Genomic DNA, 57,671 nt, shown 5'->3' with positions numbered 1-57,671 from the left:
GCCGACAGCCTCCGGTGGAGAAGCGTGGCTGACCGCTGGAAGCTGATCGCTCATTTTTCAGCCTCCAGCGGCCAGCTGACAGCCTCCAGTGGGGAGGGCCAACGTCATGATTTGGCGACAGTGGCGTGCATACTGCCGCGATGGCGAGAGAAGACGTCCCGCTGGTAGCTGACGACTGGATGCTTACCGCTTTATCCCTTCGCGTCCTTTGCGGTTCGAGTCAGCTTCCAGCGATCAGCATCCAGCCTCCAGTATCGGTGTGCGGTCGACCGCAACGCGACGAGACGAAACGAAACAAGTCAGCCTCTTCACTGGCGGCTGGCGGCTGGCGGCTGGCGGCTGGCGGCTGGCGGTTCGGCCGATGGGCACGCTGCGCTTTGCCCATCCTACCGGCTGGCGGTTCAGCCGAGCCCCATCTCCTCGAGCAGCTCATCGCTGCGCATCACCTGGCAATAGATCATGTTGAGGATCTCCAGCTCGTGCTGGTGCAGGCTGTCGCTGCCGGCGGCGCAACAGTCCTCGAGAAGGATGACGTGGAAGCTCTCGTCGGCGAGGCTGCGCACCGTCGAGGAGACGCACTGGTCGGTGTAGATGCCGGTGACGATGACGTTGCGGATGCCCATGTTGTTGAGCACCAGACGCAGGTTGGTCCCGGTGAGGGCGCTGTCGGTGGTCTTGGTGACGACGATCTCGCCCGGCTCCGGAGCCAGCTCCGGGACGATCTGCGAGGCCGCGGTGTCGAGCGGCATCAGCAGATTGTTCCAGCCCGGCAGCTTCTGGCTCAGCGAGCGGTCGCGACCGTCTTCGAGTAGACAGGCGATGCGGGCGTGGATGACGTCGATTCCGGCGGCGCGGAAGCGTTGCTGGAGGGCGCGGAGGTTGGGGATCAAGGTCTCGCGCATACGTTGCTGGAAGGGGGCCCAGCGGGCGCGTTCTTCGGGGTCGTCGGCGAGCACCATGCCGTAGTTCTGCACGTCGATGCAGAGCAGCGCGGTCTCCTCGGGGGAGAGCGGCGGGAGTTCCGGTGCGGGCGCCTTGGCGTAGTAGAAGGAGCGGTGTCGCGTCTTCCAGGTCATGCGCGGGACCTCCTTGGATGCGCGGGCGGGGTGCCATGCGGCTTGTCCCCAGAACCTGTGGTTCGTTCTGTGGATAAGTTGTGACGAGTTGCGCTAGGTCGTTGAGATAAAAGCGGCCGAGACGGACTGGTCGAATCCTGTCCACCAGAGGCTAATCTCTAAGCGTAGTCCAGAAAGATCACACTCACCAGTGATCCAGGACAAGCATGGGCGAGAAGGGGGGCCAGCGACCAGCGGGATTGAACCGCTAAGCCGCCAAGAGCGCGAAGGTGAAGAAAGGCTTCCAGCCGCCAGCCTCCAGTGAGGGGCAGTGTTGTCTCGTCGCGGTTGACCACACACCGACACTGGAGGCTGGTCGCTTTCTTCGCGTCCTTTGGGTCTTTGCGGTTCAATCTCCCGGCGGCTGTCGGCTACTGCAGGGCCGGGACTAACTGCTGTCGTCGTCGTGCGGTGGCGACCAGGGTGATGCCGAGCATCACCGCCGCGGCGGTCAGGCCGGCGAGCAGTCCCAGCCACAGACCGGCCGGTCCGCGTGCCGGGCCGAACAGATCGGTGAGCGCGAGGCTGTAGCCGATCGGCAGGCCGATGGCCCAGTAGGCGATCAGGGTGATGATCATCGGCGTGCGGGTGTTCTGGTAGCCGCGCAGGGCGCCGGCGGCGGTCACCTGGACGGCGTCGGAGAGCTGGTAGAGCGCGGCATAGACGATCAGCTGGGTGGCCACGGCGATCACCGCCGGGTCCGGGGTGTAGAGCCGCGCGACCCAGTCACGTCCGAGCAGGATCAGCACGGCTGAGCAGCAGGCCAGGGTCAACGCCGTGCCCAGTGCGACCCGGGTGCTGAAGCGCGCCTCCCGGATCGAGCCGCGTCCGAGCGCCTGACCGACTCGTACCGTGGTCGCCATCGACAGCGACAGGGGCACCATGAAGATCAGGGTGGAAAAGTTGAGCGCGACCTGGTGTCCGGCCACCACCACCGGTCCGAGACCGCCGATGAGCAGGGCGATGACGGCGAAGATGCTGGCCTCGGCGAATACCGCGATGCCGATCGGTACACCGAGCGCGAGCAGTGCGCCGAGGGTGGCGAGGTCGGGGCGCTCGATCCGGGCGAAGGGGGCGTAGCGATGATAGCGCGGCGCGAGCGCGATCCAGAGCGCCAAACCGGCGAGCATGAACCACATCACCAGCGCCGTGGCCCAGCCGCAGCCGACACCACCGAGCGCTGGTAGCCCGAACCAGCCACCGTGGATGAAGACATGGTTGGCCGGGATGTTGAGCAGCAGCCCGAGCAGTCCGAGGACCATGTAGGGACGCGGCTGTCCCAGCCCGTCGCAGAAGCTGCGCAGCACCTGAAACAGCGCCGCCGCCGGGAAGCCGAACGCGACCGCCTGCAGATAGCCCATGGTCGGGGCGATCAGCTCGGGGTCGATCCGCATCACCTCCAGCAGAGGTTGCGCCGAGGCCAGCACCGCGGCGGCGAGTGCTCCGAGCGCGAACGCCAGCCACAGCGCCTGACGCACCAGCGGCCCGGTCGCGCCCAGTCGTCCGGCGCCGACGAGGTGGGCGACCTTGGGGGTGGTGGCCATCAGCACCCCGTTCATCAGCAGGAAGACCGGGATCCACACCGAGTTGCCGAGCGCCACCGCGGCGAGATCGCGCGCCCCGACCCGACCGGCCATCAGGGTGTCGACGAAGCCCATCGCGGTGTGCGAGAGCTGGGTGATGAGGATCGGCCAGGCCAGGGCGATCAAGGCGAGGAACTCGACGCGGACACGTCGGGCGGTGGTGCGCTGGGAAGACATGAAAACCGTCTTGAAAAACAGTTAATTATCTTCTCTTTGCCTGGAGGTTGTCAATCGCTGCGAAACGTGTATTTGCTGGCGACCAGCGACCAGCGACCAGCGACCAGCGACCAGCGACCAGCGACCAGCAGGATTGAACCGCAAAGCCGCAAAGTGCGCGAAGATGAAGAAAGGCTTCCAGCTGCCAGCCACCAGTGAGGGGGCAGGGTTGTCTCGTCGCGTCGCGGTCGACCGCAAATCGACACTGGAGGCTGCTTGCTGGAGGCTGGTCGCGTCCTTTGCGGTTCAATCTCTTGTCGGTTTGAGTCTCCGCACTGACTTGCACGCGGCGAGTGTAATGCTATAACGTCCCGCGCTCTGTCTTGCGATTTCTCAACGCCTCTTCCATGCCGTCTCCGATCCATCCACACCCCCGTCGTGCGCGTGGCCCATTGGCTGCGTTGCTGCTCGGTGTCGTGTTGTTGTGGGCGCAGACGGCGCTGGCGGCGCATCAGCTCGAGCACCTGGTCCACGATCACGATGGCCCCTGTCTGATCTGTCTGGGGGGCGTCGGGATCGGCTCGCCGCTCGGGGCCTCGCCGCTGTCGCTGTATCAGGTCCGCCTGTGCGAGGCCGGACGGCTGTGCTCGGCGCCGCTTGTTTGGCCGGATGCGCGCTCCTTCCTGCCTCAGCGCGCTCGCGCGCCCCCCGGTTCGGTTCGCTGTTGATCGCTGTGACGTTTTCGATCACCCGCTGGTGACCGTTGGCGTCCTTGTGCTCCACCCAATGATCAGGAACCGAAGCCATGTCCACACCGAACCTGGTGCGTGGCGGAGCGGGCGCGCTCGCGCTGCTGCTGCCGCTGTGTGCCACAGCCACGACCGATGATGCCGAGATCGCCGAGCTGCGCGCGATGATCGAGGCGATGAAAGGTCAGTACGAGACCCGTATCCAGTCGCTCGAACGCCGTCTCGCCGAGGCCGAGTCGCGGACGCCGCCACGGGCGACCGCCGCCCCCAGTGGCACCGAGTCGCGTCCGATGCGCGCGCCCGTGGTGCACCAGGCGCCGACACCCGCGCCGACGCGTGGCGCGCTGAGCGCGGCCAATGCCTTCAATCCGCAGATCTCGGTGATCCTCGACGGCAACTACTATCACGACGACCTCGATGGCGAGGGCTCGGGCCTGGTCGGCCAGGCCTTCCAGCCCTCCGGCGGCGACCATCACGATCACGACCACGCCGGTCACAGCCACGGCACCTTCGACAACGGCTTCAATATGCGCGAGGCGGAGCTGAGCTTCACCGCGACCATCGACCCCTATTTCGACGCCGCCATGCACATGGCCGTCGACAGCGACGGCAACGTCGAACTCGAGGAGGCCTATCTGCAGACCCGCGCGCTGCCGCACGGGCTGCGGGTCAAGGCCGGACGCTTCCTCAGCGGCTTCGGCTACGCCAACGCCCAGCACCCGCACCAGTGGGCCTTCGTCGACCAGAACCTGCCCTATCTCAACCTGCTCGGGGTGCACGGTCTGCAGGACACCGGGGTGCAGCTGACCTGGCTGCCGGCGCTGCCGGTCTACACCCTGGTCGGGGTCGAGGCGCTGCAGGGCGATCAGGAGCGCTTCGGCGCCACCTTCGGCGACGAGACCCTGGAATCGCTCGGGCTCGACGAGGCCGGCGACGGCCCGCGGCTGTGGACCGCCTTCGCCAAGATCGCCCCCGACCTCGGCGACCAGCACGCGCTGCAGTTCGGTGTCTCCTTCGCCCATGGCGACCGTCAGCAGGAGCTGCACGCCCATACCCATGGTCATGACCACGACGCCGAGGTGCACCAGACCGCGCTCGACGGCGACGCCGATCTCTGGGGTGTCGATCTGGTCTACGCCTATGACGCGCCTGGCTACGGCGGCAAGGGCGACCTGCGGCTGCAGAGCGAGTATCTGCGCTCGATCAAGGACCTCGACATCATCGCCAGCGCCCATCCCGAGCAGCTCGGCGAGCGGCGCACCTTCACCACCGACGGGCTCTACGCCCAGCTCACCTATGGGATCGCGCCGCGCTGGACCCTGGGGCTGCGCTATGACGTGCTCGGCCTGACCAACAGCGTCGGTGGCGACGCCGATGCCGACTACGGCAGCTCCGAGCGCTGGACCCTGGGGCTGACCTGGGGGCTGACGGAGTTCTCCCAGTTGCGCGCGCAGTACGCCCGCAACGACATCCTGGTAGCCGAGGATACGCGCGAGCGCTTCGACGCCTTCTATCTGCAGTTCCTGATGAGCATGGGCAGCCACGGCGCCCACGCCTTCTAGTGCCCCGGAGGAACGCCATGAACAGATCCCTGATGATCCGCGCGGGCGTGCTGCTCGCGGCCCTGGTCGCGCTACCGGCGCAGGCGCTCGAGGTGGTGGCCACCAGCCCGAGCATGGGCGCGCTGGTGCGCGCGGTCGGCGGCACGGACACCGCACTGACGGTGCTCTCCGGGCCCGAGCGCGACCTGCACCGGTTGCAGGCGCGCCCGAGCATGATCGGCGCGCTGCGCCGTGCCGATCTGGTGGTGGCGGTCGGTGCTGAGCTGGAGATCGGCTGGTTGCCGCTGGCGATCGCCAGCGCCGCCAACCCGGCGATCCGCCCCGAGACCCCGGGCTATTTCGAGGCCGCCGCCCAAGTCGCGCTGCTCGATGTCGGCACTCCGGCCGATCGCGCGCTCGGTGACGTCCACCCGCTCGGCAATCCGCACCTCAACCTCGATCCGCTGCGCATGGCGACGGTGGCGCGGGCGCTGGCCGAGCGCATGGCCGCCCTCGACCCGGCCGGTGGCCCCGACTATCGCGCCGGCGCCGCGCGCTTTGCCGCCGCCGTCGAGCGGCGCCTGCCGGCGTGGTCGGCGCGGCTCGACGGCGCGCCGGGCGCGGTGCTCCACCACCGCGACGGCGTCTATCTGCTCGATCGCTTTGGCGTGCCGCTGCTCGGCACCATCGAGCCGGTGCCCGGGGTGCCGCCGAGCGGTCGTCAGCTGAACGCGCTTACCGAGCGGCTGCGGGGCCAGGCCGGGGTGGTGATCCACGCGCCGTATCAGCCGGCACGCCCGGCCGAACGGCTCGCCGCCGCGCTCGACTGGCCGGTGGCGGTGCTGGCGCTGGAGCCGGCGCGAGAGGCCGACGGCGCGGCCTATCTGGCGCACATCGACCGCTGGGTCGAGGTGCTCGCCGGGGCGGCGCGGCGATGAGCGAGTCGCTGTTGCGGCTCGACGGACTGGTCGCGGGCCATCGCGCGCCCGTGGTCGGTCCGCTCTCGTTCGCCCTGGGGCGTGGCGAGGTGCTGGGGCTGTGGGGCGGCAACGGCAGCGGCAAGTCGACCCTGCTCAACGCCATCGCCCGCGCCGCGCGGGTGTTCGCCGGGACGATCCGGCGCGCGCCCGGGTTGCGCCTGAGCTATCAGGAGCAGCGCCCGGTGCGTCTTGACCCCATGCCAATGACCGGCGCCGACCTGCTGCGTGCCGCCGGGCTCGACCCGCGCCGTGCACCGGCGCCCTTGGTCGCGCTGCTCGGCCAGCGACTCGATCGGCTCAGCGGCGGTCAGTACCAGCTGCTCTGCGTGTGGTGCGCGCTTGGCGCCGAGGTCGATCTGGTGCTGCTCGACGAGCCGACCAACAACCTCGATCCCGGCGCCGAGCGTTCGCTGCGCGTGCTGCTGGAGACGGCGCGCGCGGACCGAGCGGTGTTGCTGGTCAGTCACGAGCGCGCCTTTCTCGACGCGGTGAGCACCCGGGTGCTGACGCTCGAGGCCGGAGAGCGGTCATGAACGAGGGACTCGCACTGCTCGTCGACCCGCTGTTCCGGGTGCCGCTGCTCACCGGGCTGGCGGCGAGCCTCGCGCTCGCGCCGATCGGGGTGTTGTTAATGCTCCGCGACGAGTGGCTGGCGGCGCTGGGGCTGGCGCATCTGGCGGCCGCCGGCGCCCTCGGCGGGCTCGCGCTCGGCGCGCCGGGGCTCGCCGGTGCCGGGCTCGGCGCGCTCGGCGGTGGACTGGTCAAGGGAGCGCTGGGGCGCCGTGGCAACGGTGTCTATGGCTTCATGATCCTGATCGGCTGGGCGTTGCTGCTGCTGATCGCGGCCAATAGCGCGGTGGGCGAGGGGCTGGGGCAGGCGCTGATCGACGGTCAGCTCTACTTCGCCCGCTGGCCCGAGCTGATCGCGGCACTGGCGCTGGCGCTCGCGCTACTGTGGGCGTTGCCCCGGCTGGCCTGGCCGCTGTTGCGCGCGCGTCTGCTGCCCCGGCTCGACCGCGCCAATGGCCGCGCGGCCTGGCGCACCCACCTGGGGATGGATCTCGTCGCCGCGCTCGGCATGGCGGTGGGCACCGCCACGCTGGGATTGATGGGGGCCTTCGCGCTGGTGTTCGTGCCGGCCTGGGTGGCCTTCCGGGTGGCGCACGGCTGGCGTGCGACCTGGGTGGTAGCGGGGATTTTCGCCGTCGCCGGTTATCTCGGCGCCTTCGTGCTGGCGCTGGCGCTCGATCAGCCCTTCGGCCCGGTGCTGGTGGCGGTGCTGGTGTTGCTGGCCTGGGGCGCGAGCGCGCTCCAGGCGGGGTGGCGATTGCTGACGGGCTGGCGCTGAACGGACTCAGTGGCAGGGATCGCTCCACCAGTGCGAGAGCCGTTGTTCGAGTTCCCGCGCCGGCAGCCCCTCGTAGTGGGAGATGTCGTTGAACAGCCGCAGCCGGGCGCGCACCTCGCTGGCGAAGTCGAGGATGGTCAGCCCCGCCGGGCTCTGGTCGAGCCGGTCGCGATAGCCGCGCGCGTCGAAGCCGAGCAGACTGCTGACCAGTAGCCGGTTGGTGCCCTTGTGGGCGACCACCAGCACCGAGCGGTCGTGGTGGTCGTGGACGATGCGGCGCATCACCGGCAGGGCGCGGGCGAGCACGTCGATCCCCGACTCGCCACCCTTGGGCGCGCTGGTCAGCGGATCCTCCTGCCAGGCGCTGTACTCCTCGGCGAAGTCGGCGGCGACCTGCTCGCGGGTCAGGCCCTCCCAGTGACCGTAGTCGATCTCGCGCAGCCCGGGCTCGGGGGTGGGTTCGAGACCGTGTGACTCGGCGATGATCCGCGCCGTCTCCATGGTGCGCCCCATCGGGCTGGCGAAGACCGCATCGAGGCTGTCGCAACGCAGTCGCGCGGCGAGCGCACGGACCTGGGTGCGTCCCTGCTCGGAGAGCGGCACGTCGGTGGAGCCGGCAAAGCGGTCCTCGGCGGTGAGTTCGGTGGCGCCGTGGCGCACCAGATAGATTCGGGTCGGCATCTTGTTCTCCTCGTTGGCTCCCGATTGTCCCTTATGTCCCCATGGTCGGGGCGCTCGTGGTCGATGTCCAGGCGGAGCGGGCGCGAGAGGCTTGCTGGCGTGACACGCGGGAGCCTTGGGCTGTGTCAGAATGGATGGCCGGAGCGGTGGCGGGTTCCGTGGGGGATGCGCCGGTGACGAACGGCGGTTTTCGCGATGATGGAGGTCTTGGCCCGGTCATGAGCGTACGGAAGACGCGCAGGCGTACGAGCAAGGGGGGGACTCACGGGAAGACGCGGCGTGGCAAGTCGGGGCCGTTGCGGCTGCTGGTGCTGACGGCGCTGGTGCTGGCGGCGCTCTCGGTGGTGATGGTCGGCACGCTGCGCTGGCTCGATCCGCCGAGTTCGGCGTTCATGCTCGGACAGCGGCTCTCCGGACTGTGGACCGAGGGCCGCGCGCCGCGACTGGCGTATCGCTGGGTCGATCTCGACGATATCGACCCGGAGCTGGCGCTGGCGGTGATCGCCGCCGAGGACCAGCGCTTTCCCGAGCACTACGGCTTCGACCTGGTCGAGCTGCGTCAGGTGCTGGCCGACCTCGGCGAGGGCGGCCCCAGCCGGGGCGCGAGCACCCTCACCCAGCAGACGGCCAAGAACCTGTTCCTGTGGTCGGGCCGGGACTATCTGCGCAAGGGCGTCGAGGCCTGGTTCACGGTGCTGATCGAGACGCTGTGGCCGAAGCGACGCATCCTCGAGGTCTATCTCAACATCGCCCAGTTCGGTCCCGAGGTCTATGGCGCCGAGGCCGCCAGCCGTCGCTACTTCGACCGTTCCGCGGCCAACCTCGGGCGGTCACGCGCCGCCCGGCTCGCGGCGGTGCTGCCCGATCCACGCGGCTATCGGCTCGATCGCCCCAGTGAGCGACGGGAGCGGCGTGTGGGCTGGATCCTCGCCCAGATGCGCCAGCTCGGCGGTATCGCCTATCTCGAGCGGCTGCGCTGAGCGCGGCCTTGCGGGGCGGGACGCGATCGCGCAGGATGTCGCCGCCGGTGCCGCGCTGATGGGGTATCGGGATGAGGCGTGCCCGGTGCGCGCGCCCTGGAGTCGCCCTTGGAACACGCAGCCGATCAGCAGCCCGCCCCGGAACAGCCACCTTCGTCCGCGCCGCGGCGTCTCGCGCCGGGGCGCTGGCTGCTGCGCCTGTCGAGCGCGCTGCTCGGCACCGGGTTGCAGCTCATGCTGCTGGGGCTGCTCGGTGCTGCGGCCTTCGTCCACTTCACCCTGCCCGAGCTGCCCGACGTCGAGCAGCTGCGCGACGTCCAGCTCCAGGAGCCGTTGCGGGTCTACAGTGCCGATGGCGCGCTGATCGGCGAGTTCGGCGTGCAGCGCCGCCGCCCGGTGCGCTATCGCGATGTCCCGGCGCTGGTGGTGCAGGCGGTGCTCGCCACCGAGGACAGCCGTTTCTTCCAGCACCGTGGCGTCGACCTGGTGGGGCTGGCGCGCGCCTCGCTGAGCTATGCCCTGACCGGCGAGAAGTCGCAGGGCGGTAGCACCATCAGCATGCAGCTCACCCGCAACTTCTTCCTCTCGCCGGAGAAGACCTTCGCGCGCAAGCTCGCCGAGGTGTTGCTGACCCTGCGCGTCGAGCGCACCCTGACCAAGCAGCAGATCCTCGAGCTCTATCTCAACAAGATCTTCTTCGGCCATCGCGCCTACGGCATCTCGGCGGCCGCGGCGCTCTACTACGACAAGCCGCTCGACGCGCTGACCCTGCCCGAGGTGGCGATGCTCGCCGGCATCCCCCAGGCGCCCTCGAGCAACAACCCGGTGACCGACCCGGCGCGGGCGCTCGAGCGGCGCAACCATGTGCTCGGGCGGATGCACGCACTCGGCTATATCGACACGCCGCGCTACGAGCAGGCGATCCGCACGCCCGACCGGGCGCGGTTGCATCGCCGCCTGCCCGACCTGGAGGCCGGACACGTCGCCGAGATGGCGCGCCAGGAGATCATCGAGCACTACGGCGAGACCGCGCTCGGGCACGGTTATCGGGTCTTCACCACCATCGACACCCGGTTGCAGCGCGCCGCGCAGGGTGCGGTGCGCGAGGCGCTGCACGACTACGACCGGCGTCACGGCTATCGCGGCGCCGAGGTGCGCATCGAGCTTGCCGGGCGCTCCGAGTCGGCGCTCGATGCGCTGCTCGCCGCTCACCCGCCGTTCGGTGGGTTGCGCGCGGCGCTGGTCACCGCGGTCTCGGCGCGCGCGGCCGAGCTCTATCTCGGGCGGGGGGAGCGCGCGCGGCTCGATCTCGGGGCGGTCGCCTGGGCGCGGCCCCTGATCGACGAGAACCGGCGCGGGCGCCGTCCTCGACGTGTCGGCGACGTGCTCGCCGTCGGCGATCTGGTGCGACTCTCGCGTGGTGAGGACGGCGACTGGCGGCTCGATCAGCTGCCGGCGGTCGCCGGTGCGCTGGTCTCGATCGATCCGCGCGACGGCGCGGTGCTGGCGCTGGTCGGGGGCTACGACTTCGCCGCGAGCAAGTTCAACCGCGCGCTCGACATGCGTCGTCAGCCCGGTTCGAGCTTCAAGCCCTTCATCTATGCCGCCGCGCTCGCCGAGGGCTGGACCCCGGCGAGCCTGGTGCGTGACGGTCCGGTGGAGCTGCCGCGCGGCTCGCGCTGGAACCCGCAGAACGCCGATCGTCGCGCGCTCGGTCCGATCCGGTTGCGTCCGGCGCTGGCGCGCTCGCGCAACCTCGCCACCATCAATCTGCTGCAGAGCGTCGGGTTGGAGGACGCCAAGCGCTATCTCGAACGCTTCGGCTTCGCCCTGATCGACAACCCCGTCGGATTGTCGCTGGCGCTCGGCACCGTGGAGCTCTCTCCGGTGAGTCTGGCCGAGGGCTATGCGGTATTCGCCAATGGCGGCTACCACGTGCGCCCGCACTTCATCACTCGGATCGAGGACGGCGAGGGTCGGGAGGTCTTCGTCGCCGCGCCGCCGCGCGCCTGCGACGACTGCTGGTACCGGCGTGGTGGCGGCGAGACCCGCACCCGGGCGCTCGCCGCCACCGGCGGCGCGGCCGAGCGGGTGATCGACCCGCGCATCGCCTATCAGATGACCTCGATGTTGCGCGACGTCATTGAGGTCGGCACCGGGCGGCGCGCCCGCGCCCTCGGGCGTGCCGACGTGGTCGGCAAGACCGGCACCACCAACGACCTGCGCGACTCCTGGTTCGCCGGCTATCAGGCCGACTTCGTCACCATCGCCTGGATGGGCTTCGACGACTTCTCCGAGCTCGGTCGCGGCGAGTACGGCGGCGTGGCGGCCCTGGGGATGTGGGTCGAATTCATGCGCCAGGCGCTCGCCGAGCGTCCGGTGGCGACGCTGAAGCCGCCGTCGGGGATGGTGCGGGTGCGGATCGATCCGGCGCGCGGGGTCGAGTCACGGGGGCCGGGCAGCATCGCCGAGCTGGTGCGCGAGGAGTATCGCCTGATGCTGCTCGGCCCGGATCCGATCCGCGCGGCGCCCGCGCCCGTGGTCGAGGACAGCTCGCCGCGGGTGCTCGACGAGCTGTTCTGAGGCGTCGGCTCAGCCGGCGCAGGGCAGGGGGACGATCGCGCGCTGTTCGCGTTGCAGTCGTTGCAGGGTCTCGCGCAGCTCGCCGAGACGCTCAAGCAGCCGCGTGCGCTGGGTGGCATCGAGGCTGGCGCCGAACCGGGCGGCGAGGGTGACGAGCTGTTCGGTCAGGCGCTCGCCGTCGCGGCGCAGCGCCGCCGGCATGGCGTCGAACTCGACCAGCCAGCCATGGAGGAAGGCGGCGATCCGTGCCTCCCCGGCGCCCTCGTCGAGCAGCGTCATCAGCCGGGTACGCTGGTCGGCGCGATAGGCGTCGAGCGCGGGCTGGCTGCGCGGCATCGCCGCGGTCAGCTCGCGCACCAGCTGCTGCTGGCTCGCGCTGAGCGGTCCGGTCCAGTCGCTGAGATTGCGGATATAGCGCCGGGCGCGCTTGCGCCGTTCGCGTTCGGGGTCGGCGGGTGCGGCGCGCTCGGCGTCGCGCTCGCGCCACAGTCGTTCGAGCCGCTGGCGCTGCGCCGGGGTGAGGGTGGCGAGCAGCGGTGCGGTGGCGTCGACGAAGAGTTCGGCGTGCTGGCGGTAGATCGGTTCAGCGGCGGCCATCAGGCAGGCGAGATCCTCACGGGCGAAACCGCGCTCGCTCGTCAGGATCAATCCGTCGAGCAGGGCGGTGAGCCGGGGCAGCGCCTCGCGGCGGTGACGCGTCTGGACCTGTTCGAGTCTGTCCGTCCAGCGGCGCAGCTGTTGCGGCGCGAGGTCGATGCGGTGATCGACATAGACGGCGGTGAGGAAGGGGGCATTGTCGTAGACCAGCGAGACCCGGCTGCAGCCGCCGCCGAGCAGACCGAGTGCGACCAGCACCACGACCCCGAGGTGACGACTCATCCGGCCTGCTCCAGTTCGAGCGTCGGCGCCGCGAACAGATATCCCTGTGCCCAGTGCACGCCGAGTTCGCCGAGGACCTGGGCGGTGGGTTCGTCCTCGACGCATTCGGCGATGGTGGTGATGCCGAGCGAGTCGGCGGTGTACTGGATGCTGGCCACCAGGGCGCGCGACTTGGGTCTGGTGCGGACCTGCGCGATCAGTTCACGGTCGATCTTGATGAAGGAGATCGGCAGCTCGGCGAGATAGCCGAGCGAGGAATAGCCGCCGCCGAAGTCGTCGATGGCGAGCCGGAAGCCCTGGTCGAGAAAGGGCGCGAGGGTGGTCCTGAGCTGATGGGCATGGCCGAGCGGCTCGCGCTCGGTGATCTGCAGGACCAGCGCGCGGGTGCGTCGCCCGGGGCCGAGCCGCGGGCACAGTGCCGCGGCGTGCTGGGCGAGTGCGGCGACCCGCTCGGGGCGGCGCAACAGGTCGCCGGAGAGGTTGATGAAGCGCTTGATGGCGGGACGCTGATCGCCCTCGACGGCGCAGCGGGCGATGGCGCGGCGTCCGAGGATGTCGTCGATACGGTGGAGCAGGTTGAGCCGGTCGGCGATCTCGACGAACTCCTGGGCGCAGAGCACCTGCTCGGTGCCGACGACGATGCGGGCGAGCGCTTCTTCGGCGACCTGGGTGCGACTGGCGAGATCGACGATGCTCTGATAGGCCGGGTGGAGCTGGCCGTCGCGAATGGCCCGTTGCACCAGGGCTGCGGTGGAGAGATTGTGGGCCTGCTCGGCGTTGGTGACACAGGTGCGGTTGCGCCCGCGTAGCTTGGCCTCGTAGAGACCCGCGTCGGCGCGGGCGAGGACATCGTCGACACTGTCGTGGCCAGCGGTGCATTCGGCCACTCCTGCACTCACCGTCACCTCGAAGCGGCGTTCGGCAAACTCCGGGCGGGCACGCTCGACGGCCTGGCGCATCCGTTCGATGCCTTGGTAGGCCTGCTCGATCCGGGTGGCGGGCAACACCACCAGGAATTCCTCGCCGCCCCAGCGGCCCACCCAGTCGCCCTGACGGATGCTGCGTCTGAGCGCGAGGGCGACCTGCTTGAGGATGTGGTCGCCGGCGCAGTGACCATGGATGTCGTTGATCAGCTTGAAGCGGTCGATGTCGAACAGGGCGAGACAGTAGGGGCTGCCCGAGCGATCGCTGCGCGCCTGCTCGAGTCGCAGATAACCGTTGAGCGCGCGCCGGTTGGGCAGGCCGGTGAGTTCGTCATGGGTGGCCATCTGGAACATCCGCTGCTCGAGCCGGCTCAGCCGCTCGCTCTGGACCGAGGCGCCGAGGACATTGGCCGCCGCGCGCAGCGCCTGGATCTCGACCTCACTCCAGTGACGCCTGCGGGTGCAGTCGTCGAAACCGATGAACCCCCACCAGTGCTTGGCGACGAAGACCGGCACCACGACCAGCGAGCTGATCCCCTGGGCCAGGAGGATCTCGCGCTCGCCCTCGGGCAGGGTCTCGACGCAGCCCTGCACCACGCCCCCGCCACGCAGGGTCTGACACCAGCGGGCGAAGCCGGTCTCGATCGGGAAACTCTGCAGCTGGTTGTTACCGATCTGGCTCTCGATGCCGGGAGCCGAGAACTCGTGACGCTGACTGGTGTAGAGTATCCCGTCGATACCAAGATGGTTCTCGAAGACATAGGCGCGGCTGGCATGGGTCGCCCGCGCCAGGTGCTCGAGCATCCGCGGCACGTATTCTCCCCAGTTCGCGCAGCCGAAGTACTCGGCGGCGAGCCCCACGGCCTTGAAGATTGCGCTGGCGCTGTCGAGCGCAGCATCGTCCCCGTCGGCCGAGGGGACGGGTGGTGTCGATGTGTCGAGTGTCCGGAGGGGGGCTGCACCGTTCGGCTTGCTTCTTTCCCCACTGGCTGTACACTCTGAACCTTTTTCCAACTTCATCTTCAACGAGGTCCCCCCGTGGTCGCCCCCGAGTCAGATTTCCATCGCATCAAGCGCTTGCCGCCCTATGTCTTCAACATCGTCAACGAGTTGAAGGCCGCGGCGCGAGCGCGGGGCGAGGACATCATCGATTTCGGCATGGGCAACCCCGATCAGCCGACGCCGCAGCACATCGTCGACAAGCTGATCGAGGTCTCGGCGCGCGGCAACACCCACCGTTATTCGGTCTCGCGCGGCATCCCGCGGCTGCGTCGCGCCATCTGTCACTGGTATCGCGATCGCTTCGACGTCCATCTCGATCCCGAGACCGAGGCCATCGTCACCATCGGCTCCAAGGAGGGCCTCGCCCACCTCGCGCTGGCGACCATGGACGCCGGTGATACGGTACTGGTGCCCAACCCGGCCTATCCGATCCATCCCTACGGCTTCATCATCGCCGGTGCCGACGTGCGCCATGTGCGCCTGACCCCGGACGTGGACTTCTTCGAGGAGCTGCGGCGCGGTATCCAGGAGTCCTGGCCCAAGCCCAAGATGCTGGTGCTCAACTTCCCCGGCAACCCCACCGGGCAGTGTGTCGATCTCGAGTTCTTCGAGAAGGTCATCGAGATCGCCCGCGAGCACGGCATCTGGGTGGTGCACGACATCGCCTATGCCGACATCGCCTTCGACGGCTACAAGGCCCCCTCGATCCTCCAGGTGCCCGGTGCCAAGGACATCGCCGTCGAGTTCTTCTCGATGTCCAAGAGCTACAACATGCCCGGTTGGCGCGTCGGCTTCATGTGCGGCAACCCGACTCTGGTCTCCGCGCTGGCGCGGATCAAGTCCTATCTCGACTACGGGACCTTCACCCCGATCCAGGTCGCGGCGATCGCCGCGCTCGAGGGGCCGCAGGAGTGCGTGCGCGAGATCAGCGACATGTATCAGAGTCGGCGCGACGTGCTCTGCAGCGGTCTCAACGCTGCCGGCTGGGCGGTCGAGCCGCCCAAGGCGACGATGTTCGTGTGGGCGCCGATCCCCGAACCCTATCGCGAGATGGGGTCGCTGGAGTTCTCGAAAAAGCTCCTGCGCGAGGCCAAGGTGGCGGTCGCGCCCGGGATCGGTTTCGGCGAGTACGGCGACACCCATGTCCGCTTCGGCCTGATCGAGAACGAGCATCGCACCCGTCAGGCCATTCGTGGCATCAAGGAGATGTTCCGCCGCGACGCCCAGGCCGGCGCCTGAGCCGTTCACGGTGACGCGTCCATCATGGGCGCGTCCGGACCGATTCCATCCAGGATACAGCGTCCCGTCCTGGCGGGCGGGCGACGAAGAGGTAACATGATGAAACCGGTGAAAATCGGACTCTTGGGCTTGGGAACCGTCGGTGGCGGCACGGTCAGCGTGCTGGCCAACAATGCCGCGGAGATTGCGCGCCGCGCCGGACGCGAGATCCAGATCGCGCATGCCGCAGCGCGTGCCTATGACGCCGGTGCCATCGATGGACTGGAGCGGATCGGGCGCATCGGCGACGATGCCTTCGCGGTGGTCGAGGACCCCGAGGTTGAGGTGGTCATCGAGCTGATCGGCGGCTATTCGCCGGCCCGCGAGCTGGTGCTGCGCGCGATCGAGAACGGCAAGCACGTGGTCACCGCCAACAAGGCGCTGATCGCGCTGCACGGCAACGAGATTTTCGCCGTCGCTCGCGAGCACGGGGTGACGGTCGGTTTCGAGGCGGCGGTAGCCGGCGGCATCCCGATCATCAAGGCGGTGCGCGAGGGTCTGGCCGCTAACCACATCGAGTGGGTGGCCGGCATCATCAACGGCACCGGCAACTTCATCCTCTCCGAGATGCGCGACAAGGGTCGCGACTTCGCCGACGTGCTCGCCGAGGCGCAGGCGCTCGGCTATGCCGAGGCCGATCCGACTTTCGATGTCGAGGGGATCGACGCGGCGCACAAGCTCACCATCCTCGGCTCGCTCGCCTTCGGCATCCCGCTGCAGTTCGAGCGCTGCTTCACCGAGGGGATCTCGAAAATCGGCGCGCTCGACGTCGCCTATGCCGCCGAGCTTGGCTATCGCATCAAGCACCTGGGGATCGCGCGTCGCGGCGAGCAGGGCATCGAGCTGCGTGTCCACCCGACGCTGATCCCCGAGCGTCGCCTGCTGGCCAATGTCGACGGGGTGATGAACGCGGTGCTGGTCAAGGGTGATGCGGTCGGCCCGACGCTCTACTACGGCGCCGGCGCCGGCGCCCTGCCGACGGCCTCGGCGGTGGTCGCCGATCTGGTCGATGTGGTGCGCACGCTGACCACCGACCCGAGCAACCGGGTGCCGCATCTCGCCTTCCAGCCCGACGAGCTGGCCGATACCCCGGTACTCGAGATGGAGGCGGTCGAGACCGCCTACTACCTGCGGCTCTCGGCGCTCGATCAGCCTGGGGTGATGGCGCGCATTGCCAGCATCCTCGGCGAGCACGGCATCAGCATCGAGGCGATCAAGCAGCAGGAACCGGGCGAGGGCGAGACCCATGTGCCGCTGGTGATGCTCACCCACCGGGTGCGCGAGCGTCAGATGAACGCCGCGCTCGCTCAGATCGAGGCGCTCGACTCGGTACAGGGCGAGATCATCCGCATTCGTGTGGAAATGCTCTCGGGCTGAGCATGAGCGCGCCAGGGTCGGCTCGGCCCTGGCGCCCGATCCGTTTGCGACGAGACGCCATCGATCGTCCCTCTTGCTGGTGTCGTCTCGTCCACCAAGGCACCCATCCCTTCTCTCCCGCAGCCTGCTGATCCAGGCGCATCCTTCATCATTCATCCGTGCTCTGTCTGCTCGAGGAGTCGGCGTCCGACACGGGTTGATCGGAGGCTTCTGTTTCTTGATCCGGGCTCGTGCGCGCAAGCAAGCGTTCGAGCTGCTGTTCGAGGGTGCGACGTCGCGCGTGCTCGGCGAGCAATCGGGTCTGGAGTCGTTCGCGTCCACGCTCGCTGCGCCCTAGCCGTGTCTCGAGCTGGGCGTGCACGTCGGTGAGCTGGCGGTGCTGCGCATCGAGTGCTGCACACGCCTCCTCGCTGCGCCCGAGTCGTGCCTCCAGTTGATCGCGTATCCGTTCGCCTGTCTGCTGTGCCTCGCGCAGCTTCGCCAAAGCCTGCGCTTGTTGTTGATTGTCCCGTTCGCGCTCGCGCAGCTCGCCGGCGAGGGCGGCGTTGTCGCGATTGAGCCGGGTGATCTCGTCCTGCTTGACGATCAGGGTCTGTGCCTGCTGGCGCAGTTCCGCCTGCAACTGCTGGAGCTGCTGGTCGTGGCGGCGTTGATCCTGCTCGCGCTGGAGGCGGCTGGCCTCGCGATAGTGTTCGAGCGCCTCGCGGGTATGACGATGCTTCTCCTCGATCGAGGCGAGATGCTGCGCCTGGACCTCGATCCGTTCCTGTAACCCCTGCTTTTCCTGCTCCAGGCTCGCCAAGGCGATCGCCTGCCCCTGACGCTGTTGCTCCAGTTCAATGATGCGCGCGGCCTGCTCGGCGAGGGTCGTCTCGCGCGCGGCGATCCCCTGGCGCAACCCCTCGACCTCTGCCACGAGTTCATCGCGGACTGTCTCGCTCGCTTCGAGCTGCTGACGCTGTGTCTGTACCTGTTCCTGATGACGGCGCTCGGCGGCGGCGACGATCTCCTCGGCCTCGGTCTCGAGGGTGCGGGCGAGTTCGGCGATGAGCTGCTGGATCGGCTCGCTCAGGCCCTTGGCGTCGCCGAGCCGGCAAGCCTCTTCTTCTTCCAACTCCTTGAGATAGCGATGGATCGTGCTCTTCGAGCCGGTGTTGCCAAGAGCAACGCGGACGGCGTCGATCGAGGGATGTCGGTCCTGTGCGAGCAGGGTGTCGCGCGCCTGTTTGACCAGCGCCTTGGTGATGCCGCCACGTGCCATGGGATCTCCAGTTTATTTCGTACTGTATTACGTAGTATGTATATACGTATTATTTTTGAGCGTCAATTTTTGTGTTCATTAAAAATCAAGGGCGGGATAATATGACTTATCCCATGTCAGGCAGAGATGAGGGCCGCAATCAGGCCCTCTTCGAGCCGGCTGGGTACAAGCGGTACGGACCCGGTATCGAAGACGGGCCGTCAGAGACGATCGAGAGAAGGAGCACACCGGGCATGCAGCGGATCGAGCGCTATATCGAGGCGGCCACCCGCGACAACACCAGACGCGGCTATCGCGCGGCGATCCGTCACTACGAGGAGACCTGGGGCGGGTTGTTGCCGGCGACCGCCGAGTCCGTCGCCCGCTATCTGGCCGATCATGCCGAGCAGCTCGCGCTCAATACCCTGCGGTTGCACCTGGCGGCACTGGCGCGCTGGCATCGTGACCAGGGCTTCCCCGATCCGACCAAGGCGCCGGTGGTGCGTCAGGTGATGCGCGGCATCACTGAGCTGCACCCGGCGCGCGAGCACCAGGCGCGGGCGTTGCGGCTGGAGGACCTGGTGCGGGTCGATGCCATGCTGGAGACGCGCATCCGTACCGGGGGGCTCGCCGAGGCGCTGCGCGCGCGGCGTGATCGGGCGCTGCTGCTGGTCGGCTTCTGGCGCGCCTTCCGTGGCGATGAGCTGCTGAGGCTCGCGGTCGAGGACGTGCGTCAGGAACACGACGGCGGGTTGCTGATCCGGCTCGCGCGGACCAAGACCTCGCACGGCGAGAGCCGCGACTATCCGCTGCCCCGGCTCTCCAGGCTCTGTCCGGTCACGGCCTATGCCGATTGGGTCGGCTGCGCCGGGATCGAGCGTGGCGCGGTGTTCCGTGGCATCGACCGCTGGGGGCGGGTGCGCGAGCAGGGGCTGCACCCCAACAGCCTGATCCCGCTGTTGCGCCGTCTGCTTGAGGAGGCCGGGGTGGCGGATGCGGCAAGCTACAGCGCCCACTCGCTCAGGCGGGGCTTCGCCTCCTGGGCGAGCGCCAGTCAGTGGCAGCTGCGCGAGCTGATGGACTATGTCGGCTGGCGTGACGCGCGCTCGGCGCTGCGCTATATCGAGCGCGCCGCGCCCCGGCTGGGCGGGCGTATCGAGCGCGCGCTGGCCGCGCCGGAGGACGCCTCGGGTTGAATTCGCCGCGCCCGGCGCACATCCCCGGGTCATGCCAGCCCGAGCGGGGACGAGGGAGATGCCGAGCGCGCAGACGACCTGTTACGAGTGTGACGCCAACTGTCCGATCGAGGTCGAGTTCGATACCGCCGGCGAGCCGGTAAAGGTCCGCGGGCCCGACTGCCCGCGCTGTTATGTCCAGCTCGAACGGCGCGATCACCCCGAGCGACTGCTCTATCCACTGCGCCGGGTCGGTCCACGAGGCAGTGGACGCTTTGAGCGGATCGGCTGGGACGAGGCGCTCGACACCATCGCCGCCGAGCTGACGCGTGCCCGTGAACGTCACGGCGCGCCGGCGGTGGGCTTCTTCGCCGGCTATACCAAGGAGGCGCGCCCGCAGCTGCAACGACTCGCCCACAGCTTCGGCTCGCCCAACTACATGACCGAGAGCGGCTGCTGTTTCTCGGCCACCATGGTCGCCGAGAAGCTTACCCTCGGCTACAAGATCAAGACCACCTCGACCGTGGTCTCGCCGAAGACGCGCTGTCATCTCATCTGGTCGACCAACCCGCGCGGCTCGATCCCGCCCTTCGATCAGCACCCGCTGGCCAGTCCCCGCCCCGAGCGGGCGTTGATCGTGGTCGACCCCAGACGTACGCCGCTGGCCGAGCGCGCCGACGTCCATCTGCAGATTCGTCCCGGCACCGATGGGGCGCTCGCGCTCGGCTTCCATCATCTGATCTTCGCCAACGGCTGGCAGGATCAGGTCTTTCTCGACCAGTGGGGGCAGGGGGTGGAGGCCTTCCGCGACTATGTGCGCGACTTCGACCCGCGTCGGGTGGCGGCCATTTGTGGGGTGGCGGCCGCCGACATCGAGCGCGCCGCCGAGTGCTATGCCACCACCGCCCCGGCGCAGATCACCCTGTCGCCGACCGCCACCGTGCAGCACAGCAACGGCTTCCAGAACCATCGCGCGCTGATCCTGCTCTGTGCGGTAACCGGCAACCTCGATCGCGAGGGCGGCAACCGCTTCTTCAACGACAAGGCGCTGCCCCGGCCGATCGAGCGCTTCGATCACTGTCTGGCGGCCTTGCCACCACGTGTCGGCAGCGAGCGCTTCCCGATCTGGACCCGCTACTGGCCGGCGGCGCAGAGCATGCTGTTGCCCGACTGCATCCTCGAGGGCGATCCGCAGCCGATCCGCGCGCTGCTGGCGATGGGGATCAATACTGCGATGTGGCCGAACTCGGCGCGGATGGAGCGGGCGCTTGGCGCGCTCGATTTCTTCGCCGCCAGCGACTTCTTCCACAACCCCGCGACCCGTCAGGCCGATATCGTGTTGCCGGCGGCGACCAACCTGGAACGCCCGGCGCTGATCGCCTATCCCGGCTGTGCCTATCAGGGCGAGGTGCGCTATCGGCGCGCGTTGCTCACCCCGCGGGGCGAGGCCCGTGCGGACGGCGAGATCTTCCTCCAGCTCGGGGTGCGGCTGGGGATGGGGACGCTGTTCTGGGGCGGGGACCTCGAGGCCTCCTGGGCGGAGGCCGCCGAGGGGCTGCCCGAGGCGGTACGCGAGGCGATCTATGCCAGCCCCGACGGGGTGACCGTCTATGCCGATGCGATCGACGACCTGGTCGATCATGGCTTCATGGACGCCGATCGACTCTATCGGCTACGTGGCTTCCCCACCGACAGCGGCAAGGTGGAGTTCGATTCGGACGCGCTGCGCGCCGCCGGTCACGACGGTCTGCCGGTCTATCGCGAACCGGCCGAGGGGCCGGTCTCCACCCCGGCGCTGGCCCGGCGTTTCCCGCTGGTGCTGACCAGCGGCGCGCGCACCAAGTTCGACACCCACTCGCAACACCAGCACAGCGCGCGGATGCGCCGGGCCATTCCCCGTCCCCTGGTCGAGATCCACCCCGAGGATGCCATGGTGCGCGGCATCGACGATGGCGATGCGGTGATGGTCGGCTCGCCCCGTGGCGAGGTGCGCTTCTATGCCCAGGTAACCGAGCGCATCAAGCCGGGCGTGGTGCACTGTGTGCACGGCTGGAACGAGGCCAACGTCAATCTGCTCACCGATGATGTGCACCTCGACCCGATCAGTGGCTTCCCGCCGTTCAAGTCGGGGCTGTGCGAGATCCGACCGATCGATTGAGGTCAGGCCATGCCCTTTATCGGTGTCCTCCCCGAGCGCGAGCAGCTGTTCCGGCCCCGGCCGCGCCGGGCGGTGGCGGTGAGCGACGCCGCCGCCTGGCGGCTCAACCCGGCGCATCGCGGGGTTTACGACAAGCTCGACCTGGCGCTGGCCGAAGGCCTGTTGGCCGCGCCCTGTGGGGTGTCGCCGATGGCGCTCGGGGTTGCGCCGGAGGCGCCGGTGTTCGTCAAGCCAATCGTCAATCTCGCCGGGATGGCCCTCGAGGCCGGGGTGTCTCGCGCCGACGCCGTGCCGGTGCGGCCCGGGAGCTTCTGGTGCGAGTGTCTGGAGGGCGAGCAGACCAGCAGCGACCTGCTACTCGAGGCCGGACGCATCCGCTGGCAGGCGCACACCCGTGCCGGCCAGTGGCGTGACCAGGGGCGCCCCTGTGTCTGGGAGGTCGGGGTCGCGATCCCGGCGATCGAGCCGGTGCTGGCGCAGTTGGTCGAGCGCCATCTCGCCGACTACACCGGGCTGTGCAACATCGAGCTGATCGGGGGGCGGGCGGTGGAGATCCATCTGCGCGGCTCCAACGGCTTCTTCGATCTCTATGGTCCGGGGTTCGTTCCCGCCTGGGTGGCGCTGGTCGACGGCGCACCCTTCGCGCCGCCACCGCCGGTCCCCGGTGGCATGGTGATCTCGGTGTTCGGTCGGCGACCCTTGAGCGGGGAGGAGAGCGAGGCGCTGGCCGCGCTCGGGGTTAGCGTGGACGAGGATCGGCACACCCCGGATCGGGTGGCGATCCTGCGCGCGGCCGATCGCGCGCTCGGTCGCGCGGCGCTGGCGCTGCTCGAGCGCCGGCGCGGCTGATCAGATCCGGGGCAGGGCGAGCGGATCGCGCTTGCGCGGGTTGGCGCGATAGAGGATGGCGATGTTGCCGATGCGGTTGACCAGCATCGCTCCGGTGCGCTCGATGAGTTCGGCGATGGCCGCGTCGCGCAGCTCACGATCGCCGGCGCTGATCTTGGTCTTGAGCAGTTCGTGATGATCGAGCGCGATCTCCAGCTCGGCGATCACCGCATCGGTGATGCCGTGCTGACCGACGATGACGACGGGCTTGAGATGATGCGCCTGCTGCTTGAGCCAGCGTTTCTGTTTTTCGGTGATGCTCATGAAGGCCTTGGCTGTGTTGTGCGAAACGGGTCGGGGCCGGTGCAGGACCGGCCCCGATGGGGGGCGATGATAGCAGTCCCGGCGGCGCTCTGCCGCCTCGGATCGGCTCAGTCCCCGAGCGCTGTCGGTGCGCGCTCGACCTCGACCAGCACCTCGTTGCGACGCAGGAACGGCAGCGAGAAGGGCGAGTTGTAACGGGCATAGATCGGCGTGCCGACCGGGCTCAGGCCGACGCCCTGCACGGCGGCGAGTAGCTGTGACTCGTGCTCGCGATAACGTCCCTCGCCCCAGCCGCCGGAGTAACGGTGCGCGGCGAGCAGTCGCGCCGGGATCTCGCGGATGTGGACGCGCCCGTCGTTGGGGCGGGGCAGGGTCTCGCGGGTGAAGTGTGCGGGCATGACGAAGCTGATGCGATAGCGTGCTTCGCCGCTCGGCTGCTGGGTCACCGGCGCGGTCATGGCGATGCGCTCGCCGCGCCCCAGCGGTTGCTGGTTGACCGGTGCGGTCATGGCGATCTTCCGCGCCCCCTGGTTGTTACCGAAGATGTAGTCGGCGAGCAGGCGAAAGGCGCGACCGCCGACGGCATCGAAGGTGCCCTCGATCTCGACCTCGGCGACCAGCAATGGCGGATAGCGGCGCAGCTCGAAGCCGCGGTGTTGTTCGATCAGGGTATAGGCGGGTTGTTCGGTGGCCATCAGCGCTCCTCCGATGCTGCCCAGGATCAGCGCGAGCGCCAGGGCGGCGAGCGTCGCGCGCCGGGTGTTCGATCTCGGCATGGTCCTCTCCTCGTGACGTTCCTGATCCCCAGGCTATGGGCGTTGGTCGGTGATTGACAGGGGATGCCTGACAGTGAACCGGCTCAGCGGATAAACTGAGCGATTGTCCATCCAATCCCGCGATCCGCCGAACATGAGTCAATACTGGAGCGACCTGGTCCACACCCTGCAGCCCTATGTCCCCGGTGAGCAGCCCAGGCATGTCGAGCTGACCAAGCTCAACACCAACGAGAACCCCTATCCGCCCTCGCCGCGGGTGCGTGCGGTGCTCGATGATGCGGCAGTCGACGCGCTCCGACTCTATCCCGACCCCGACAGCGGCGCGCTCAAGGCCGCCCTCGCCGCGCGTGCGGGGCTGGCGCCGGAGAACGTCTTCATCGGCAACGGTTCGGATGACGTGTTGGCGCTCGCCTTCATGGCCTTCTTCAAACAGCCCGAGCCGCTACGCTTCCCGGATCTGACCTACGGCTTCTATCCGGTCTATTGCAAGCTCTTTGGGATCGCCTCGCGGATCGTCCCGCTCAATGCCGCCTTCGAGGTCGACCCGGCCGACTATGCCGCCGAAAGCGGCCCGATCGTGCTCCCCAACCCCAATGCCCCGACCGGTCGGGCGCTGCCGCTCGAGCAGCTCGAGCGCCTGCTCGCGGCCAACCGCGAGCGGGTGGTGCTGATCGACGAGGCCTATGTCGACTTCGGTGCCGAGAGTGCGGTGGCGCTGCTCGCCGAGCACCCGCAGCTCTTGGTGGTGCAGACCTTCTCCAAGTCGCGCTCGCTGGCCGGGCTGCGGGTTGGCTTCGCCTATGGCTCGGCCGAGCTGATCGCGGGGCTGGAGCGGGTCAAGGACTCCTTCAACTCCTATCCGCTCGACCGGCTGGCGCAGGCCGGCGCACTCGCCGCGCTGGAGGACGAGGACTACTTCCGCGACTGCATCGCGCGGGTGATGGCCACGCGCGAGTGGACGGTCGCCGAACTCACCCGGCGCGGCTTTGCGGTGCTGCCCTCGCAGACCAACTTCGTGCTGGCGCGGGTGCCGAATGGGCGGGCCCGCGCACTCTTCGAGCAGCTGCGCGAGGTCGGGGTGCTGGTGCGTTATTTCGATCGGCCACGTCTGCATGAGCACCTGCGCATCTCGATCGGTACCGACGCCGAGATGCGTCGCCTGATCGAAGAGATCGACCGTCTGCTGGACTGAGATGCGGTGATTCGGGGCGCGTTCGCCCCGATATGGCGGTTTACCCGGTTGTGCTCGGGCGCGTAAAATTAACCGTTTATCCATAAAAACCCGGTCGACACGACGCGGAGGGACACTTGGCAGAGCTTGAGGATATCCGTTATCTGGTCGGCCCCGGCGGGGCGCTCACCGGGCGGTTGCGCGTACCGGGCGACAAGTCGATCTCGCATCGCTCGATCATGCTCGCGGCGCTGGCCGAGGGCGAGACCCGGATCAGCGGTTTTCTCGAGGGCGCCGATGCCCTTGCCACACTCGCGGCCTTTCGCCGCATGGGCGTCGAGATCGAAGGCCCGGAGGCGGGCAGGGTGCGGGTGCGCGGGGTCGGTCTGCATGGGCTCGAGGCCCCGGACGCGGTGCTCGACATGGGCAACTCCGGCACCTCGATGCGGCTGCTCGCCGGTTTGCTCGCCGGTCAGCGTTTCGCCACCACCCTGGTCGGAGACGCCTCGCTGACGCGGCGTCCGATGCGCCGAGTGACCGAACCGCTGGCGCGGATGGGCGCGCGGATCGAGACCTCGGAGACTGGCACCGCGCCGTTGCGCATCACCCCGGTCGAGACGCTCACCGGGATCGATTACGCACTGCCGGTGGCCAGCGCCCAGATCAAGTCGAGCCTGCTGCTCGCCGGGCTCTTCGCCGAGGGCGAGACCTGTGTCACCGAGCCCGCGCCAACGCGCGATCACACCGAGCGCATGCTCAGCGCCTTCGGCTATCGGCTGCGTCGTGACGGCGCCCGGGTCTGTCTGAGCGGTGGCGGACGGCTGCAGGGCTGTGAGCTGGTGGTGCCGGCCGATATCTCCTCGGCGGCCTTCTTCCTCGTCGGCGCGAGCATCGCGCCGGGCTCGGACCTGGTCCTCGAGGGGGTCGGTATCAACCCCACCCGGATCGGCGTGATCAACATCCTGCGCGCCATGGGCGGTGACATCGAGCTGCGCGACGAGCGCATGGCCGGCGGCGAGCCGGTGGCCGATATCCGCGTGCGTCATGCGCCGCTCCACGGTATCGAGATCCCGCGCGACCAGGTCCCCCTGGCCATCGACGAGTTCCCGGCGCTGTTCATCGCCGCCGCCTGTGCCGAGGGCGAGACCCGGCTCGGCGGCGCCGAGGAGCTGCGGGTCAAGGAGAGCGATCGCATCCAGGTGATGGCCGATGGTCTGGCCACGCTCGGCATCGAGGCCGAGCCGTTGCCCGACGGTATCCGCATCCGTGGCGGCGCGCTCGGCTCGAACCTCGGGCGCGCGCCGATCCAGGCCCACGGCGACCATCGCATCGCCATGTCCTTCGCCATCGCCGCGCTGCGTGCCGCAGGGCCAGTGGAGATCCACGACTGCGCCAATGTCGAGACCTCCTTCCCCGGCTTCCCACGGCTGGCCGCGAGCGCCGGGTTGCAGATCGAGGAGCAACAACTCGCATGATTCCGGTAATTACCGTCGATGGTCCCTCGGGGACCGGCAAGGGAACCCTGACCGCGCTGCTCGGCGAGCGGCTCGGTTGGCATTGTCTCGACAGCGGGGCGCTCTACCGGGTGCTGGGACTCGCCGCCGATCGCGCTGGGGTGGACCTCGAGGATGCCGAGGGACTGGCGGCACTCGCCGCCGGGCTCGAGCTACGCTTCGTCGAGCGCCGGGTGCTGCTCGCCGGCGAGGACGTCAGCGATCTGATTCGGACCGAACAGGCCGGTATGGCCGCCTCGCGGGCCGCCGCGCACGGTCCGGTGCGCACCGCGCTGCTCGAGTGGCAGCGGCGCATGGCGCGCGAACCCGGGTTGGTCGCCGACGGTCGCGACATGGGTACCGTCGTCTTTCCTCAGGCCCCATTGAAAGTCTTTCTCGACGCCAGCCCCGAGGTGCGCGCCGAGCGACGTTATAAACAGTTGAAAGAAAAGGGGTTGGATGCTAGTCTCCCCGACCTCATAGTGGACATCCGCGAGCGCGATCAGCGCGACCGCAACCGTGCAGTCGCGCCGCTGCGTCCGGCAACGGACGCCGTGACGCTGGATTCGACAGCGATGTCCATTCAGGAAGTGCTCGATCGGGTCTTGGAAGAGGTAAGGCGCGTCTTCCCGGAGCTGGTCTCTTGACGTCGACCCCCGTCTCTCTGGAGATGGGTCGACACTTGGTCGGGTCGGTGCGCGCTGCATCGGCCTTGTCGTTTAATTCATCACCCACCGCTCCGGACGGAGTGGAACGCGCGCCGTTCTTCAGGATAATTGGATCTCATGACCGAAAGCTTTGCCGAACTTTTTGAACAGAGTCTGAACACCACCCAGCTCCAGCCGGGCACCATCGTCATTGGTACCGTGATCGAAATCACGTCCGACAACGTGATGGTGAACGCCGGGCTGAAGTCCGAGGGCGTGATCCCGCGCAGCCAGTTCATCAGCGCCGAAGGTGAGCTCGAGGTCGCCGTCGGCGACGAGGTCGAGGTCGCCCTGGACGCGGTCGAGGACGGTTTCGGCGTCACTCGTCTGTCGCGCGAGAAGGCCAAGCGTTTCGCGGCCTGGGATCACCTGGAGAAGGCCTTCGAGGCCGCCGAGACCGTCAAGGGCATGATCAACGGCAAGGTCAAGGGCGGCTTCACCGTCGACCTCGGCACCGTGCGTGCCTTCCTGCCCGGCTCCCTGGTCGACGTGCGTCCGGTGCGCGATACCACCTACCTCGAAGGCAAGGAACAGGAATTCAAGGTCATCAAGCTCGACCGCAAGCGCAACAACGTCGTGGTGTCGCGCCGTGCGGTGGTCGAGGAAGAGTACAGCGCCGAGCGCGAGGCGCTGCTCAAGAACCTCGAAGAGGGCATGGAGATCAAGGGTATCGTCAAGAACCTCACCGACTACGGTGCGTTCCTGGATCTCGGCGGTATCGACGGCCTGCTGCACATCACCGACATGGCCTGGCGTCGTGTCAAGCACCCCTCCGAGGTGGTCGAGATCGGTGACGAAATCAGCGTCAAGGTGCTCAAGTTCGACCGTGAGCGTCAGCGCGTCTCCCTCGGCCTCAAGCAGATGGGCGAGGATCCGTGGGTCAACATCTCGCGTCGCTACCCCGAGAGCACCCGTGTCTTCGGTAAGGTGACCAACATCGCCGACTACGGCTGCTTCGTCGAGATCGAAGAGGGCGTCGAGGGTCTGGTGCACGTCTCCGAGATGGACTGGACCAACAAGAACATCCACCCGACCAAGGTCGTCTCGCTTGGCGACGAGGTCGAGGTCATGGTGCTCGACATCGACGAGGAGCGTCGTCGCATCTCGCTCGGCATCAAGCAGTGCGCACTCAACCCCTGGGATGAGTTCGCCGCGACCCACAAGAAGGGCGACCACGTCACCGGCAAGATCAAGTCGATCACCGACTTCGGTATCTTCATCGGTCTCGAGGGCGGCATCGACGGTCTGGTGCACCTCTCCGACATCTCCTGGGACGAGTCCGGCGAGCAGGCCCTGCGTCGCTACAAGAAGGGCGACGAACTCGAGACCGTGGTGCTCTCGGTCGACCCCGAGCGCGAGCGTATCTCGCTCGGCGTCAAGCAGCTCGACAAGGATCCCTTCTCCAGCTTCGTGGCACTGCATGACAAGGGCAGCATCGTCACCGGCGTGATCACCGAGGTCGACCCCAAGGGCGCGACCATCGCACTGGCCGACGGCGTCGAGGGCTACCTGCGTGCCTCCGAGATCTCGCGTGACCGCGTCGAGGACGCACGCACCGTGCTCAAGGCCGGTGAGGAGATCGAGGCCAAGTTCCTTGGTGTCGATCGCAAGAACCGCACCCTGTCGCTGTCGATGAAGGCCAAGGACGTCGAAGAAGAGCAGGCGGCAATCAAGGGTTATGCCCGCGAGTCCTCCAGTGGCACCGCCACCCTCGGCGACATCCTCAAGGAGCAGATGGAAGAGGCCCAGCGCGGCAACTAATGCCGGCTTGACGCTTCCATGACCCTCCGGGGCCTGCCGTCTGGCGGGCCCCGCATGCTTTTCCAGGAGTCGATACCATGACGAAATCCGAGCTGATCGACGTTCTGGCCGCCGAGCAGGATCATCTTCCCTACAAAGATGTCGAAGAGGCGGTTCGAAAGATCCTCGAGCGCATGAGCAGTGCGCTCGCCTCCGGTGAACGAATCGAGATTCGTGGCTTCGGAAGCTTTTCGCTCCATTACCGTCCGCCCCGTATCGGTCGCAACCCGAAGACCGGGGAATCGGTGGCCCTGGCCGGCAAGCACGTCCCGCACTTCAAGCCAGGCAAGGAACTCCGGGATCGCGTCAACCAGGCATTCCAGCGGGATCGGGCCGCGCAGGCCGACGTCGTCGATGACGACGATGCCAGCGCGCCCTCCCTGCAGGTCGCAGTCTCCAGCTGAGGCCGTTCGACGGGCATCGTGATCCTCACGGTGCCCGTTTCTCACTGACCCCCTCCGGTGTTTCCCGACACCATGCGCAATGATCGAGCCTACCTGATCGAGCTGCGTCACTACGCCCCCCGGCAGACACGCCACCACCATCCCCATGCCCAGGTGGTGATCCCGTTGCAGGGCACCATGGATCTCGTCATTGCCAGTCGCGAGACCCGGCTTGCCGCCGGTATGGTCGCGGTGATCGCGCCCGGTGCCCGGCATGATTTCAGCGGCAGCGCGCGCAATCGATTCCTGGTGTTCGATCTCGCCGATCCGCTGCTGATCGAGTGCTGTCTGGGCGAGGAGGCAGCGCCGGTGCGAACCCTGGGCAACACCGCTTCGCGTTATCTCGCCCTGCTCGCCGGTGAGCTGGAACAGGGCGGACGGCGCCTCTGCTCGCGTGCGGCGATCACCACGGCGTGCGAATTGCTCGCCGAGCCTGCTGCCGAGGCCAGCGACGACGAGATCGGGCCGCCCTCGCGCTTGCTGCGCGCTGAACGCCTGCTCGCCGAAGAGGGGGCCGATGGGCCGAATGTGGCCGAGATTGCAGCCAGCGTCGGGCTCTCGGTCAGTCAACTCAATCGGCTGTATCGGGCCCGTCATGGACGTTCACCCAAGCAGGCCCAGATCGCCGAGCGACTCGCGCGCGCCACTCGGCTGCTGCGCGAGACCGATCACTCGGTCGCGACCATCGCCCACCTGCTCGGCTATCGCAATCCGTCGTCCTTCTGCAGCCTGTTCAAAGAGCATCTCGGGATGACCCCGAGCGATTACCGACGCACAGCGGCTGGAGCAGGGTGAGCGATTTCCGAATTCTTTGCGCGGTTTGCCGAACGACACCGCGGGCGCTGCTGCACTAGGCTGTCGCGCTTTATCGTCAACGATCAGGATTCGCGATGTCGATGATCCTTGCCGCCGCGGCGCTCTGGGGCCTCCTGGGCCTGTTCGCCGTGACCCTCAATGCCGCCGGGTTCGACGGTCAGCAGGTCGCCATCCTGCGGATCCTCTGTGCCGCGCTGCTGCTCGTCGTCGTCGGCGCGCGCTGGCTGCTGCGTGGCGTCGATCTGCGGGTGTTGGCGGCACAGTCCCCGAGATTGATGCTCCATGGCCTGATCGGGGTGCTCGGCTACAACCTCTGCTACTTCCAGGCGATCGACGCCGTCGGGGTCGGTATGGCCGTGGCGCTGCTCTATACCGCGCCGCTCTGGGCGCTGGTCTTTGCAGTGTGGTTCGATGGTGAGTCGGTGACCGGGCGTGGCCTCGTTGCTGCGCTCGGTGCCCTGTGCGGGGTCGTGCTGCTGCTCGGCCAGACCCTGTCGACCGGGACGGGAGCGCCTGCCGGGGTACTCTTCGGACTCGCCGCAGGCCTGTGCTATGCACTCTATCCGGTGCTCGGACGCTGGCTGATCGCTCGGCTCGGTCCGGATCCGGTGATGGCCAGTGGGTTCATCCTCAGCGCCCTGGTCCTGTTGCTGTTGCCCATGACTTGGCAGGCGCTCGAAGGACTGGCGATTCACCGGGGGGAGTGGTCGATCTGGGGTGCCGTGCTGGCGATGGGTCTGTTCGGGACCCTGCTCGCCTACGCACTGTTCACCCGTGGACTGAGACGGATCGCCGCCTCGCGCGCGGCACTGCTGACCACCGTCGAGCCGGTGGTGGCGATGCTCGGTGCCGTGCTCTGGCTCGGTGAACGGTTCTCGGCGATGCAGTGGGGCGGTGTCGCGTTGATTCTCGTCAGTGCGTTATTGGTGGCCATCCCTGGCCGTCGTCGGGTCAGCGGATCATCGCCGGCTGATCCTTCTCCAGATAGGCCTCTTCCTCGGGGTTGAGATCGACCAGGTCGAAGCCGGTGATCATCGGGGTGACGTGCTCGCGGAAGGAGTGTCCGGTGGTGAGCATGTAGACATGGATGAAGGCGAAGGCGAGGATCGCGAAGGCCGCGCCGGTGTGAATCATCGCCACGGCTTCCAGCCAGCCGGTGGCGTGGGGGATGTCGCGCCACAGGAAGTAGAAGATATAGAGCAGCCCGGTGACCCAGATCAGCGGGAAGAGCACCACCTTGAGCATCAGATAGGCCAGCGCCTGCAAGGGGTTGTGTTTGCGCCAGAAGGCCTTGCGGTAGGGATGGCGCTCACCCTTGAAGATACCGAAGCTGTAGAAGCGCAGCACCTGCCAGAGCCCGTGTCCGGTCGGCAGGAAGTGACGCCAGGTCTCGGTGGTGAAGAGCCAGAACACGCTGAACATCCAGAGGATCAGCAGGGCGCTCGCGGCATACATGTGAATGGTCACCGCGACCTCGAAGTCGAACAGGTCGTGGAAACCGTGCAGGCCGAAGCCGGTGAGCATCAGGATTACGATCAGCGCCATCTGGCTCCAGTGCCAGAAGCGCTCGAAGCGTCCGAAGATCAGAACCTTGCGCATGGCCATCAGTGTTGTTCTCCCTTCGAGAAGAGTCGGATCAGGGCGTGGACGAGGATGCCGAGCAGGGTCGCGCCAACGGCGATGATACCGATGATGTCGAGCCAGCGGCTGTGATCGCGTCCTGGTAGGTAGACCCCCTCGAGTCCGGCCAGTCGGCCCTCGGCGGCATGGCAGTCGCGACAGGCGAGTGCGTCCTCCTTGGGGGCGACCATGTGGGTGATCGGCCACCAGGAGAGGGTCTCGACGAAGCCGAACTCGCCCGAGTAGTCGAGCCCGAAATCGGCCATGCCGCGGGCGATGGCTCGTCCCATGTCGTAATTGCCCCAGTAAGCGGTGTCATCGATGCCCCAGAGATGGGTGTAGACCAGGGTGCCGTTACCGGCATCGTAGGGCAGCCAGGTGACCATCCGCTTGAACGGCCAGATGCGTGAGTTTCCATCCTCGCGGTTGCCCTCGAAGCCGTTGATCTCGATCGGCTGCTGGCTGTCGTCGAATTTGGTATCGATGGTGGTGTAGTGCATCTGACCATCGAACCAGGCGTATTCGGGCACGATGTCCTCGTCATAGACGAAGTCACCCTTGATCGACTTGTAGGTGTAGCGGTGCTCGCCGTTGCCCTGGGTGTAGCCGTGCTCGTGATAACCCTCGCCGTCGCGGGTCCTGCCGGCGGTGCGCCAATCCCAGTCGGTGATGGTGGCCACGCCACCGCGGGCGAACTCGGGGATGTGGCAGGTCTGACAGGCCACGCTGGCGACGTGATCGTTGAGCTTGAGGGCACGGAGCGAGTCGATCGGGTGGGGCGAGAGTCCGTGGCAGGACTCGCAGGTGGCGACATCGCGGCGCTCGCCGGGCTGTCCGGTGCCCTCGGTATCGCGGGAGACGATCTTGTAGCGACTACCCGCCCAGACGTGCTGCTTGGTGATATGGCAGGCGGTGCAGGAGAAGTTGAGCCCCGCGGCATCCATGTGCACGTCGAGTTCGTGCGGTGGATCGATCAGCGCGGTGGAGAGGTCGCCATGCTTGACGTTGTCGCCGCCGCCGCCGTTGAAGTGACAGGTGCCACAGTTCTCCCGGCTCGGTAGCGCGACATTGCGCGCGATCTCGCCGAGATCGAGTGGTTCCAGGTCCTCGAACATCACCGAACAGGCCGAGTGACCCTCGTTGTTCGGAGTCTTGTAATAGGTGCCGGTGCCGTCGTGACAGACCAGACAGTCGATCTTGGTCTGGTCGGTGAAGTCGAAGTCCTCGTCCTTCCAGCCGTAGCCGGCGTGACACTGGGCGCACATCCCCTCGTTGCCACGGGCGTTGGTGCAGAAGTTGTTGATCAGGTGGCGCTTGCCGAGCTGCTGGCCGGTGTCGGGGTCGACATAGTCCCAGGTCCAGTGGACGTTGCGCATGAAGTGCTCACCGGTCTCGGTATGACAGCTCAGACACGCTTCGGTGACTTCTGGCCCGGATTCAAAGGCCTGTTGCAGGATCTCGAACTTGGCATGATCGGCGGTGCCGCCGGTGAGTGGACCGGACCGTTGGGGACGCTGCTGATTCGGCGTGTCCTGCGCTGTCGTCTCCTGTGGCGTCGTGTGGAGCGACGCCGACGACGAGCAGGCGACCAGCATCAGACCCACGGCGACCAGTCGTGTGGTGGTGATGGACATCTCGCACCTCGGATTGGATGGGGAAGGCTTTCGCGGACCTAATCGAGCCGATGAGGAGTGCCCGCTTAGGGCTGGTAAATAAACACCAAAGACACCGCTTGCGCCTTGAGCAAGCGCAAGTCGATCACGCTTTGTTGTCGCCCTTGGAGATCAGCAGGGCTCACGGCGGGGGATCAGGGCAGCATGGCGGGCACCAGCAGATAGCCGATGATGGTTCCGAAGAGGGTTCCGAGCAGGGCGCCCAGCAGGATTCCGTACCACTTCACGCCGTTGCGACTCCAGGGGTTGAGCGGGGTTGGACCGAATGCACGACATTGTGCGCCGAGCCCGACGGAGCGGGCAAGGGTGATTACAGGGTGCTCGAGAGCCGCGTGACCTCGCTCATGGCGCGCTCGAGCGTCTCCTCTGTGGTGTGGAAGTGTGGCGAGAAACGGATTCCGCCGCCGCGCTGTGCGCAGAGCACCTGCTGGCGCATCAGTGCCGGGTAGAGGTGCTCGCTCGCTACGTCGGGCACGCGGAAGGTGACGATCCCGGCGCGCCGCTCGGGCGGGCGCGGGGTCAGGAGTTCGAAACCGTGACGATCGATCGCCGCGATCAGCCAATCGACCCGCTGTCTGATCAGGGTCTCGATCGTTGTCGTGCCGACCTCCTCGAGCAGCGACAGGCTCGACTCCAGCGCGTGCGCGGCGAGCAGATTGGGGCTGCCGCATTCGAAGCGTCTGGCCTCGGGCGCCGGACTCCAGTCGCGCTGCTCGAAGTCCCCTGGGTCTGCAACCATGTGCCAGCCGAACTGGTGTAGCTCGAGGCGTTCACGCTGAGTCGCTGCGACATGGAGCAGCGCCAGGCCCTCGGGGCCCAGCATCCACTTGTGGCCATCGGCGACGACGAAATCGGCGCCACTGTCAGCGAGCGAGAAGGGCAGCGCGCCGAGTCCCTGGATGGCATCAACACAGAAGAGGATGTCACGCTCGCGACAGAAGGCGCCGAGCCGCGCCAGGTCGAGCCGCAGACCGCGGGCGTACTGTACCCAGCTCACCGCGATCAGACGGGTGTGCTCGTCGCACAGAGCGCAGAGATCGCCCTCGGGATCGCTGCTCTGCTCCAGATCGAGCGCTCGCCAATCCACCCCACGCGGGGCCAGCGACTCCCAGACGATCCGGTTGGAGGGGAACTCCTGAGCGATCCCGACAACATTGTCACCGGCACGCCAAGGCAGGCCGTGGGCGATCACCGAGAGCGCCTCGGAGGTGTTCTTGAGCAAGGCGATGGTGCTCGTGTCGGGGCTGCCGACGAGCCGAGCGAGCCGTTCGCGCAGACGCGCCTCCACCTCCAGCCAGTCGAGATAGGCCAGCGAGCCGCGTGCGGCATTGTCCTCGGCGAAGCGCCGTACCACCTCGGCGCTGCGACGTGGCCAGGGGCCGACGGCGGCGTGGTTGAGATGACTCAGCCCGGGGACGAGCGGAAACTCCTCGGCGAGTGAGTGCTGGCGCAGGTTCATCCCTCGTTGGCCTCCGCTGTCGGTGTCGTCGGTTCGGGCGAAAGGCGTTGGACCATGCCCGATTCGGGCAGACGCAACGCCGAACTGCCGAGCGGTTGGCGGGCATCCTGCGCGGCTGCGGCTGCGGCTGCGGGGGGCGGCTCGTCACTGACCAGGGTCTGTGGCGTATCCGTCGCCCCGGCCGAGGTGACGGGGGCGGTGGTCGGCTGGGCCGGCGGTTGCTGTACGGGAGCGAGTGGTGTCGGCGCCGGGCGGGGCGTGGTGACCTTGGGCGTCGTCGTCGTGGTCGTCGTGGCGGCGGTGGTCGATGCCGGCTCCGATTGCGGTTGCGATGGCTCGGGTGCGCTCTGTGGCTTGGCGGTTTGCTCGCGCCGTGCACTGGCCGCGCGCGCGGCGGCGCGTTGACGCTGACGTTTGGCGTAGTTGCCGTAGCTGGGACCACGCCCGACGATGGTCACCGTCGTGTCCCGATCGACCTTGGCGAACAGCAAGGGGGCAACCTTGGCGGGCATGCGAATGCAGCCGTGAGAGGCCGGTCTGCCCGGACGCGGGATGGGCCCTGCGTGCAGACCGATGCCGTCAGTGGTCAAGCGCATGAAGTAGGGCATCTTGGCACCGACGAAGCGGGCGCCGTCGGGCAGTGGGTCGCGCCCGACCTTGACGTTCGACTGGAGCAGCTTGCCCGCGGAGCTGTAGTAGCGACCGTAGAGGTTGGAGCGCTTGTTCTCGACCTTCTCCATCACCGTGAAGCTGCCGATCGGGGTGGGATGGCGTGAGACGCCGGTGGCCACGGTCGTCCAGCCGACCTCCACATCGCCGTCATAGAACCTGGCTTTCTGGGTATCGGTGTCGACGACGATGTGCGAGACCCGCTGCCCCTCGCCGCTCCATTCGTAGAGCGAGGGCTTCTTGGGAATCACCGGTGTCGACTGTGGCTGTGGCGGCTGTTGCTCCACCGGCGGCGGTGCTGGCTGTGGTTCGGGCTTGGCCGCGAGCCGTGGCCATTCGGTGCAACCGCTCAGGGTGGTCAGGGCCAGGGCGCATAACCAGAGGGTCCGGGGGCGTGCCAGGGTGCGAAGGGTGGGCGTGGGATAGCTCATCATGGGATTCCCCGGGTGATTGTGTCGGTGCGGTTGCGCTTCCTCAATATGGTTAGGATAACGTGCCGAAGTTTCGAGGGCATCCGTCGACCCCGAATAACGGCGCGATCGCGTCGAACATGAAGACGGTGTTGGACACTGTGCGCGGAGCAGGGCGAGAATGCGGTGGATCGATGGACTCGTACCCGCATGGAGGGGATGGACGCGTGAGATTCCTGCACGCCGCCGACATTCATCTCGACAGCCCGTTACAGGGGCTCGAGCGTTATCCCGGCGCACCGCTCGAGGCGCTGCGCGGCGCCACCCGACGCGCCTTCGTCAACCTGGTGGAGCTGGCGCTTGCCGAGTCGGTGGACCTGTTGCTGCTCGCCGGCGATCTCTACGACGGTGACTGGAAGGACTACAACACCGGGCTGTTCTTCATCGCTCAGATACAGCGCCTGCATGCCGCCGGCATCCCGGTCTGTCTGATCGCTGGCAATCACGATGCCGCCAGCCAGATCACCCGCACCCTGCGTCTGCCCGACAACGTCCATGTCTTCGCCACCGAGCGCCCCGAGACCCGGCGCTTCGAGACGCTCGGCGTGGCCGTGCACGGTCAGGGCTTCGCCACCCGGGCGGTCACCACGGATCTCAGCCGGGCCTATCCGCCACCGCTCCCCGGTCTGTTCAACATCGGTCTGCTGCACACCTCGCTCGACGGGCGTCCCGGTCATGCCCCCTATGCGCCCTGCAGGCTCGAGGCGCTGCGCAGTCACGGCTATGACTACTGGGCCCTGGGACACGTCCATGCCCGCGAGGTCCTCGCCGAATCCCCCTGGATCGTCTTTCCCGGCAATCTGCAAGGGCGCCATATCCGCGAGTGCGGTGCCAAGGGTGCGACCCTGGTGGAGGTCGATGCCTCTGGACGGGTCTGTCTGACACCTCATGCGCTGGACGTGGTGCGTTGGCACCTGCTCTCCGTCGAGATCGAGGGTTGCAGCGACCTCGATGCCGTCCATGCCCGCATCGGACGTGCACTGGAGCGTCTTGTCGACCAGTCCGAGGGGCGGCTGCTTGCCGTGCGGCTGGCGCTGAGTGGTGCAACTGCGCTCGATGCCTGGCTGCGTGCCGAGCACGAGCAGCTGGTCAACGACTGTCGCGGACTCGCCAGCGTCCACGGCGACCGGCTCTGGCTCGAGCAGGTCCGTCTGCAGACCCGTCCGCAGACGAGGGCGGTCGAGGCCGACGAGACCCTCGGTGGTCTGCTCGCGGCGATCGAGACGCTCGAACTCGACCCCGAGGCGCTGGCGCGTCTGGCCGAGGGCTTCGAACCGCTCGCCGCACGTCTCCCGGCCGGTCTCCGGCGAGGCGAGGACGATCCTACCGACCCCGCGGTGCTGCGTGCCTGTCTCGATGATGTGCGCGCACTGCTGCGCGCACGCCTGCTCGAGAGCGATCCACGATGAGGGTGCTGAGACTGGAGTTGCGCGCCTTCGGTCCCTTCACCGATCGGGTGCTCGATCTCAGCGCGGGTGATGCCGGTGTGCACCTGATCCATGGTCCCAACGAGGCGGGCAAGAGTTCGGCGCTGCGTGCGTTGCACGGACTCTTCTACGGTATCCCCGAACGCACCAGTGACGATTTTCTCCACCCTGCACGGGAGCTGCGAGTCGGCGCGCTGTTGCGCGGTGCCACGGGTGAGCAACTCCACTGTGTCCGCCGCAAAGGACGCAAGCACACCCTGCTCGATGCCGCTGGCGAAGCGCTCGACGAGCAGCGCTTGCAACGTCTGCTCGGTGGGGTCGATGCGGCGTTGTTCGAGCGGCTGTTCGGGATCGATCACGAGACCCTGGTCAGCGGGGGGCGTACCCTGCTCGAGGAACGGGGGCGCGAGGCCGAGGCGTTGTTCGGCTCCGGGCTCGGTCGAGTCGCGGTCCATCGCGTGCTCGAGGGGTTGGATGCCTCGGCCGATGCGCTGTTTCGTCCCCGCGGGCGCAAGCAGCAGATCAACATGGCGCTCGTCGAACGGGCCGAGCGACAGCGTCGTCAGCGCGACCTCGAACTCGGCGCAGTGGACTGGGAACAGGCGCGTGCCGCTCATGAGACGGCTTGCCGGGCGCTCGCCGAACTCGATGCAGAACGTGACCGGGTGATGCGCGAGCGGGCCCGGCTCGAGCGCATCCGTCGCACCCGCGCCGACTTGGAGTTGCGCCGGGGGTTGCTGGCGCGATTGGACGGGTTGGGTGAGCGGTTGCATTTGCCGGAGGACTTCGGTGCGCGTCGCCAGCAGGCCGAGGCCCAGCGTATCCGCGCCATCGAGTTGGGCGAACTGGTCTCGACGCGGCTCACGGCGCTCGAACAGGAGCTGGCGGATATCGTCATCGAACCCCGGTTGCTTGCCGCTGGTGCCGAGCTGGTCGAGCTGCGTGAACGACTCGGCAGCCATCGCAAGGCTGCGGCGGATCGCCCCATGCTGGTCGCCAGACGCGATGCCCTGCACGCCCGGGTCGTCGAACGGGTCGCTCGGGTCGATGCCGGGGCCGCTCGGGCGCCGACCGAGGCCTTGCGTGACTGGCTCGATGCGCGTCGTCGAATCAACGCCCTGGGGGAGCGGCGCGAGGCGCTGTGGAGCGAGTTGCAACGCGCCCGGCTGGCGCGCGACGAGGCCGCACGGACGGTGGAGGATTGCGAGCGTCAACTTGCCGCGCATACCCCGCCGCCTTCGCTCGCGGCCCTGGAGCTGGCGCTCGAGCAGGCGCGTGGCGCCGGCGGACTGGACGTCGATCTGGCCGAGCTCAAGGTGCAGGAGCATGCCCTCGGGCAACAGTGCACGGACGAGCTCTCTCGCTTGAGTGGCTGGAGCCAGGGACTGGAGTCCTTGGTGTGCGCGCCGCTGCCGGAGTTCGACGCCCTGGAGCACTGGATGCTGCGCGCCGATGCCCTGGCGCTGGAGCGCCAACGGCTGCGCGAGCGGCGGCAAGGCTGCGAACGGGAGATGGTCGAGATCGACACCGAGGCGCGCACCCTCGGGATCGCTGGAGAGGTTCCCAGCGAAGCGGCATTGACCGCCGCGCGTGAGAGGCGTGAGCGTCACTGGCAAGCGCTCAAGGCGCACGATGCATCACTGCGACTGGAGGCCGGGGCGGCGCTGGCGCGACAATTCGAGACAGCGTTGTACGAGGCCGATGTCCTGGCCGACCGGCTCAGGCGCGAGAGCGACCGGGTACAGCGTTATCAGTCGTTGTGCATACGGCGCGAGGCGTGCGAGCGCGAGCGTGCAGCCTGCGATCTCGCCTGGCGTGAGCAGGAGATCGCCGAGGGCGAGTTCGACGCCGCCTGGCGCGCGCTCTGGCAGGCCTGCTCGGTGCAGGAGCCGCGCTCGCCACGACAGATGCGCGGCTGGCTGGGACAGGCGCGGCGGCTGCGCGAGCAGGGCGAGCGGCTCACCGCGGTGCGCGAGCAACGTCAGCTGCTCGAGCAGCGTCAGATGCACAGTGTCGACGCCTTGCGCAGGGCGTTGCTGGCGCTCGATCGACAGGGGCCGGATGAGGAGGGCATGGATGCCTGGATGAGTGAGGCGGCGTCCGTGCTCGATACCTTGCAACGACACGCCCGGACGCATGAGACCCTGCTCGCCGAGCTGGAGCGGGCACGGCAGCGCCGTGAGCGGGCAGGGAGCGCCTGTGAGCAAGCCGAACGTGACTGGTCGGCCTGGGAGCGCGACTGGGGTGAGGCGATGGCGCGGGTCGGACTCGCCGTCCACAGCCTGCCGAGCGAGGCCCAGGAGCATCTCGCCGAACTGGCCGAGGCTTTGCAGGATGCTCGCGAGGCGGCCGGTTTTCAGACCCGCATCGATGATATCGATGCCGATGCCCGGGGCTTTCTCGCGCAGTTGCGCGAGCGGATCGTGCGGATCGCCCCGGATCTCGCCACGGAGCCAGCGGAGCTGGCGCTCCACACTCTGGATGCTCGGCTCGAGGGGATGCGCGCCCGGCAGGAGCGGCGCGACGAGCTGTTGCGCCAGCGTGACGAGGCGCGGCGTCAACTCGAGAAGGCTGGTAGCGCCTCGAGTAGCGCCGAGACCAGGATCGCCGATCTCTGTCGCCTGGCCGGCTGTGAGGGCTTCGATGCCCTGGCCGGGATCGAGGAACGTGCGCGACTGCAACGCGAGCTCGAGCAGCAGCTGATCGCCGTCGAGGGGCGATTGATGGAGACGGGCGACGGTCTCGCGCTCGAGCAGCTCGAGACCGAGGCCGGTGCCGCCGAGATCGCCGGGGAGGCGCTGCTCGAGGCGCTCGCCCGACTCGAGCGCCGTCTCGACGAGACGCTCGACCCCGAGCGCGAACGTCTGCTTGCCGTACGGGTCGAGGCCGAGCATCGTCTGGCGACCATGGATGGTGCCGATGCCGCCGCCACCGAAGCCGAGGAGATCGAGCGCATCGATGCGCAGCTGCGCGATCAGTGCGGTCGCTATCTACGCTACCGACTGGCGGCGATGGTGCTGCGCGAGACCATCGAGGGCTTTCGGCGCAACCATCGCGACCCGATCCTGGCGCGCACCGCCGAGGCCTTCGCGCGGCTGACCTGTGGCGCCTTCAGCGGGGTGGAGAGCGATTTCGGCGAGGACGACCAGGCGGTGCTGGTGGGGGTTCGCGCCAATGGTGAGCGCGTGCGGGTCGAGGCGATGAGCACCGGGACGCGCGATCAGCTCTATCTCGCGCTGCGTCTGGCGGGGCTGGAGCACCACCTGCGCCAGGCCGAGCCCTTGCCCTTCGTGGTCGACGACATCCTGGTGCAGTTCGATGACGCCCGTGCCCGCGCCACCCTCGAGACCCTGGCCGTCTTCTCCGCACAGACCCAGGTGATCCTCTTCACCCATCACCGACACCTGCTCGAGCTGGCGCGAGAGGTCGATCCGGAGGGACGGCGGATCTTCATCCATGCCCTGGACCCGGGCGCATGAACAGGGGGTCAGTCACTCTGATCGATCAGTTCCAGAACCCGTTGATGGAAGGCGCGATTGCTCGCCCGACAGGCCTCCAGCATCTCTGGTTGGGCGCGGCTGGCGCCGGCGAGTAGCCGCCAGCCCTGGACATCGCGACAGACATAGGGGGAGGGGGTGCGTGCGCGCAGCCGCCCGAGCAGTCGCTGCAGTCGCCCCGGGCGCTCCCAGATCGCCGGGTACAGGGTCGGGGGGTGACGCAGGGTGAGAAACTTGGAGTTGAACGGGAAGGCAAGCACCCGCCGCCCGAGCAGCATGCCCCAGTACAGGCCGTGATAGGAGCTGGTGATGATGGTCTCGCCCGAGGCGAGAAAGGCGATGGTCTCCTCGAAATCGGCCTGATCGTTGCGCAGGTTGGGCCACTCCAGGATCGGCAGTGGGCGTGAACGGTGAGAGAAGACCACGAATTCGTGATGCGGTGCCGGCGGGGCGTCGAAGATCGGGTGCATGCAGCTGGCGCAGGGCACCCAGGGGTGGGCAAAGCCGTCGTCGCGGATTCCGACGAGGTCGAACCCCTCGAGGAAGCGAGCGTAGGGGAACTCGGGATAACGTTGCCACCAGGGGCCGGTGTCGAGTTGCTGACCGACCCCCCAGGCGATGAGCCGCCCCGTCCTGGTGGCGGTCCTGATCCGCTCGATGGCGGGCAGGAAGAAGGTGTCGAGCAGACCACCGCCACCGAGGATGACGATGGCCTCGTCGAGGTCGAGTGATGTCTCGTCGATCAGATCCGCGCGCACCACCTCGTGATCGGGGAAGTCGAAATAGCGCGTCGGCGCGCTCATCTGATCGCCGATATTCGGATCATCACGATGGAAATTGATAATGCGTCTCATCTTATGCGCCGGCATAGGCTCGACCGTCGAGTACCCAGGAGGCGGGCAACGAGAGCATGCGCGCCGATGCCTCATTGGCCTCGTTACCCTGTGACTTCACCATGAACACCTTCAGCGCCTCGCCGATGTAGACCATCCGGCGGTTGCGATCGAGCAGGGCGAAACGGATGTTGTAGGTCCCGGGGGCGAGGGGATAGGTATCGATCCGGTATTCGACCTCGTGTTCGCCGGCAGCGAGGTCGGGCCGTTCGGCGATCCCGGCGGTCGAGCCTGAATCGAGATAGACGAAGTCCGTGGTGTGGGTGCCGATCACGATCTCGGGCTGTTCGAGCGCGACATGGAGCTTGAAGCGCACCCGGACCTTGAGCGGCCCGCCGGACTCGACAGCATCAGTCGGGCCGTCCTGGTCGTCGAGCAGGGTCACGCTGAGGACCTCCGCCTCGCCGGAGGTGTCGATACGGGCGTGCTTGAGGATCGCTTCCGAGTGATCGGCCAGGACCTTCTCGTTGCTCTTCTGGTAGTAAAGGTCAACCACTGGTTGCGGGGCATCATCCATCAGTACGCGCCCGCGTTCGAACAGCATCACCCGCGAGCAGATACGCGAGACCTGACGAATGTTGTGACTGACCAGCAGGACGGTCTTGCCGCGCCGCCGGATCAGGTCTTCCATACGATCGAAACACTTGCGCTGGAAGGCGAGATCACCGACGGCGAGGACCTCGTCGACGATGAGGATCTCCGAGTCGATGCTGGTGGCGACGGCGAAGGCGAGCTTGACCTTCATCCCCGAGCTGTAACGCTTGACCGGGGTGTCGATGAAGGCCGACATCTCGGCGAAGTCGACGATTTCGTCGAATTTTTCCTCGATCCGCTGACGCGACATGCCGAGAATGGCACCGTTGAGATAGACGTTCTCGCGTCCGGTCAGGTCTGGCACGAACCCCGCGCCGACCTCGATCAGCGGCGCAATCCGGCCATCCACTCTGATCGTTCCAGAGGTCGGGCTGGTGATGTTCGCAAGCAGTTTCAGCAAGGTACTCTTGCCAGCGCCGTTGTGGCCGATGATGCCGACGACTTCACCTTCCTCGATGCTGAAACCGACATCGTCGAGCGCCTTGAAGGGTGGGGTCTCGGTCGGTGCTCGGCCAAGAACGCGGCGAGCCTGATTGACGAGTGAGCTCTTCAGACTATGCAGCTGACCGAGCTTGAACTCCTTGGTCAGATGCTCGACTTCGATGATCGGCATATTGAGGATACGTCCATGAGTGCAGTCGATAATGGACTGAATGAGTGATTGAAGCCGGCGAGGTTCGGAGCTCGGTGCCGGTGGATCTGGATAACCTTCGTCGGATAGCTTCTTCATGGCGGAGAGGATTGTCAAACGTCAGGACAAAGGACGGTGATGACAACTGCGATCTACCAGTGCGCTGATCTGGCAGGCGTCGAAGGCGTCCTGGTCGGCATAGGTGAGGTGGAGGAAGGCAGGCTTCCAACGCTGGCTGCTGTTCGCCATGCGTTCCTGGATCAGCCGGGCCCCGGTGAGGATCGATGAGCGCATGCGGTGGATGCGGCCCTGTGCGGGGTCGATGACGAACTGCGTGGTCCCGTCGGGGGCCGGTTGTGCCGCGCGCTGAGGGGCTGGCTCAGGGGGCGTTGCACTTGTGATAAAGGGACAAGCCCAGGCCGGGGCGGCTTCGCCGCGCCCGGCATGTCGCCATCCAGATAGGCCAGGAGCGCCTCATCCACGGGACGGACTCTCGCGCCGGGCGTCTGCCAAGGCGGCCTCAAGGGCGTCGATGCGGGTTTGGAGCTTGGCGTTGGTCCGGCGAGGAGATTGACCGCGAACCCTTCGGCGAGGAGTTCGTGTTCGGCCCAGTTGCCACGCGGAGCGGGGCCTGAACGGCCCTCATCCTTAATTACGCATAATGTATATTATGTTAATTCCTAAACAAGATGTTTATTTGGCTTCTTTTTTTGGGCTTTTTCTTAAGGGCCTAGTTAAAGGAATACAGCTATGTAAAATGGACTTGTCAAATATTCGTTTAGATAGTTTATAAGTAAAAAGCAACATGATACTCTCAATCAACATTCCATAACGGCAGCGATCCAGAATGAGACCAAACCCACCAACAGACCCAGCTCGAGAAGAAGCAATCCTCAGGTTGGCTCGCGAGCGTCCTGAACTCGGACAGGCGTCGATCTCACGTCTGCTCTGCGCCTCAGGGCTCAGAATCTCGCCATCCGGCGTCCGCTATGTCCTCCAACGCTACGGACTCGAGACCCAGGTAAAGCGTCTCAGGGCGCTGGTACGCAGTTCACCGAAAGGAGTGGAATCACTCGACCAACGTCAACGCGCCCTGCTCGCTCGTGGCGCGCTGTCCGAAGACGAAGCCGCCGAGGACGCACCGCCACGAGATCGCAAGACCCGTATTCTCGATGCGGCCGCCGAGCTCTTCTTCGACCTCGGCTACGACGGCACCTCCATCCGCGATATCGCTGGAAAGGTGGGACTGTTGCCAGGCTCCGTCTATCACTATTTCCCCTCAAAGGAAGAACTCTATCTCGCCGTACATCGCACAGGCATCACCCGAGTTGAGGCCAGGATCAAGGCCGCCATCGCGGATCTAGACGACCCCTGGGAGCGATTGCGCGTCGCCTGCGAGGTCCATGTCGCCGGAATCGTCGAGGGATCACCGGTAGACAGGATCACCGGACGCAACCTGGCGCTGGTAGGCAAGCACAACCTGCTCAAGCGCATCACGCCCTTTCGCAAGACCTACGAGAATCTGTTCAGGGAGTTGATCGAGGATCTTCCGGTCGCCCCAGATACCGATCGTTCGCTGTTGCGCCTGTTCCTGCTCGGCGGGATGAACTGGGCATGCCTGTGGTACCGCCGCGGCATCCGCTCACCCGAGGAGATCGCCGATATCATGCTCGATATGGTACGCCAGGGCGTGCAGTCGACGCATCATCTGACACAAACGAACACGGGAGACACCTGACCGGCATCTCCCGTGCTCGATATCATTCCCAACGCAGTATCAGACGTGCAACCAGGGTACGTACATTCGCGCCTCACCGGAGATCAGGAGCCGATCCGTCTCGGCGTCCACACAGCGCGTCTCCAGAGTGACGATCGGCTTGTCGGTACGGATCGCGGTGATCTCGACCGAAGCGGTGACCGGAATGTCGAGATAGACCGGCGCCTTGAAATTGAGCTCCTGGCCGAGATAGATCGCACCGTCGCCCGGCAGATGATGGCCGAGCAAGGCCGACAACAGACTCGAGACCAGGATCCCGTGGACGATCCGCTCACCGAATCGCGTCTCGGCTGCATAGACGGGGTCGAGATGCACGGGATTACAGTCGCCCGAGAGTTCGGCAAAGAAACGCACATCGGCCTCGCTGAAGGCCCGGGTCAGGGTCGCGCGCTGACCGATTTCGAGGGTCGGCATCCTTGGTTCCTCATTCACATGTTCGGATAGTTCGGGCCACTACCGCCCTCAGGGGCGACCCAGGTGATATTGGCCGCCGGATCCTTGATGTCGCAGGTCTTGCAGTGCACACAGTTGGCTGCATTGATCTGCAGGCGCGGGTCATCACTGCCCTCGCCCACCAGCTCGTAGACCCCGGCCGGACAGTAGCGTTGCGCGGGTTCGGCATACTCGGCCAGGTTCGAGCTGGTCGGGATCGACGGATCGGCCAGGTGCAGGTGACAGGGTTGATCCTCATCGTGTGCGGTATTGGCGAGATAGACCGAGGAGAGCCGATCGAAGCTGAGCACCCCATCGGGCTTGGGATAGCTGATCGGATCGCTCAGTGCGGCAGGTTCCAGCCAGGTATGGTCCGGCGCATCACCCGGACGTCGGATCGGTCGTCTGCCGCCGAGCAGGCGCTGATCCAGGCTGTTGACGGCCCCACCGAGCAGGGTCCCGAACCGGTGCAGTGATCGGCCGAAGTTGCGCCCGGCACGCAGATCCTCGTACAGCCAGGATGCACGCAGCCGCGCCTCGAGACCCGTCAGGTCGCGACCTCCAGGATCGCCGACGGCAAAGGCCGCAAGGATCTCCTCGGCGACCAGCATCCCGCTCTTGAGCGCGGTATGAACCCCCTTGAGCTTGGCGTTGTCGAGCGTGCCACCCTCGCATCCGGCCAGACAGCCCCCCGGGAAGTGCTGTCTGGGCAAGGCATCGAAACCACCCTTGGCCAGCGCGCGCGCGCCATAGGCGATCCGTCTTCCCCCCTCAAGGGTGGCGGCAAACAGCGGGTGGTGCTTCATCCGCTGGAACTCGTCGAAGGGACTGAGCCAGGGATTGGGATAGTCGAGATCGACGATCAGCCCGACGGCGACCTGACACCTGCTCAGGTGATAGAGGAAGAAGCCACCATGGGTTCTCTCGGGCAAGGGCCAGCCGGTACCGTGCTGCACCAGCCCGAGCTCATGCCGATCCGCCTCGATCTCCCACAATTCCTTGATGCCCAAGGCATGATGCTGAGGGGCCGACTCGGCATCCAGGTCGAAGCGCTGGTAGAGCTGTTTGCCGAGGTGTCCCCGACAGCCCTCGGCGAAGACGGTCTGGCGCGCCCTCAACTCGACCCCAGGGGCGTGACTGTCCTTGGGACGGCCATCGGCACCGATCCCCATGTCGCCGGTGGCGACACCGATCACCTCGCCGTGCTCGCCGAACAGCACCTCGGTGGCGGCGAACCCTGGAAAGATCTCGACGCCCAGACCCTCGGCCTCAGCGGCCAACCAGCGACACAGGTTGCCGAGACTGACCAGATAATGACCCGCATTATGTAAACTCGGTGGCGAGATCGCCTCGGGGATTCGCCAGCTGCGTTGCGCATCGCGCAGCAGATACAGCTCCTCGCGCTCGACCGGGGTCTCCAGCGGCGCGCCGCGTTCACGCCAGTCCGGGATCAGCTCATCAAGACCCCGGGTCTCGATCACCGCGCCCGAGAGGATATGAGCACCGACCTCGGCCCCCTTCTCCACCACGCACACGCTCGGCGCCGGGTCGGCCTGCGCCAGCCGGATCGCGGTCGCCAGCCCGGCCGGACCGGCGCCGACGATCACCACGTCGAACTCCATCAGATCGCGTTCGCTCATCGACGACTCCTCAGAATTGCTCTGCATCGAGTGCCATCAGACTCGTCGATCCGGCCAGCACCGAGGTCAGCGCCGCCTGGGTCCGTGCCAGTACGTGCTCGCAATAGAAACGGGCCGTCTTGAGCTTGGCATCGAGGAAGAGCGCATCGCCCTCTCCGTCCTCGATCGCGCGCTGTGCGGCCAGAGCGCTGCGCACCTGCATCCAGCCACCACAGAGATAGCCCAGCAGCATCAGTAACTCGACGCTGACGGCACCGACCAACTGGCGATCGTCTGGCGCCCCGCGCAACACCCAGTCGCACGCGCGTCGTGCCGCGGCGAGCCCATCGGCGAAGGGGTCGACGAGTACGACCAGAGACGCCTCATCGGCCTGCCGGAGCACGCCGAGCGTCTCCTCCATCTCGTCGAACAACACCCCGAGCGCGCGGCCTTTATCGGCGAGCAGCTTGCGCGAGATCAGGTCGAGCGCCTGGATCCCGGTCGTCCCCTCGTAGATGGTGAGGATGCGCGCGTCGCGATAGTGCTGCGCCACCCCGGTCTCCTCGACGAAGCCCATGCCGCCGTGGACCTGGATCGCCAGCGAGGTCAGCTCCTGAGCGAACTCGGTGATCCAGCCCTTGACGATCGGGGTGAAGAGTTCGAGCCTGGCCTGATGATGCGCCCGACGCGCATCCTCATTCGCGCCCCGCGCCCGGTCGGCTTCGGCTGCGGTCTCCAGCACCAGGGCGCGCATCGCCTCGATGCCACTCTTCATCGTCATCAGCATCCGCCTCACGTCCGGGTGCGTGATGATCGCCACCCGCGTGCCATCACGACGCGTGCCCTGCAACCGCTCCATCGCATACAGACGCGCCTGCTGATAGGCGCGCTCGGCGATCGCCAGGCCCTGCAGGCCGACGACCTGGCGCTCACGGTTCATCATGGTGAACATATAGGCGAGCCCGCGATGCGGCTCGCCGACCAATTCGCCCCAAGCGTCGTCGAACGCCATCACACAGGTCGGGCTGCCATGGATTCCGAGCTTGTGTTCGAGTGAGAGACAGCGCACCCCATTGGCCTCGGCCGGCTCGCCATGCGCGTCCAGCCGGTACTTGGGGACCACGAACAGCGAGATCCCCTTCACCCCGGGCGGCGCATCGGGCAATCGCGCGAGCACCAGGTGGACGATGTTGTCGGTCATCCGGTGATCGCCCCAGGTGATGAAGATCTTCTGTCCGCTGATGCGGTAGGCGTCGCCCTCGGGCACCGCACGGGTCTTGATCGCGGCCAGGTCAGAACCAGCATCGGGCTCGGTGAGGTTCATCGTACCGGTCCACTCGCCACTGCTCAGACGCGGCAGATAACGCGCACACAGGGACTCGTCACCGTGTTCGGCAAGGGCCTCGATCGCGCCTTCGGTGAGCATCGGGCAGAGCGCCAGCGACAGGTTGGCCGCGTGCCAGATCTCGCTGACCGCGGCATTGAGCACATCGGGCAATCCCTGTCCGCCATGGCGTTCGTCGACCTTGAGCGACTGCCAGCCGCCCTCGGCAAACTGCCGATAGGCGGTGGCGAAACCGGGCGTCTCCACCACGCTCCCCTCACCCATCCGAGCACCCTCACGGTCGCCGACGGCGTTGAGTGGCGCCAGCACCTCGGCGCCGAAGCGCGCGGCCTCGTCGATCAGGCTGTTGGCGAGGTCCAGATCCACGCCCTCGAAGTCGTTCTCGACACAGAGTCCATCGAAATCGATCAGATGGCGCAGGACGAAATCACTCTCGCGATAGCAATGCTGATAGCTGCTCATGGTTACACCAAGGGAGTCAGAGTGCTTCGGTAAGCTCGGGCACGGCCTCGAACAGATCGGCGACCAGTCCGTAGTCGGCAACCTCGAAGATCGGTGCGTCCGGGTCCTTGTTGATCGCTACCACCACTTTCGAGTCCTTCATCCCCGCCAGGTGCTGGATCGCCCCCGAGACGCCGAGCGCGATATAGAGTTCGGGCGCGACCACCTTGCCGGTCTGGCCGACCTGCAGGTCGTTGGCGACGAAGCCGGCGTCCACCGCCGCACGCGAGGCGCCGACGGCGGCGTCGAGCCGATCGGCGAGCCGATAGACCAGCTCGAAGCCCTCGCGACTGCCGAGTCCGCGACCACCGCTGACCACCACCCGCGCGCTGGTCAGCTCCGGGCGCTCGGACTCGGCCAGCTGTTCGCCGACCAGCCGGGTCGCGACCGCCTCGATCCTCTGCCCGAGCTCGACCACCTCGGCCGTGCCGCCGGTGGGCGCGACCGCGGCGAAGGCGGTCTGACGCACCGTCAGCACCTTCACCGGGTCGTCGCTCTCCACCGTGGCCACGGCGTTACCGGCATAGATCGGCCGACGGAACCGCGCCGGGGACTCGACCGCGATCACCTCGGAGACCTGATTGACCCCGAGCAGCGCAGCCACCCGGGGCATCAGATCCTTGCCCGAGGTGCTGGCCGCGGCCAGCAGATGGCTGTAGCCGGGCGCGACCGCCACCACCAGCTCGGCGAGATTCTCGGCAAGCCGATCGGCATAGACCGGGGCATCGGCCACCAGTACATGCTCGACGCCAGGAAGCACGCGGGCGGACTCGATCGCCGCCGCACAGTCATGCCCGACCACCAGCAGGTCGCAGGGTCCATCGAGTTCGTCGGCGGCGCCCAGGACGTTGAGTGTCGCCGGCGCCAGCCGGCCCCTGTCCAGTTCCGCGATCACCAGAGTGCGCATCATCCCGTCCTCCATTCAGATCACCTGTGCCTGTCGCAGCCGCTCGAGCAGCTCGCCGACCGACTCGACCCGGATCCCGCCGGCGCGCGGCTCGGGCGGATGTACCGCCAGCAGGCGTGGCCCCGCTGCCGGAGAGACCCCGAGCTGTTCGGCCCCGGTGTGCGCGATCGGTTTGCGCCGGGACTTCATGATGTCGGGGGCACGGATGAAACGCGGGGTGTTGAGTCGCAGGTCGGTGGTGATCACCGCCGGCAGTCGCAACGCCAGGGTCTGCAGACCACCGTCGACCTCGCGGACGACCTCGATGCCCTCGTCCACCACCTCGAGTCCGGAGACGAAGGTGCCCTGGGGATAACCGAGCAGACCGGCGAGCATCTGCCCGACCTGGTTGTTGTCACCGTCGATCGACTGCTTGCCGAGCAGCACCAGTCCCGGCTGCTCCTCGCGCACCAGCGCCGCGAGCAACTGGGCGATCCCCAGCGGGCCGAGATCGGCGTCCTCGGCCGTCTCGATCCAGATGGCGCGATCGGCCCCCATCGCCAACGCGGTCCGCAGCTGTTCCTGCACCGCCTTGGGACCGACCGAGACGGCCACCACCTCATCGGCCTTGCCGTCCTCGCGCAACCGGACGGCCGCCTCGACGGCAATCTCGCAGAAGGGATTGATGGCCATCTTGACGTTGGCCAGGTCGACGTCCGAGTGATCGGACTTGACCCTGACCCTGACGTTGTAGTCGATGACCCGCTTGATCGGGACCAGTATCTTCATGACGCTCCTCCTCGGGCCCCAGTCATCGACAGGGGCCGGTACGACGACGGTCGTCGTCTCGTCTCTCTCCGTAGCGCGATCTCGGTCGACACGGCGCTCAGGCCGTCGCGACCTCGCTCTGGGCATCGTTCGCCCACTGGCGCAGGAGATACTTCTGCAGCTTGCCGGTGGGGGTGCGTGGCAGGGTGGCGAAGACCACATGCTTGGGCGCCTTGAAATGGGCCATGCGGGCGCGGCAATAGTCGATCACCGCCTGCTCGCTGAGCTCGACGTCGGCGACCAGGGTGATGAAGGCGCAGGGCACCTCACCCCACTTCTCGTCGCGCTTGGCGACCACGGCGACGTCCTGCACCAGCGGATGGCCGAAGAGCACCTCCTCGACCTCGATCGAGGAGATGTTCTCGCCACCCGAGATGATGATGTCCTTGGAGCGGTCCTTGATCTCGACATAACCGTCCGGGTGCCAGACGGCGAGATCGCCACTGTGGAACCAGCCGCGATCGAAGGCGCGTCGGGTGGTCTCCGGGTTCTTCAGATACCCCTTCATCACCAGGTTGCCACGGATCATGATCTCGCCCAGGGTCACGCCGTCCTGACGGATCGGCTGCAGGGTGGCGGGGTCGGCGACCATGATCGCCGCCTGCATCGGCATCCGTACCCCCTGACGCGCCTTGAGCCGTGCCCGCTCATCCAGCGCCAGCTCGTCCCACTCATCGTTCCAGGCGCAGGCCACACAGGGACCATAGGTCTCGGTCAATCCGTAGACATGGGTGACCTCGAAGCCCATCGCCTCCATCCCGGCGATCACCGACGAGGGTGGCGGCGCACCGGCGGTCATCACCCGCACCGACTGGGTGATCGCGGCCTTCGCCTCGGTCGGCACCTCGTTGATCATCTTCAGCACGATCGGCGCACCGCACAGATGGGTCACGCCCTCGCGGGCAATGGTTTCGACGATGGTGTGTGCCCGTACATGACGCAGACAGACATTGACCCCGGCCATCGCCGCCATGGTCCAGGGGAAGCACCAGCCGTTGCAGTGAAACATCGGCAGGGTCCAGAGATAGACCGCATGGTTGGGCAGTCCCCAGCTCAGCACGTTGTTGATCGCACCGAGATAGGCCCCGCGATGGTGATAGACCACGCCCTTGGGATCACCCGTGGTGCCCGAGGTGTAGTTGAGGGTGATCGCCCGCCACTCGTCATCGGGCACCGACCACTGATGGTCGGAATCGCCCTCGGCGAGGAAGGACTCGTAGTCGATCTCGCCGATCGGCGCCTGGGCATCGGTGAAGTCCGGGTCGGCGATGTCGATCACCAGGATCTCGCGCTCAATGCGCGCCAGCGCCCGACCGACGACCTCGGCGCACTCGCAGTCGACCAGCACCGCACTCGCCTCGGCGTGCTCGAGGATGAAGGCGATCGCCGGGGCATCGAGTCGGGTGTTGATGGAGTTGAGCACCGCTCCGGTCATGGGCACGCCGAAATGCGCCTCGAAGTGTGCCGGAATATTGGGGGCGACGATGGAGACGGTGTCACCGCGGCCGATCCCGCGTCGTTCGAGCGCACTGGCGAGCTGGCGACAGCGACGATAGGTCTCGGCCCAGTCACGCCTGATCGTGCCATGCACCATGGCCAGTTTGCGAGGATAGATCGCCGCGGTGCGCTCGATGAAGTTCAGCGGACTGAGCGACTCGTGGTTGGCCGCTCTCGGCTCGAGGTCCTGCTCGTAGAGATCAACGACTGGCTCGGACATACGTTCCTGTAACTCCGATGGTGTTGAGAACCGCTTCCCTGATGTTCAGCCGGAAGCCTGCGCCTGCCTGATTGCGATTCAGCAATGACGCTATCACCCCAAAAACTAGCTTGTCAAACGATCGTGTGAAAAGTTTTTCGTGATTGCCACGACATCCCGGTCGGTCATCGTCCCATCGCGATCACGGCGACTCGGCAGCGGCGGATTGATCGCCCCCGGCTCCTGATGCACGATGGGACGGGAACATCGAAGCCCGACGAGGGCGAGTGGATACACGAGAGGAGTCGCACGGGGTGACGAGATCTGGGGACTGGCCCACCGGGTTCATGCTGATCCAGGGCAACCGGCTGGAGTCACTGCGCGACCTGCTGACCACCTGGGTGGCACGCTACCCACTCCACCCGCTCGAGGACGAGGTGGTACTGGTGCAGAGCAACGGCATCGCCCAGTGGATCAAACTCGCCCTCGCCGAACCGTCGGGGGGCGAACTCGGTGGCGGCTGCGGCATCTCCGCCGCGCTGCGGGTGATGCTGCCGGGACGCTTCGTCTGGGAAGCCTACCGCGGTGTGCTCGGCGCATTGCCGCCAAGCTCCCCCTATGACAAGGCGCCACTCACCTGGCGCATCCATCGTCTGCTCGGCGAGCTGCTGCAACGCCCCGCCGATCCGGTGCTCGCGCCCCTACACGCCTTCATGCACGGCGAGGAGCGCGCACGCCGACGCCATCAACTCGCAGAACGACTCGCCGACCTCTTCGACCAGTACCAGGTCTATCGCGCCGACTGGCTCGAGGCCTGGGGACGCGGCAAGGACGTCCTGATCCGCGCCGACGGCGCACAACAGCCCGTGCCCGAGGACCAGCGCTGGCAACCGCTGCTGTGGCGACTGCTCCACCAGGACCTCGCCGGGACGACCACCGACGACCCGCTCGACCAGGCCAGCCGCGCCGAGATCCACCGTCGCTTCCTCGCCACGGTCGAGGACGCCGCCATGGCCCGGCTGCCGCGGCGGGTGATCGTCTTCGGCATCTCCTCGCTACCGCGCCAGACCCTCGAGGTACTCGAGGGCATCGCCGCCCACAGTCAGGTGATGCTCTTCGTCCACAATCCCAGCCGACACTACTGGGGCGACATCATCGAGGGTCGCGCACTCTTCGCCCGCGCCTATGGACGCAACCACGCGCGCAAGGTCCCCGAGGACGTCGACGAGACCGCCCTCCATCTCCACGGTCACCCACTGCTTGCCGCCTGGGGTCGACAGGGGCGCGACTACATCCGTCTGCTCGACGAGCACGACCGGCGCGAGCACTATGAAGGCGTGTTCCGCCAGCAGTCGCTCGACATCGACCTGTTCGAGTCCGCCACCGAGCACCATCTGCTCGCCCAGCTCCAGGACGATATCCTCGAGCTGCGACCGCTCGGCGAGCGCCAGCAGCAGAACACGGCGATCGATCCCACCGACGACCACAGCCTGGGCTTCACCATCGCCCACAGCGCCCAGCGTGAGGTCGAGATCCTCCACGACCAGCTGCTCGCCGCCTTCGTCACCGCCGAGGCCGAGGGCCGCCCACTCGCCCCGCGCGAGATCCTGGTGATGGTCCCCGACATCGATCTCTATGCGCCGCACATCGCTGCGGTGTTCGGCCGCATCCCGCGCCGGGATCCGCGCCATCTGCCCTTCCACATCGCCGACCAGGGCGAGCGCCACCGCAATCCGCTGCTGATCGGGCTCACCACGCTGCTCGACCTGCCGCGAGCGCGCTTCACCGTCACCGAGTTGCTCGATCTGCTCGACATCGCCGCGCTGCGCGCGCGCTTCGGTCTCACCGAGGGCGAGCTGCCCCGGCTGCGCAGCTGGATCATCGGCGCCAACGTGCGCTGGGGACTCGACGGGCGCCAGCGCGAACACCTCGGACTGCCCGCCGCGGCCGAGCGCAACACCTGGCGCTTCGGGCTGCGGCGGATGCTGCTCGGCTTCGCCGCCGGCGCGACCGGTGCCTGGCGCGGGATCGAGCCGCACGCCGAGGTCGGCGGCCTGGAGGCGACACTGCTCGGCCCGCTGATCGATCTCCTGGAGACCCTGGAGCGTTACTGGGAACGACTCGACCAGCCGCGCACCCCGGGCGACTGGGTCACGACCATCGAGCAACTGCTCGAGGATTGTTTCAGCCCCTGCGGCGAGAGCGACGAGCTGGCCCTGGCGCGCGTACGCGAGACCCTCGAGCAATGGGACGAGGACTGTCGTCAGGCCGACGCCGGCGCCGAGCCCCTGCCGCTGGAGGTGCTGCGCGACACCCTGCTGCGCGGGCTCGACGCACCCAGCCTCACCCAGCGCTTTCTCGGCGGCGCGATCAACTTCGCCACGCTGATGCCGATGCGCGCCATCCCCTTCCGCCAGATCTGGCTGCTGGGGATGAACGACGGCGACTATCCGCGCAACCATCGCCCCCCCGACTTCGACCTGATGGCCGACGACTACCGCCCGGGCGATCGCTCGCGCCGCGAGGACGACCGCTATCTCTTCCTCGAGGCGTTGCTCTCGGCGCGAGAACGGCTGTCGATCAGCTGGATCGGGCGCGACATCCGCGACAACACCCCCAAGACGCCCTCGGTGCTGGTCGGTCAGCTGCGCGACCATCTCGCCGCCGGTTGGCGCTGCGCCAACCCCGACGGCGACGGTCAGACGCTACTCGCCGCGCTGACCACCGAGCACCCGCTGCAGCCCTTCAGTCGCGCCTACTTCCGCCCCGGGCGCGACCCCCGGCTGTTCACCTATGCCAGCGAATGGCGCGCAATCCACGACACACCCGGCACCGACGACGACAGCGATCTCCCCCCCTGGAGCCCGGAAGGACCGCTCGACCTGCGTCGACTCGCCCAGTTCCTCCGCGCCCCGGTCGATGCGCTGTTCCGTCAGCGTCTCCAGGTCGACCGCCCGCGCGCCAGCGAGCGCCCGGCCGATGTCGAGACCTTCGCCCTCGACGGCCTGCTCAACTGGCAGCTCAGCGAGCAGCTGATCACCGAGCTGTTCGATCCCGCCGACGTCGAACTCGCACTCGCCCCCCGGCTGGAGGCCGCGCTCGAACGGCTGCAGGCCCGTGGCGAACTGCCCGCGGGCGCCCAGGGTGAGCTGCTCGCCGCCAGCATCGGCGAGCGACTGCTGCCGCTGCACCAGCGCTGGCAGACACTGCGTCGCGAGTATCCGCGCGATCTCGGGCACCCCTCACCGCTCAGCCTCGAACACCGCACCGACGGCGATGTGGCGCTGCGGCTCGAGGACCAGCTCGCCCCCCGGCTCGGCGCCGAGCACCAGGACACACGCATCCAGCTCCGGCTCAGCGCCAGCAGCATCGTCAAGGACAAGCACTACCGCTGGCACCAGATCGTCGAGCATTGGTTGCACCATCTCGCCGCCCAGCTCACCGGTGAGCCGGTCGCCACCTGGGTGCTCACCCCGGCGGGTCGGCTGCACCTGCGCCCGCTCGATCCCGAACTCTCGCGTACCCGTCTCCAACGACTGCTCGCGGCCTGGTGGGCGGGGATGCGCGCGCCGCTGCCAGCGACCCTGGAGACCGGCATCGCCTGGCTCGGACGCCGCGACGACGCCCCGGACCTCGAACCGTCCTTCACCGCGGCCCTGGAGCACAGCGGTTATCTCGCTCGCTGCTACCCCGACGCCTCAAGCCTCCAGCAACACCCCGAGTTCACCGACTGGGCCGAGCGGCTCTATACCGACCTGCACACCGACATCAAGAACCCCGACCAGGCCACCTGGGATGACAGCTGAACCCAATCGTCTCGACCCCCTCGCCATCCCGCTCTGCGGCGCCCGTCTGATCGAGGCCAGCGCCGGCACCGGCAAGACCTTCACCCTGGCGATGCTCTATCTCCGTCTGGTGCTCGGTCACGGTGTCGCACTCGGCGCGCGCACCCGACTGCAGCCACCCGAGATCCTGGTGGTGACCTTCACCAATGCCGCCACCGACGAGTTGCGCGGGCGCATCCGCGCCCGACTGGTCGAGGCCGCCGCCGCCTTTCGCTGTCCGGAGACGGACATCGACGATCCGCTGCTCGCCCGGCTGCGTACGGAGATGAGCGCGCACACCGACCCCAACCTCTGCGCCCGTCATCTCGAACAGGCCGCCGAGTGGATGGACGAGGCGGCGATCTCGACCATCCATGCCTGGTGTCACCGAATGCTGCGCGAGCACGCCTTCGACAGCGGCAACATGTTCGAGCTGGAACTGGAGAACGATGCCGCGCCGCTGCTGCGTCAGGCCGTCGAGGACTATTGGCGCAGCTGCTACGGCGGACTCGATCGCGCCACCCTCGCCCGGGTCCACGTGCACTGGTCGTCCCCGCTCGCGCTCGAACAGCGATTCGCCCGACTGCTCGGGCTGCGCGAGCACGCCCCGAGGGCGCCCGAACAACCGCCCGAGACGATCATCGCCGACGTGCTCGAGACGCGTCGCCGACGGATCGAGACGCTCAAACAGGCGTGGTCGGAGCAGGATTGGTGCGCCCAGCTCGAGACCCTCTTCGAGGAAGCCGCCGCGCGCAAGGCGTTCAACCAGCGCCAGCTCAACAGCAAGCACCGCAGCGAGGTCATCGCGCGACTGCGCGACTGGATCCTCGACCCCGAGGCCGAACACCCTGCACTGAAGGCCGACAGCCGCTCCTGGCAGCGCATGTCCTCGCGGGCCGTCGCCGAGATCTGGAAGGATGGCGCTCCACCCGTCAATCATCCCGCCTGCCGTGCACTCGAGACGCTCTTCGAGCAGCTCGCCGACCTCCCGGAACTCCAACCGCCGCTGCTCGCCCACGCCCTGCACCAGGTTGCCGAACGCATCGAGGAGGAGAAGCGCGCGCGCGCCCTGCTCACCCAGCACGATCTGCTTGAACGACTCGACCGAGCGCTGCAGGGCCCGCAGGGCGCGCGCCTGGCCGCCACCATCCGCCGTCAGTTTCCCTTCGCCCTGGTCGACGAGTTCCAGGACACCGACCCGCTGCAGTACCGCATCTTCGCCACCGTCTACCGCCCCGAGGAGAACGCCCCCGAGACCGGGCTGTTCATGATCGGCGACCCCAAGCAGTCGATCTATGCCTTCCGCGGCGCCGACATCCACACCTATCTGCACGCCCGCGCCGCCACCGCACCCCGGCACTACAGCCTCGACACCAACTATCGCTCCTGCCCGGCGCTGATCGAGGGCATCAACGCGCTCTTCACCCAGGCCGAGCAACGCCCCGGCGGCGCCTTCCTGTTCCGCGACGAGACCGCCGACCCGGTCCCCTTCCTCGCCGTCTCGCCCAATCCGTGCCGCGCCGAGGACGACCGTCTCAGCATCGACGGCGAACCCGCCCCGGTGCTCCAGGCCTGGGTGCTCGAGGGCGATGAGGGCAAACCGCTCGGCAAGGGGGACTATGCCCGGCGGATGGCCGCCTGCACCGCGCGTACCATCGTCTCGCTGCTCGAACAGGGTGCCAGCGGACGTGCCACCCTCCCCGATGGACGGGGCGGACACCGCC

45 protein-coding genes (1 of these 45 cut by a window edge) are annotated in these 57,671 nt (G+C 67.3%); 24 read left to right on the top strand and 21 right to left on the bottom strand.

Translation table 11 applies throughout. The annotated features are described in order from the left end of the window. Window positions 1-401: 401 nt before the first annotated feature. Together MARPU_RS08320 and MARPU_RS08315 are read right to left on the bottom strand one after the other, a co-directional pair. A complete protein-coding gene (locus MARPU_RS08320) occupies window positions 402-1,076 on the bottom strand; it encodes a cysteine hydrolase family protein (protein ID WP_005223948.1) in 675 nt (224 codons plus the stop codon). 410 nt (window positions 1,077-1,486) lie between these two features. After that, window positions 1,487-2,875, bottom strand: coding sequence for an MATE family efflux transporter (locus MARPU_RS08315; RefSeq protein ID WP_005223947.1), 1,389 nt, complete (start codon window positions 2,873-2,875; stop codon window positions 1,487-1,489). Window positions 2,876-3,261: 386 nt separating this feature from the next. Here MARPU_RS08315 and MARPU_RS08310 point away from each other — a divergent pair, with 386 nt between their 5' ends. The 5 genes from MARPU_RS08310 to MARPU_RS08290 all read left to right on the top strand — a co-directional run bounded on the left by MARPU_RS08310 (window position 3,262) and on the right by MARPU_RS08290 (window position 7,472). After that, the gene (locus tag MARPU_RS08310) at window positions 3,262-3,582 is read left to right on the top strand and encodes a hypothetical protein (RefSeq protein ID WP_005223946.1); all 321 of its coding nucleotides are present in this window, start codon (window positions 3,262-3,264) and stop codon (window positions 3,580-3,582) included. Window positions 3,583-3,659: 77 nt separating this feature from the next. After that, window positions 3,660-5,165, top strand: coding sequence for a TonB-dependent receptor (locus MARPU_RS08305; protein WP_005223945.1), 1,506 nt, complete (start codon window positions 3,660-3,662; stop codon window positions 5,163-5,165). A gap of 17 nt (window positions 5,166-5,182) precedes the next feature. Further along, window positions 5,183-6,082: a metal ABC transporter substrate-binding protein gene (locus MARPU_RS08300; protein WP_005223944.1), complete on the top strand. Its 900-nt coding sequence runs from the start codon at window positions 5,183-5,185 to the stop codon at window positions 6,080-6,082. Then, window positions 6,079-6,657 carry an ATP-binding cassette domain-containing protein gene (locus tag MARPU_RS08295; protein WP_005223943.1) on the top strand — a complete coding sequence of 193 codons (579 nt, stop codon included), beginning with the start codon at window positions 6,079-6,081 and terminating at the stop codon, window positions 6,655-6,657. The genes MARPU_RS08300 and MARPU_RS08295 overlap by 4 nt, the downstream gene beginning before the upstream one ends. After that, complete coding sequence (locus tag MARPU_RS08290) at window positions 6,654-7,472, top strand: metal ABC transporter permease (protein WP_005223942.1); 819 nt, start codon at window positions 6,654-6,656, stop codon at window positions 7,470-7,472. The genes MARPU_RS08295 and MARPU_RS08290 overlap by 4 nt, the downstream gene beginning before the upstream one ends. Window positions 7,473-7,478: 6 nt before the next feature. Here the strand turns inward: MARPU_RS08290 and MARPU_RS08285 are convergent, their stop codons facing one another. Continuing rightward, window positions 7,479-8,153, bottom strand: coding sequence for a histidine phosphatase family protein (locus MARPU_RS08285; protein WP_005223941.1), 675 nt, complete (start codon window positions 8,151-8,153; stop codon window positions 7,479-7,481). Between the two features lie 218 nt (window positions 8,154-8,371). Here MARPU_RS08285 and mtgA point away from each other — a divergent pair, with 218 nt between their 5' ends. Together mtgA and MARPU_RS08275 are read left to right on the top strand one after the other, a co-directional pair. Next, window positions 8,372-9,133 (top strand): monofunctional biosynthetic peptidoglycan transglycosylase, encoded by a 762-nt coding sequence (gene mtgA / locus MARPU_RS08280; protein WP_005223940.1) that lies wholly within the window; start codon window positions 8,372-8,374, stop codon window positions 9,131-9,133. A gap of 108 nt (window positions 9,134-9,241) precedes the next feature. Then, window positions 9,242-11,716, top strand: a complete 2,475-nt coding sequence (locus MARPU_RS08275; RefSeq protein ID WP_005223939.1) for a penicillin-binding protein 1A — start codon at window positions 9,242-9,244, stop codon at window positions 11,714-11,716. Window positions 11,717-11,725: 9 nt separating this feature from the next. Here MARPU_RS08275 and MARPU_RS08270 read toward each other — a convergent pair whose 3' ends face one another. Together MARPU_RS08270 and MARPU_RS08265 are read right to left on the bottom strand one after the other, a co-directional pair. Then, window positions 11,726-12,595 (bottom strand): DUF6279 family lipoprotein, encoded by an 870-nt coding sequence (locus tag MARPU_RS08270; protein WP_005223938.1) that lies wholly within the window; start codon window positions 12,593-12,595, stop codon window positions 11,726-11,728. Next, window positions 12,592-14,379, bottom strand: coding sequence for a putative bifunctional diguanylate cyclase/phosphodiesterase (locus MARPU_RS08265; protein ID WP_025275211.1), 1,788 nt, complete (start codon window positions 14,377-14,379; stop codon window positions 12,592-12,594). Before MARPU_RS08265 ends, MARPU_RS08270 begins: the two co-directional genes overlap by 4 nt. A gap of 177 nt (window positions 14,380-14,556) precedes the next feature. Here MARPU_RS08265 and alaC point away from each other — a divergent pair, with 177 nt between their 5' ends. Both alaC and MARPU_RS08255 read left to right on the top strand, forming a co-directional pair. Then, complete coding sequence (alaC, locus tag MARPU_RS08260) at window positions 14,557-15,759, top strand: alanine transaminase (RefSeq protein ID WP_005223936.1); 1,203 nt, start codon at window positions 14,557-14,559, stop codon at window positions 15,757-15,759. Between the two features lie 99 nt (window positions 15,760-15,858). Further along, window positions 15,859-17,175, top strand: coding sequence for a homoserine dehydrogenase (locus tag MARPU_RS08255; protein ID WP_005223935.1), 1,317 nt, complete (start codon window positions 15,859-15,861; stop codon window positions 17,173-17,175). Window positions 17,176-17,323: 148 nt separating this feature from the next. On the opposite strand, the gene MARPU_RS08250 is transcribed toward MARPU_RS08255, so the two are convergent. Beyond that, window positions 17,324-18,436, bottom strand: coding sequence for a DNA-binding protein (locus MARPU_RS08250; protein WP_005223934.1), 1,113 nt, complete (start codon window positions 18,434-18,436; stop codon window positions 17,324-17,326). A 233-nt stretch (window positions 18,437-18,669) separates the two neighbouring features. On the opposite strand from MARPU_RS08250, the gene MARPU_RS08245 reads away from it, so the two are divergent. From MARPU_RS08245 to MARPU_RS08235, 3 genes are read left to right on the top strand one after another with little or no spacing between them, the layout of a single operon-like run. After that, window positions 18,670-19,611: a site-specific integrase gene (locus MARPU_RS08245; RefSeq protein ID WP_005223933.1), complete on the top strand. Its 942-nt coding sequence runs from the start codon at window positions 18,670-18,672 to the stop codon at window positions 19,609-19,611. Between the two features lie 58 nt (window positions 19,612-19,669). Beyond that, window positions 19,670-21,748: a molybdopterin-containing oxidoreductase family protein gene (locus MARPU_RS08240; RefSeq protein WP_005223932.1), complete on the top strand. Its 2,079-nt coding sequence runs from the start codon at window positions 19,670-19,672 to the stop codon at window positions 21,746-21,748. Window positions 21,749-21,757: 9 nt separating this feature from the next. Beyond that, window positions 21,758-22,597, top strand: a complete 840-nt coding sequence (locus MARPU_RS08235; protein WP_005223931.1) for a hypothetical protein — start codon at window positions 21,758-21,760, stop codon at window positions 22,595-22,597. On the opposite strand, the gene yhbY is transcribed toward MARPU_RS08235, so the two are convergent. Continuing rightward, entirely contained in the window at window positions 22,598-22,900 is a 303-nt protein-coding gene (gene yhbY / locus MARPU_RS08230; RefSeq protein ID WP_005223930.1) for a ribosome assembly RNA-binding protein YhbY, read from the bottom strand. A 107-nt stretch (window positions 22,901-23,007) separates the two neighbouring features. Further along, entirely contained in the window at window positions 23,008-23,676 is a 669-nt protein-coding gene (locus MARPU_RS08225; protein WP_005223929.1) for an SOUL family heme-binding protein, read from the bottom strand. A 133-nt stretch (window positions 23,677-23,809) separates the two neighbouring features. Here MARPU_RS08225 and hisC point away from each other — a divergent pair, with 133 nt between their 5' ends. The 7 genes from hisC (at window position 23,810) to MARPU_RS08190 (ending at window position 31,113) form a co-directional block, all read left to right on the top strand. After that, window positions 23,810-24,868, top strand: a complete 1,059-nt coding sequence (gene hisC / locus MARPU_RS08220) for a histidinol-phosphate transaminase (RefSeq protein ID WP_005223928.1) — start codon at window positions 23,810-23,812, stop codon at window positions 24,866-24,868. Between the two features lie 116 nt (window positions 24,869-24,984). After that, complete coding sequence (gene aroA / locus MARPU_RS08215; RefSeq protein WP_005223927.1) at window positions 24,985-26,322, top strand: 3-phosphoshikimate 1-carboxyvinyltransferase; 1,338 nt, start codon at window positions 24,985-24,987, stop codon at window positions 26,320-26,322. After that, entirely contained in the window at window positions 26,319-26,987 is a 669-nt protein-coding gene (gene cmk / locus MARPU_RS08210) for a (d)CMP kinase (protein ID WP_005223926.1), read from the top strand. Before aroA ends, cmk begins: the two co-directional genes overlap by 4 nt. 138 nt (window positions 26,988-27,125) lie before the next feature. After that, window positions 27,126-28,808: a 30S ribosomal protein S1 gene (gene rpsA / locus MARPU_RS08205; RefSeq protein WP_005223925.1), complete on the top strand. Its 1,683-nt coding sequence runs from the start codon at window positions 27,126-27,128 to the stop codon at window positions 28,806-28,808. Between the two features lie 77 nt (window positions 28,809-28,885). After that, on the top strand, window positions 28,886-29,251 hold the full coding sequence (gene ihfB, locus MARPU_RS08200; RefSeq protein ID WP_005223924.1) for an integration host factor subunit beta: 366 nt from the start codon (window positions 28,886-28,888) through the stop codon (window positions 29,249-29,251). Between the two features lie 72 nt (window positions 29,252-29,323). Beyond that, the gene (locus tag MARPU_RS16640) at window positions 29,324-30,085 is read left to right on the top strand and encodes a helix-turn-helix transcriptional regulator (RefSeq protein ID WP_005223923.1); all 762 of its coding nucleotides are present in this window, start codon (window positions 29,324-29,326) and stop codon (window positions 30,083-30,085) included. A 95-nt stretch (window positions 30,086-30,180) separates the two neighbouring features. After that, window positions 30,181-31,113, top strand: coding sequence for a DMT family transporter (locus MARPU_RS08190; protein ID WP_005223922.1), 933 nt, complete (start codon window positions 30,181-30,183; stop codon window positions 31,111-31,113). Here MARPU_RS08190 and MARPU_RS08185 read toward each other — a convergent pair. The 4 genes from MARPU_RS08185 to MARPU_RS16635 form a co-directional block, all read right to left on the bottom strand. Beyond that, window positions 31,058-31,711 carry a cytochrome b/b6 domain-containing protein gene (locus MARPU_RS08185; protein ID WP_005223921.1) on the bottom strand — a complete coding sequence of 218 codons (654 nt, stop codon included), beginning with the start codon at window positions 31,709-31,711 and terminating at the stop codon, window positions 31,058-31,060. The two genes, MARPU_RS08190 and MARPU_RS08185, sit on opposite strands and share 56 nt — an antisense overlap. Further along, window positions 31,711-33,360, bottom strand: coding sequence for a tetrathionate reductase family octaheme c-type cytochrome (locus MARPU_RS08180; protein WP_005223920.1), 1,650 nt, complete (start codon window positions 33,358-33,360; stop codon window positions 31,711-31,713). The genes MARPU_RS08185 and MARPU_RS08180 overlap by 1 nt, the downstream gene beginning before the upstream one ends. A gap of 349 nt (window positions 33,361-33,709) precedes the next feature. Next, complete coding sequence (locus MARPU_RS08175; protein ID WP_005223919.1) at window positions 33,710-34,858, bottom strand: aminotransferase class V-fold PLP-dependent enzyme; 1,149 nt, start codon at window positions 34,856-34,858, stop codon at window positions 33,710-33,712. Next, entirely contained in the window at window positions 34,855-35,961 is a 1,107-nt protein-coding gene (locus MARPU_RS16635; protein WP_005223918.1) for a L,D-transpeptidase, read from the bottom strand. Before MARPU_RS16635 ends, MARPU_RS08175 begins: the two co-directional genes overlap by 4 nt. 203 nt (window positions 35,962-36,164) lie before the next feature. On the opposite strand from MARPU_RS16635, the gene MARPU_RS08165 reads away from it, so the two are divergent. Both MARPU_RS08165 and MARPU_RS08160 read left to right on the top strand, forming a co-directional pair. Beyond that, entirely contained in the window at window positions 36,165-37,406 is a 1,242-nt protein-coding gene (locus tag MARPU_RS08165; protein WP_005223917.1) for a metallophosphoesterase family protein, read from the top strand. Further along, window positions 37,403-40,903: an ATP-binding protein gene (locus MARPU_RS08160; protein WP_005223916.1), complete on the top strand. Its 3,501-nt coding sequence runs from the start codon at window positions 37,403-37,405 to the stop codon at window positions 40,901-40,903. Before MARPU_RS08165 ends, MARPU_RS08160 begins: the two co-directional genes overlap by 4 nt. Window positions 40,904-40,911: 8 nt before the next feature. Here MARPU_RS08160 and MARPU_RS08155 read toward each other — a convergent pair whose 3' ends face one another. From MARPU_RS08155 to MARPU_RS17555, 3 genes are all read right to left on the bottom strand, one after another. Next, complete coding sequence (locus MARPU_RS08155) at window positions 40,912-41,724, bottom strand: polysaccharide pyruvyl transferase family protein (RefSeq protein WP_232229510.1); 813 nt, start codon at window positions 41,722-41,724, stop codon at window positions 40,912-40,914. A gap of 52 nt (window positions 41,725-41,776) precedes the next feature. Continuing rightward, entirely contained in the window at window positions 41,777-43,021 is a 1,245-nt protein-coding gene (locus MARPU_RS08150; protein WP_005223914.1) for an ABC transporter ATP-binding protein, read from the bottom strand. Between the two features lie 138 nt (window positions 43,022-43,159). Then, the gene (locus MARPU_RS17555; RefSeq protein ID WP_005223913.1) at window positions 43,160-43,333 is read right to left on the bottom strand and encodes a hypothetical protein; all 174 of its coding nucleotides are present in this window, start codon (window positions 43,331-43,333) and stop codon (window positions 43,160-43,162) included. Window positions 43,334-44,102: 769 nt separating this feature from the next. Here MARPU_RS17555 and MARPU_RS08145 point away from each other — a divergent pair. Further along, window positions 44,103-44,777: a TetR/AcrR family transcriptional regulator gene (locus MARPU_RS08145; protein WP_232229509.1), complete on the top strand. Its 675-nt coding sequence runs from the start codon at window positions 44,103-44,105 to the stop codon at window positions 44,775-44,777. A gap of 39 nt (window positions 44,778-44,816) precedes the next feature. On the opposite strand, the gene MARPU_RS08140 is transcribed toward MARPU_RS08145, so the two are convergent. The 6 genes from MARPU_RS08140 to MARPU_RS08115 form a co-directional block, all read right to left on the bottom strand. Further along, on the bottom strand, window positions 44,817-45,230 hold the full coding sequence (locus MARPU_RS08140; protein WP_005223911.1) for a MaoC family dehydratase: 414 nt from the start codon (window positions 45,228-45,230) through the stop codon (window positions 44,817-44,819). A gap of 14 nt (window positions 45,231-45,244) precedes the next feature. After that, window positions 45,245-46,888, bottom strand: a complete 1,644-nt coding sequence (locus MARPU_RS08135) for an electron transfer flavoprotein-ubiquinone oxidoreductase (RefSeq protein ID WP_005223910.1) — start codon at window positions 46,886-46,888, stop codon at window positions 45,245-45,247. Between the two features lie 10 nt (window positions 46,889-46,898). After that, complete coding sequence (locus tag MARPU_RS08130; RefSeq protein WP_005223909.1) at window positions 46,899-48,674, bottom strand: acyl-CoA dehydrogenase; 1,776 nt, start codon at window positions 48,672-48,674, stop codon at window positions 46,899-46,901. 16 nt (window positions 48,675-48,690) lie between these two features. Continuing rightward, complete coding sequence (locus MARPU_RS08125) at window positions 48,691-49,620, bottom strand: electron transfer flavoprotein subunit alpha/FixB family protein (RefSeq protein ID WP_005223908.1); 930 nt, start codon at window positions 49,618-49,620, stop codon at window positions 48,691-48,693. Between the two features lie 15 nt (window positions 49,621-49,635). Then, a complete protein-coding gene (locus MARPU_RS08120; RefSeq protein WP_005223907.1) occupies window positions 49,636-50,388 on the bottom strand; it encodes an electron transfer flavoprotein subunit beta/FixA family protein in 753 nt (250 codons plus the stop codon). Between the two features lie 97 nt (window positions 50,389-50,485). Continuing rightward, a complete protein-coding gene (locus MARPU_RS08115) occupies window positions 50,486-52,144 on the bottom strand; it encodes an acyl-CoA synthetase (protein ID WP_005223906.1) in 1,659 nt (552 codons plus the stop codon). Window positions 52,145-52,437: 293 nt separating this feature from the next. Between MARPU_RS08115 and recC the strand changes: the two genes are divergently transcribed. Together recC and recB are read left to right on the top strand one after the other, a co-directional pair. Beyond that, on the top strand, window positions 52,438-55,929 hold the full coding sequence (recC, locus tag MARPU_RS08110) for an exodeoxyribonuclease V subunit gamma (RefSeq protein WP_005223905.1): 3,492 nt from the start codon (window positions 52,438-52,440) through the stop codon (window positions 55,927-55,929). Next, a protein-coding gene (recB, locus tag MARPU_RS08105; protein ID WP_005223904.1) for an exodeoxyribonuclease V subunit beta crosses the window boundary here: on the top strand, window positions 55,919-57,671 show its 5' end (the start). It continues 1,964 nt past the right edge of the window; 1,753 of the gene's 3,717 nt are visible here — the first part of the coding sequence; its start codon is at window positions 55,919-55,921; its stop codon lies beyond the right edge, outside the window. Before recC ends, recB begins: the two co-directional genes overlap by 11 nt.

Origin of the sequence: Marichromatium purpuratum 984 (assembly GCF_000224005.2) — a bacterium.
In the GTDB taxonomy this organism is placed as follows: Bacteria; Pseudomonadota; Gammaproteobacteria; order Chromatiales; family Chromatiaceae; genus Marichromatium; species Marichromatium purpuratum.
Note: the sequence above shows the minus strand (reverse complement) of the source record. Positions and strands in the feature narration are given on the sequence as shown.

Coding starts and splice junctions, on each gene's coding strand:
- mtgA (WP_005223940.1), top strand. CDS start 8,372: ATGAGCGTACGGAAGACGCGCAGGCGTACGAGCAAGGGGGGGACTCAC.
- MARPU_RS08175 (WP_005223919.1), bottom strand. CDS start 34,858: ATGAACCTGCGCCAGCACTCACTCGCCGAGGAGTTTCCGCTCGTCCCC.
- rpsA (WP_005223925.1), top strand. CDS start 27,126: ATGACCGAAAGCTTTGCCGAACTTTTTGAACAGAGTCTGAACACCACC.
- ihfB (WP_005223924.1), top strand. CDS start 28,886: ATGACGAAATCCGAGCTGATCGACGTTCTGGCCGCCGAGCAGGATCAT.
- cmk (WP_005223926.1), top strand. CDS start 26,319: ATGATTCCGGTAATTACCGTCGATGGTCCCTCGGGGACCGGCAAGGGA.
- MARPU_RS08190 (WP_005223922.1), top strand. CDS start 30,181: ATGTCGATGATCCTTGCCGCCGCGGCGCTCTGGGGCCTCCTGGGCCTG.
- MARPU_RS08305 (WP_005223945.1), top strand. CDS start 3,660: ATGTCCACACCGAACCTGGTGCGTGGCGGAGCGGGCGCGCTCGCGCTG.
- MARPU_RS16640 (WP_005223923.1), top strand. CDS start 29,324: ATGCGCAATGATCGAGCCTACCTGATCGAGCTGCGTCACTACGCCCCC.
- MARPU_RS08235 (WP_005223931.1), top strand. CDS start 21,758: ATGCCCTTTATCGGTGTCCTCCCCGAGCGCGAGCAGCTGTTCCGGCCC.
- MARPU_RS08180 (WP_005223920.1), bottom strand. CDS start 33,360: ATGTCCATCACCACCACACGACTGGTCGCCGTGGGTCTGATGCTGGTC.
- MARPU_RS08135 (WP_005223910.1), bottom strand. CDS start 46,888: ATGAGCGAACGCGATCTGATGGAGTTCGACGTGGTGATCGTCGGCGCC.
- MARPU_RS08120 (WP_005223907.1), bottom strand. CDS start 50,388: ATGAAGATACTGGTCCCGATCAAGCGGGTCATCGACTACAACGTCAGG.
- MARPU_RS08290 (WP_005223942.1), top strand. CDS start 6,654: ATGAACGAGGGACTCGCACTGCTCGTCGACCCGCTGTTCCGGGTGCCG.
- MARPU_RS17555 (WP_005223913.1), bottom strand. CDS start 43,333: ATGCGCTCATCGATCCTCACCGGGGCCCGGCTGATCCAGGAACGCATG.
- yhbY (WP_005223930.1), bottom strand. CDS start 22,900: ATGAGCATCACCGAAAAACAGAAACGCTGGCTCAAGCAGCAGGCGCAT.
- hisC (WP_005223928.1), top strand. CDS start 23,810: ATGAGTCAATACTGGAGCGACCTGGTCCACACCCTGCAGCCCTATGTC.
- MARPU_RS08150 (WP_005223914.1), bottom strand. CDS start 43,021: ATGCCGATCATCGAAGTCGAGCATCTGACCAAGGAGTTCAAGCTCGGT.
- MARPU_RS08115 (WP_005223906.1), bottom strand. CDS start 52,144: ATGTCCGAGCCAGTCGTTGATCTCTACGAGCAGGACCTCGAGCCGAGA.
- MARPU_RS08300 (WP_005223944.1), top strand. CDS start 5,183: ATGAACAGATCCCTGATGATCCGCGCGGGCGTGCTGCTCGCGGCCCTG.
- MARPU_RS08140 (WP_005223911.1), bottom strand. CDS start 45,230: ATGCCGACCCTCGAAATCGGTCAGCGCGCGACCCTGACCCGGGCCTTC.
- MARPU_RS08255 (WP_005223935.1), top strand. CDS start 15,859: ATGAAACCGGTGAAAATCGGACTCTTGGGCTTGGGAACCGTCGGTGGC.
- MARPU_RS08250 (WP_005223934.1), bottom strand. CDS start 18,436: ATGGCACGTGGCGGCATCACCAAGGCGCTGGTCAAACAGGCGCGCGAC.
- MARPU_RS08185 (WP_005223921.1), bottom strand. CDS start 31,711: ATGGCCATGCGCAAGGTTCTGATCTTCGGACGCTTCGAGCGCTTCTGG.
- MARPU_RS08155 (WP_232229510.1), bottom strand. CDS start 41,724: ATGAGCGCGCCGACGCGCTATTTCGACTTCCCCGATCACGAGGTGGTG.
- MARPU_RS08270 (WP_005223938.1), bottom strand. CDS start 12,595: ATGAGTCGTCACCTCGGGGTCGTGGTGCTGGTCGCACTCGGTCTGCTC.
- MARPU_RS08225 (WP_005223929.1), bottom strand. CDS start 23,676: ATGCCGAGATCGAACACCCGGCGCGCGACGCTCGCCGCCCTGGCGCTC.
- MARPU_RS08125 (WP_005223908.1), bottom strand. CDS start 49,620: ATGCGCACTCTGGTGATCGCGGAACTGGACAGGGGCCGGCTGGCGCCG.
- MARPU_RS08315 (WP_005223947.1), bottom strand. CDS start 2,875: ATGTCTTCCCAGCGCACCACCGCCCGACGTGTCCGCGTCGAGTTCCTC.
- MARPU_RS08240 (WP_005223932.1), top strand. CDS start 19,670: ATGCCGAGCGCGCAGACGACCTGTTACGAGTGTGACGCCAACTGTCCG.
- MARPU_RS08310 (WP_005223946.1), top strand. CDS start 3,262: ATGCCGTCTCCGATCCATCCACACCCCCGTCGTGCGCGTGGCCCATTG.
- MARPU_RS08245 (WP_005223933.1), top strand. CDS start 18,670: ATGCAGCGGATCGAGCGCTATATCGAGGCGGCCACCCGCGACAACACC.
- MARPU_RS16635 (WP_005223918.1), bottom strand. CDS start 35,961: ATGATGAGCTATCCCACGCCCACCCTTCGCACCCTGGCACGCCCCCGG.
- MARPU_RS08295 (WP_005223943.1), top strand. CDS start 6,079: ATGAGCGAGTCGCTGTTGCGGCTCGACGGACTGGTCGCGGGCCATCGC.
- MARPU_RS08285 (WP_005223941.1), bottom strand. CDS start 8,153: ATGCCGACCCGAATCTATCTGGTGCGCCACGGCGCCACCGAACTCACC.
- MARPU_RS08160 (WP_005223916.1), top strand. CDS start 37,403: ATGAGGGTGCTGAGACTGGAGTTGCGCGCCTTCGGTCCCTTCACCGAT.
- MARPU_RS08320 (WP_005223948.1), bottom strand. CDS start 1,076: ATGACCTGGAAGACGCGACACCGCTCCTTCTACTACGCCAAGGCGCCC.
- MARPU_RS08130 (WP_005223909.1), bottom strand. CDS start 48,674: ATGAGCAGCTATCAGCATTGCTATCGCGAGAGTGATTTCGTCCTGCGC.